Below are 56,166 nucleotides of genomic sequence, written 5' to 3' on the forward strand. Positions count from 1 at the left end.
CGCCGGGACGGTGACCGCGGTGGCCTTGGCGCCCAGCGCGCCGACCGACATCCCGGTCTTGGTGTTGCTGTACTTCTCGGTGCCGTCGAGGTTGTACAGCTTCGTGGTCGCCGTCAGCCCGCTCACCGCGTTCGACGTCTGGTTGATCACCACGACCGACCGGTTGTCGTGCGAGTACTGGATGTGCAGCGGCTCGTTGGCCTTCTTCGCCCCGTAGTAGGCGCCGTTCTGGTCCATGTAGGCGTCGAACAGCTGCCAGTGCAGCGAGGTCCACGGGCTGTTGAGCATCCAGTAGATCAACCCGGTCGACGGGTTGGTCGAGTCGGTGTAGTTGCGCGAGTGCGACTCGAACTCCGCGCGGACGTTCTCGTACTGCGCGAGCTGTGCCTTCCGCACGAAGTCGGTCAGGTCGGCCGGCGCGCCGTAGCGCTTGGTGAGCGCGTTGGCGAACAGCTTCAGGTTCGCGAACGTCGTCGACGAAGAACGGTGGTACTGGGGTGCGGACGGGTCCTTCCACATCGTTTCCAGCTCACTGTCCGACATCATCCGCTTCAACGTGTCCATCGTCGGGATGTCGACGCCCGCGCTGGTCTCGGAGTTGAAGCTCCAGGCGCCACCGCGGTCCTTCTGCGACTTGTCGTACCAGTAGACGGGCGGGACGTAGTCGTACGGGCCGTTCATCTTCATGCCGGAGGCGCCCGTGATCGGGGACGGCCTCTTCGACGCCGACGGGATCACCGGAAGGGTGAAGTCGGCGGCCTTCATCGCGTCGAGGTAACCCTGCTCGATCCGCCGGTCAGGAGCGAAGTCGCTGCCGATGTGGAACGAGATGACGCTCGGGTGGTCACGCAGGCGCTCGGCCTCGGAGAACATCGACGCCTTGGCGATCGGATAGTCCGACTCGACCCACGGCTCGCCCTTCTCCTCGCCGTTGACGTGCCCTTCCCATTTGTCGCAGCATTCCCAGCCGGGCATGGTCAGCACGCCGAGGTCGTCGGCGAGGTCGAAGAACTCGTCCGGTTCGATATGGCCTTCCAGCCGGACCGTGTTGAGCCCGAGGTTCAGCACGTACTTGAGCTTGTCGGCCGCCGCGGTCTCGTTCCAGCGCAGGAACAGGTCCGGCGTGTAGCCGCCACCGCGGATCAGCAGCGGTTTGCCGTTGACGCTGTACTGCCGCCCGCCGCTGGAGTTCAGCGGCGCCTTGACGTCGCGGACGCCGAACTTCGACTTCGAGGAGTCCGACGGTGTGCCGCCGACACTCGCGGTGAGGTCGAGTTCGTACCGGTGCTGGCCGCCCATCCCGGCTGGCCACCAGAGGTTCGGCTTGTCGAGGCCGACGACGGGGAAGGTGACGGTCTTGCGCTCCTTGGCGGCCAGCGAGACGGTCTGGCTGACCGGCTTGCCCGCGACCGTTCCGGCGACGGTGGTCTGCACCGCGTCCGCCGAGTCGTTGCGGACGTCGGCCTTCACCGTGAGGTCGGCGTGGTCGAGCGCGGAGTTCAGCTTCTGGACGACGTGGGCGCTGCGCAGCGCGACCGGGCCGCCGCGCCGGACGAGGACGTCCCGCACGATGCCCATGTTCTGGTCCGGCGGGGTCTGCGCCCAGTCGATCCAGCCCATCGAGAGGTCGTTGTCGGGGTCGTTGGGGTAGACCTTGAACGCGACGCTGTTGGCGCCCTGGCGCACGTGCTCGGTGATGTCCAGGTCGTGACGGGTGTAGGCGCCGTTGACCTGGTCCTTCGTCGCGATCCGGGTGCCGTTGACCCAGACGTCGGCCTTGGAGAGCACGCCACTGAAGTCGAGGTACGTGCGCTTCGAGGTGTCGTCGACGTTCAGATCGGTGCGGTACCACCACGGCACCGAGAACTGCGCTGTCGGGACGTTCTTCATATTCGTCGAGTAGAACGGGTCGGCGTACTTCCCGTTCTGCAGCAAGCCGGCGTAGACCGTCGAACGCGACGACACCGGGTACCAGCCGGCGGTGGGGAAGCCCGGCTTCGACACCGCCGAATCGTCGCTGACCTGCGCCGAAGACTGGATCACGAAACCGGGGATCGGGGTGGCGTTGCCCGCGGCGGCGCCGACGGCCACCTCCGCGCCGGTGGCGGCGGAGGCGGTGGTCACCCCGCAGACCGCGGCGGCCAGCGCGGTGACGGTCAAGGCCAGTAACGGGATCCGGGTTCTCTTCTGCCGAAAACTCACGAGCGCGCCTCCTCGGGCACACGGCGGCGGACCTGGGCGGAAATCGTTAAGAAAGTTCCCTAACAATGTTGGGGGAGATAGTAGCCGCCTCGTGACGCGGAGAACAGACCCTTGCGCCGGACTCAGCCGACGGGCGCCACGTAGCTCCACTGCCCGTCGACGCGGACGAACCGGCTGTTCTCGTGCATGCTGTCCGCCCGGCGATCCTGGCGGTAGTGGGCCCGGAACTCCACGGTGCCCTCGTTCTCCAGCAGTCCGCCGCCGGTCTTGCCGAGGATCTCCAGGAACGTCCAGCGCTGCCCCGGGTCGAGGTCGAGATCGGCGGGCCGGGTCTTCGGATGCCAGGTCTTCGTGAGGTACGCGGTGTCGCCGACGGCGAACGCGCTGAACCGCGACCGCATCAGGAGTTCGGCGGTCGGCGCGGTCGCGGCGCCCCGGTGGAAGCGGCCGCAGCAGGCGCCGTAGGGCTCGCCAAGACCGCAGGGGCAACGGGAATCGTCGGTGATCACAGGCACGCCGCCGATTGTGTCATCGCGCCGTCGCGGCGGTTTCGAGGTCCAGGGCCTGCTTGAGCCACCCGGTGAACAGGCCGGCGTCGATGTCGTCGACCGAGCGCAGCTTGACGTGCGCCATCTCCCGCGCGCTCGGCTCGAGTCTGCCGGACTCGTCGTCGACGAGCTGCCCCTTCCAGAGCGCGAAGGTGACGTACGACGAGTACGCCTTCATCAGGCAGACGAGATTCTTCCCGACGGCTTCACCGGCGCTCCAGGTCGGGGAGGCGTGGTACATCGCCTCGATGGAGCCGGGCAGGGCGGCGTTGACGATCGGGCGCAGCGCGACGGCGACTTCACGGAGGTTCTCGGGCAGGGCGGCGATGTAGTCGTCGACGTTCGCGAACTTGGCCATGACTGGATCCCTTCGGTCGGTGTGCCGCTCAGTCAACCGGCCGAAGGTTCAAGTTGTCAAGACAAAAAAATTAGTCGGTGGGTCTGTGGGTCCGACCTCGCGTTTCCAGGGCTTCGCGGATGCTGCGGAGCGCTTTGGGGCCGACGCCGGATGGCAGGTCGGCCGTTCGTCCAGGGGTCCACTTCGATCAGTGGCCGTGCCGTCGCATCCATTGTGGACTGCAACAGAACTCGCACGGTTCGAGCTCACCAGGGGCGACGGAACCCCAGGCGAGACGCGTGACGTCGTGGACGTTCATGCCCTGCCGATGCGCGCGTCCCTGGCCCTTCCGCAGCCAAGTGCAGTCCGGGTCGTTGTGATACGCGTTTCCCCCGGAGGTCCGGTAGCCGTGGGAGAGGACGTTCGGCGGCGGCTTACGGCACAGCGAGCACCAGGAGACCGGCATGTCGTGGACGCAGTCCTCTTCGGCTTCCACTGGCTTCTGCTCGGGCGCGGTGTCGTCGAGCACGCCCCACCAGAGGAAGTCGCGAGCCCGCGTCGCCGCGACGAGATGCTGCCTGCCGCGCAACTCACGGCGCTCCTCTTCGGCCTGGCTGCCGGTCACGCTCTCGTGGGTGTTCTCCAGCACCAGCACGGCCTCGAAGTCCAACCCCTTCGCCCGGTGCACCGTGCCGACCTTGAGCTTGCCGTCGGCCGCGCCGGTGTAGTGCTCCAGCGCCAGCGTGGGGATCCCGGCCGCGCGCAGGATCTCGACGCAGCGGCCGAGATCCTTGTGGTGGAAGACGATCAGCGCCGAATGATCACGGCGCACCGGCAGCTTCCCGACCGCTTCGACCAGCGCGCCGGGCAGTTCTCCGGAGGTGCCGCGCCAGGTCTCGGTCGTGCCGCCCTCACTGGCGGATTCGGCCGCGCGAAGAGCGACCCCGTCGGCGCCGTCGAGATCGTCGACCCGGTTCGTCGCGTCGAAACGCCGCGCGAAACCCAGGACCTCGGCACGGTTGCGGTAGTTCACCTTCAGGATCTCGCCGCGGCCCTGGACGGGGATACCGGCATCGGACAGCCGCCAGCCGCCGGGGTACACCTGCTGCTGACCGTCCCCGACCAGCAGAAGCCGGTTCGGGCCGTCGCCTGCCAGGTCGCGCAGCAGTCGCAGCCCGCACAGCGGGATGTCCTGCACCTCGTCGACGACGACTCCCGCGTACGGCGTTTCGAGCGGCCGCTTCGCGAGTTCGGCGCGGCCGAGTTCGATCAGGTCGTTGTAGTCGTGCACCTCCCTTTCGGCCAGTCCTCGCTGGTAGTGCGTATAGAGGTCCCAGACGTGCGCTTTCTGGCTCGCGTCGAGCCGCAGGATCCGTCCGCGCCGCTGCACCGCGACATAGCCGGCCAGCGTCGTGATCCCCCTGCCCTTGATCACCCGGTCCAGTTCCGTGCGCCAGTAGTCGACACTGGGCTCGATGACCTGCAACTTCTCGCGGTGGGCCATCCACGCGAAACCGAAGGCGGTGTCGATCTTGCGCCGATCCACGTGCACGGGCACGTCACGCCCGGCGAGGAAATGGCGTACCCAGGCGTGCAGGTTCGTGAACTCGACGCGGCCGTCCAGTTCCGGGGCGAGCCGGTCGAAGGCCGTCTTGATCACCGAGGGCAGCGAGTGGACGTAGGTGGTGAACAGCAGCGGCCCGGTGCTGAGCCGCGCCAGATGCCTGAGCCGGTGGAGGGCGACGACCGTCTTGCCGGTCCCCGCCGGGCCGCTGATCCGCGCCGGCCCCGAGTAGTCCCGTTTGACGATCGCGTTCTGCTGTGGGTGCAGAAAGGTGAGCCATGAATCGAACGGTCGTCGCTGAGCCGCGCCGAGCTGGTCGTCGATCAGCTCGGTGACGTCCAGCAGCCCCGCCGTGCCGGGATCGCGGTCCGGCTGCGGGAGGGCCAGGGGCCGGTAGCCGCGCAGCCGTCGTTCCGCCTGTGCCGCGATGACGGCGACCAACCGTTTGTCGAGATGGAGCGCGTCCCGCCGGAAAATCCGGTCGAGACTCGACTCGGTGAGCGACCAATGGACGCCGTCCTGACGGGGATCGCCCGCGCCCTGGCCGATCACCGCGACATGGATGGCGCTCTCGGCAAGGGAACGGCCCTGTGGCCCGGGAATCCCGGCGAAGCGTTCTTTCGCGTGGCGCAGGATCTGGTTCGCGGTTTCGAAGTCGGGCGCCTTGTCCGAGACCAGGAGGGCGAAAACGCCGGTCTGCCCGATCAGGAAGGCGTCCGCGCTCCGGCTGTCGCCCGACGGCAGCGCCGCCTTGACCATGAGCCGCCAGCCCGTACCGGTCCGGCTGAGCAAAGCGGTGAGCACGTTGCGTTGTAACGAGTCCAGACCGGTGAAGGTTCTCTCGATCGTTTGCCGGGCCTGGTTTTCGAGTCGCCTTCTGGAATGGTCGCTCCTGCTCACATGCGTTCCGTTCGTCGGTGGCGGTTCAAGGTGCGGGAAACTCGACGGCGACTTCGACCGCGGTCCCCAGTGCCGGTTCGCCCGGCCGTCCGGCCGCGGGAGCGGCTTCGGCGATCACGACGAGCTTCTTGGCGAGTCGGGAGTCGTAGTTCTCGCCGGTGAAGCGACTACCGGGAGGGGCCTCGCCGAAGAGGATGACGTTGCCGGTGCCGTCTTTGTCGACGAGCCGTTTCAGGTCGCTCGCTTCATTTGCCTTGGGCATCTTCACCCATGCGACGGAGACGTCGATGGTGTTGCCGGCGCCGTCGTCGACGGTGACCAGCATGCGATCGAGATCGACGCAAGGATGGCGCAGGAAGAAGCGCCGGACTTCGCCGAAGGAATGCGGTCCGCAGTTGAGTTCCCGCTTGACGGTCTTCTTGACCTGGCGCCAGCCCAAGCGTTGCCAGGCTTCGGAATGGCGGCCCTTTTGCGCGGATTTCTTGCTGGAGCCTTTGCCTTTGAGGGCTTGGCTCGCGGCGGAATCCAGCGAGGCGGCGGCGCCTCCGCCTATGCCGTTGGTGGCGGCCACGACCACTCCCGTGGTCACCAGTGCGCCCGCACCGTATTTGTATTTGATCCAACGGCCGTCCGGGCCACGTGGTTGATTCACCACTCCGTCCCCTCCCAAGTCCGGAACGGACGATCTTGCTCCGAGGGATACGGAAGAACGAGAAGTTCCGGGTGAATACGCCCGAACGGCGCAGTCGATCTTCGGGAATCCGCCGGTACCGAACAGTTCCGGGTGTGACGAAGGGCCCGTCGCCTGGGGGGTCAGTGGTGGTGGATTGGACCGCGTAGCGGCAGTGGTGAATGCGGTTCGGTCGTCGATGACGCGCCGGGAGGATCTCGGGTGCAGTCGGGTTCAGGGTGGCGCGTATCGCGCTTCGGCAGAGCGAGTCTCCTCTGGATTTTCTTTCCGGTCGTGACTGGTACGTGGGTTGGAGTTGTGCTCAGGCGTCCGGGTGTTGGTCTTGATCACCTGGATCTTCCGTTGATCAAGGTTGTGGGCATGGTGAGGGGCCCGTCGCCTGGGTGGCTGGCGGGCTCCTCGGTGGTCAGATGTGGTGGAGGGTGTTGCGGCGGGATTGTCGAAGCGGATCCCGGTACTGCGGCGGAATGAACTCCGGTAGTCCGTCGGCGGCCATGTGTACTTCCCAGTCACCGTGGTGAATCAGGCGGTGGTGGAAACCGCAGAGCAGCACGAGATTCCGGAGATTCGTGGGTCCACCGTCTGCCCAGTGCTCAATATGATGGGCGTGGCAATTCTTGGGCTTCCGGTGGCAGCCGGGGAAGGCGCAGCCCCTGTCGCGGATGTTCAACGCGCGTCTCTGCCCGGGTGTGACGAACCGTCTCAGCCGTCCCATGTCCAGTGGCTCACCCGAGGTGCTCATCACGACCGGCAACATCAGGCAGTCGCAGGCGGCGAGCCTGGCTTCGCGGGCGGTTATGGTGCCGACGAAGTCGAGGCACGCGGTGCCGAGGCCGGATTTGAGTTCTTCGAGTCCGATGGTGACGTTCACCAAGGTCCGGTAGCCGCTGGTGCCCGGTTGATCGGGGCAGGCGATGGCCAGGTCGAGCAGGTCGGCCCAGGCGTCTCCCATGCGTTCGCATTTCATCCGCAGGTCCGCCTGCCCGAATTCGTCCACCGGGCGGGGCTGGGCGTGCGCCTCCAGCGCGGCCGCCGTCCGAGCCCCGGTCTCATCATCGAGCAGGCCGGTCAGCTTCCAGAACCCGTCCTTGCGACGCTCCAGGGTGATTTCCCGCCGCGGTTCCTTAGGCTCGGGATCCTTGGGTTCCTTGCCGTCGGGGTCAAGCCAGCCCAACAGGTTCGCCTCGGCCTTGGTGAGCTGTGCAGGACCGGCGTTCGGCGCGAGGTCGGCCAGGATCTTCTCCGCACTCGCCCGATCCTCAGCAGAAGTGTCCGCCGGGAGCCGTTTCAAGATCTCCAAAATCTGATCGATCCGCTCATCCCCGACCAACCCCTCCGCCGCCACCGCAGCAGTCGCGGGCGCAACAGGCGGAACCTCGGTGCCATCCAGAGCCCGGGTGGGGTTCAGCGCGATGGCCCGCTTCACCACCGCAGCCGCTTCGGCACGCGACAAGCCCGCCACATCCGCGAGCCAGCTGGCCGTACTGCCATGCCCAAACAAATCCTTGACGCCCCGAGACTCGATCTCCGCCAAGAACCGCCCCAACGCGGCGGTCGCCACCCGGATCACCTGCAACGACTGCTGCACACCATGGGCAAGCTCCAGCTTGCCGGCACGCCACAGCTCCTGCGGCAACTCGGGAAGGAAGGTCTCGGACACCACTCAATAATAGCACTGTTCTTCGAACATGTGTTCGTAATTTTAAGCGACCAGTAAAACGCGCCCACAACACTGAAGAGTGATGACGCCGCACATGGCGACCACACAAAGAGAACGCGCCGCAGTTAGCTGGCTAAACGCGATTCAGCTGCGAAGCGTCAGGCACCGGCCGGGACTCGGCTGCCAGCGCGACTGCGACCACGACACCCACCCACGCGAAGAAAGCACGCCGCAGTTAGTCGACTAAATGCGGCCCGCGAGCGAAGCAAGTTAGTCGACGAAGCGAACGAAAGCGAGTAGTCGGCTGAACGCGAACGGCAGTCGCCTAGCATCGGCACCATGACGACAGGCACGACCACAGGCACCACGACCACAGTGGAACTGACCCGCTTCAAGGTCCCGGCCGACCGCGCGGACGAGCTGCTCCAGGCCCGCCCCGCGATGATCGCCGACTTCCGGGCCGACCGCGAGGGGTTCCTCGACGCCCAGCTGATCCGGGTCGACGACGAGACCTGGCTCGACATCGTGTGGTGGCGCTCCTCCGAAGACTTCGCGGCGTCCCGGGAGAAGGGGGCGAACCTGCCCGGGATCAAGGCCTTCTTCGCGCCGATCGCCGAGCTGGTCTCGGCCGAGGAGGGTGTCACGGGCGACCACATACCGGGATAGGAAATATCGCCGCCGCCGGTCCGTTGACCAGGGGGAACGAGCAAGGTCACGGAAGGAATCGGCGATGAGCACAGACACGTTCACCCGGGACTGGCAGGACTGGAAGACCCAGCGCGAGCGCGATCTCGCCGATCCGCTCGGCTGGCTCGCCCTGGTCTCGCTCGATTGGCTGGAGGACAAGCCGCGCGCGTACGAGGGGCTGCCCGGGTTGTGGTGGCAGGACGCTGACGCCGCGTACCTCGACCCGCAGGGCGCGGACCTCTCGCACGACGGCGAACGGGTCACCGGAGTCCGCCGCTTCGAGCTGGTCAACAGCGGCGCGACCACCCGGGTCGTCGCCGGTGACATCGAGATCGAGGTGGCGCGCCGTGGCGGGTACCTGATCCGCACGCACGACCCGAAGGCTCCGGTGCTCAACGCTTTCCGCGGTGTCCCGGCGTACGAGCCCGACGCGGCCTGGGTGCTGTCCGGAACCTTCGAGCCCTTCGACGAACCGCGGCCGACGACGGTCGGAGCGGTCGTCGAAGGGCTCAGCCATGTCTATGTCTCCCCGGGCATCGTGCGTTTCGAGCACGACGGTGCGGAGCACACACTCACCGCGTTCAACGGCAAGAAGGACGGCCTGCTCATCTTGTTCACCGACGCCACGAGCGGCGTCACCACCTACGCGGCGAACCGGTCGCTCGCGGTACCCGAGCCCGCCGAGGACGGATCGGTCGTCCTCGATTTCACCCGTGCGACGAATCTCCCGTGCGCGTTCACCGATTTCGCCACTTGCCCGTTGCCGCCGGCCGGCAACGATCTGCCGTTCGCGGTGGAAGCGGGGGAGAAGCTGCCTTACGAACGCGCACACTGAACCGTCGCGAGCGCCGTCATCGCCTCCTGTTCGCGCTGAGCCAGCTCGGACAGGACGGCGGACGCGTCGGTCAGGTGCCGGACGTCACCGGTTTCCCCTGCCCGTGTGAACAAGCGCGCGACTTCGGTCCACAGTGGAGTGATCTCGCGGTATTTCTCATACGCGGTGCGGAGACCGGCGTCGTCGACGAGGGTCGCGCACTCTTCGAGGAAGTCGCGGTAGATCCGGCGGAAGAGCGCGCCGCCGGTGCCCGCCCGTTCCATCAGGATGGCGGCCTGCGGCAGGTCGCGGGCCGGATCGTCGCTGCGGTCCAGCCATTTCCGCACCTGGACGGCGGCCTTGCCGATCCCGCGAAACCCGAGGTTCGCGATGGGCGGGTTGAGGAAGTCAGCCGCGTTGGCCCGCACCGCGGTCCGGATGGCTTCCGAAATCGGCCTGAAAGGCGCATCCGCGGCGATGGTGAACGAACGGTTCTTCGCGGTCATCGGGCCCTTCTCCGCGCGGGCGCGTTCCAGGCTGTCCAGGGACGTCGATACCGAGCCACCCTGCTGTGCCGTGTCGACGACGAAGGCCCGTTCGTCGTCGTAGCCGTACAAGGCGACGAAGTGTCCTCCAAAGTGGACTTTCGACGTGAAGTACTCCAGGTGGTACGAGTCGAGTTGAAGGCCGACCGGCACCCCGGCGTCGATCTCCTCGGTCACGTTCCGCCACGCCCTGCGCGTCGACGTCGTTTCCTTGACCCGCAAGGTCAGTCCGAGCCGGTCGGTCAGCTTCCGTGTGATCTCGGCGGGTTTGGCGCGCCCGCCGAGGAAGGGGAACGGGAGGTTCTTCGCGTCCCAGTAGACGAAGCCGAGGCCTTCGCCGAGTCCGAACAGCATCGGCTCCGACAGTTCGACCCCGGCGTGCCGGAGGAGGACGTCGAGTGTGCTGGTCTCGCAGTGCTCTCCGCCCGTGGTCTTGATTCCGTCGAGGATCACGAGGCCACCGGCCAGGCGATCTCGGTGCGGTACGCCTCGGGAGCGACCGACGGTCCCGGAGCCACCAGGTACAACTCCTCGGCGGGGCCCGCGGGGACACGATCGCGTTCGGCGATCCAGCGGCCGAGTGATCGATACGCGGTTTCGATGTCTTCGTAGCCACCCTCGTGCATCGTCGCCACGAGCAGGCCACCGGGAAGCTCGGCGGCGCCGATGTCGCCGTCGTCCCGCACCGGACCGGCCACGGGCACGAACAGTTCGACCGTCAACTCGTCGGGATCGGCGGTGAGATAACGGGTTCCGGGCGGCCCGGACGGCCTGACCTCTTGAGCGTCGAGCGCCGCGAACAACCGCGCGTACCCGGGGCCGATCAACTCCGCGAGGCCGTTCAGGGGAGTCCGGATCGACAGGCAGGCGACGTGCTGTGGTGCGCGCACGCGTTCGTAGACGTGCAGCCACCGCGTCGGTTCGGCGAGGACGGAGTCGAGTTCGTCGCTGATCGCCGCGAGTTCCGCGGCCCGCGCCGCCACCCGGTCATGATGCCGTTTGATCGCCGCCCTCACCTCGTGCTGGTCGCCCGCGTCCAGGATCTCGGCGATCTCCGCCAGCGGCACTTCCAGCTCCCGGAGCCGCCGGATCAAACCCGCGCGGGCGAACTGGCCGAGCGAGTACCGGCGGTACCCGGTGGCGGGGTCGATGACGGCGGGCACCAGCAGCCCGATCCGGTCGTAGTTCCGCAGCGCGCGGACCGACAGCCTGGTGGCGTGCGCGAACACGCCGATCGGCATCAAGGTCGTCATGGGACCAGCCTGAACCCTCTCCCGGGGAGAGGGTCAAGCCGGTACCTCACCCCAGTGACAGCCGATCGAGATCCGGGGCGGAGGAGTGGTCGTTGCCCAGTTCGATCGTGTTCGCGCCCGCCTTCAGTTCGACCGGCAAAGACGTCGTGAGCTGGGTGTTGTTGCCGCTGCCGTCGACCTTCACCTCGATCGGCGCGCCGCCGTTGACCGTGACGAAGTACGAGCGCGGCCCGTTGACGGTGAAGTCGATGTAGAGGGTGTAGCGCCTGGTCTCGGGCACGGTGACGCCGTCGAAGCGGACAGACGAACCCGGGTCGCCGCCGATGTTGCGCACCTTCTGGCCACCCGAGCACACGCCGCAGTTCGTGACGCCCGCGTCGCCGACGTCGTTCGCCGAGTTTTCGGCCTCCCGCATGAAGACCCGGTCCGCCGGCCGTGGGCTCACCCGCACCGGTTCGCTCACCGATTTCGTCCGTCCGAGCAGGTCGAACGACGCGGTGACCGGGATGTCGGCCGCGGTGACGCCTGTGGGGGAGACGAGCGTCCAGGAGGCTTCCAGCTCGTCACCGACGCGCATGGACTCCGCCGTGGCCGCGGCGCCCCTCAGCGTCCAGCCCGCCGGGACGGCCGGTGCCAGCGAGACCTTCCCGATCGCGTCGTCGGCGTCGAGCCGCAGTTTCGCGGTCACCTGCAAGGACTGCTGTCCTGGCGAGAGCCATTGGATGCCACCGGGTTCGACGGTCAGGGTCGTCTTCGGGGTGTAGGACGACGGCGGCAGGGGAGCGATCGCGATCCGATCGAGGCCCGGCCCCGTGCGCGCGTTGCTGAACACCCTGACGGTGTTCGCGCCGGCGTTCAGCGCGACGGGGATCGCCGTCGACGCCACGACTCCCGGCGTCCCGGCGCCGATCGAGGTCTCGACGGGGGCACCGCCGTTGACGCTCACCGCCATCGACGTCGCGGGCCCGCCCATGGTGTCGAGCTGAAGCCGGTGGCTTCCGTCATCGGCGGCCATCACGTCCGGATAGGTGACCGAGTTGCGCGGGCCGCCGCCGAGGCCGGTGACCTGGAACGATCCGGAGCAGGACGAGCAGTGGCCAACGTGGGCGCGGCCGTCGTGATCGTTGCGGAAGGACTCGGCCTCCAGCGGTACCCGCGCACCGGGTACCGAACCCGGGTAGCCGTACGCCACCTTGATCTCGTCGATGGCCAACTGCCGGTAGAACGGTTTCGCCTGCGGCCCCGACCAGGTGTTCAGCACCTCGAGTTTGATGAACCGGGTCTGCCGCTCGCCGAAGTCGACGAACTGCACGCCGCGGGCGCTCGGCATCGAGCCGGTGCGGACCGGCTCGCCCCAGTTCCGCCCGTCGTCGCTGACGTAGAGGCGATAGTCCTTGATCCGGGCCGAGTCCTCCGGCCTGCCGAACGATTCGCGTGCGTGGGTCGGCGACATCTCGCGCTGATTCACCGCGAGATAGGCCGCGGTCCGTCGCCTGCCGAGGTCCAAGGTCACCGAGACCGGCTGCTTGCCGCCTGCGTCCCAATAGGTCTCGAAGTTCCCGTCGACGAGGTTCGACGCCGGATGCCCGTCGCGTGCGGACGAAGCGGTGGCCTTGATCGTGCGCGAGTCGTGGAAGTACCGCTGCCCGGCCGTCTCCACCTTGAACACCGTGTCGTAGGTGTCCCAATCCTTGATGTCCACAATGGTCAGATAGCCGCCGGATTGACTGAACCGCAGCTGCTTCCCCGTGCGCACGTCGGACACCCTGGTCACCTTGTAGCCGTTGTCGCGCAAGCGGAGCAGGTCGGTGCGCGGCCGGGTGACGACGTGGAGGTACTGCGTTCCGGCGCCGGGCTCCACGGTGACGACGCCGTGCGCGCCGTCGTTCCAGAACCCGGGTTGCATCCCGCCGTACATGTAGCCGCCGCCCTCCTTGCCCTGGAGGGAGGACTTGATCGGTGGCACCCAGCTCGCCATGAAGTTGTTGTACGCCTCCTGCTTCGGCGGGAACTTCCCGTTCACCATCGGGGTTTCGGCCATCAGCGACTTCATCGACGAACCCGCGTTGGTGATGTAGCGCCCGGTGGACAGCCGGAAGTCGACGGCCTGATCGGTGCCGTCGTACCACCAGACCCCGCTCGTCGGCAGTTTGTAGTCGGCTTCGGTGAGCCTCGGCATCGGGGTGAAGGCGGCCTGCGGATAGTCGTACGACGGGGTGATGCCCGTCTTCTGCTCGTTGCTGACCGTGTCCATGATCGGGGTGTCCTCGTTGTTGTTGCTCAGCAACCAGGACGGGCGCTTCTCGCGGATCTGTTCGTAGAGCTTGTTCCGTTCCCAGTATTCGTTGTCGTTGTCGATCCAGAACCCGGCGAGATCCGCGTAGCGGTCCATGACCTCGTGGAAGAGGTCGTAGCTGTACTCGCCGAAGCCGGGGCGGGTGGTGAGGTCGACCTTCTTGCCCTTGTAGGCGGAGTACGCGGCGGAATCCAGCGACTCGACACCGGTCTCCTTGTGCCACTGGGGATCGTCAGTCATGTAGAGGATCGTCCGGACGCCCTTCGCGTTGCCCGCCTTGACGAGCTCGCCGAGGAGGTCGCGACGTGTGGAGCAGCTGCCCGGGATCGCCGACGGCCATGGCCGCGCGTAACCCAGCCTGCTGTGGAAGGTGGCCAGCACGATGTAGGAGGCGCCGAGCTTGCGGGCCTCGTCCACCCAGTAGTCCGCGTTCCAGCCGCCGTCGGTGACGGCGCGTTCCCAAGCGGCACAGTCGGTGTGGCGTGGCGCGGTGAACATGCCCCAGTGGAGGAAGAGTCCCGAAGTGGCCTCGCGCAGCCACTTCTGGCGGGGATGATGCACTTCCGCGCTCGCCGCGGTCGTGGTGAGCAGGCTCGCCAAGAGGGCGAGGACCAGGGCGAGCCAGGCGGTGCGGTGAACTCTCATGACCATCCGCTCTCATCCAGGGCATGGTTACCGAGAGATCCGATGATTGCGCCAGAAAACGCGGTGGTCAAGCCCCGATGAGCGGGACACTGGTGAAGTCATCCGAGGTATTTCGCGAACAAGGCCCTCTCGTCCGCAGTACGAGAGGGCCTTGCCGGTCGTGATTCAGATGTTGAAGCCCGGATGGGTCGCGAAGGCGTTGTCGATCACGAGGTTCCCGCGCTGGCGGGCCCGTTCACGCAACGCCGACGTCGTGCGGGCGCCCTGGGCGTAGAACCACCACAGGTAGAGCGCGCCGTACATCCAGGCGCCCTCGTAACCCCAGGTGGAGTCGGCGCCGCTCTTGCCGGCGCCGAACACCGAACCCGCCGGGAAGTTCGCGTTGTGCGGCTTCCCGCCCTGATGGCGCGATTCGTGGATCAGCGTCTCGGCGCGGCCGGGAACGTCCTTGGAGTACCAGAAACCCAGGTACAACTCGATCCGGTCGTCGACGAACGCACCTTTGAACGAGCGCGCGATGGCGCTGCCGTCACCGCACAGCGAGCGGAGGTCGTCGCAGTTGTCGCGGACGTAGCGGCGCGCCCAGTTCAGCATCGCCCCGGAATAGGCGTCGTTCTGGTAGTCCTGGGCCGAATAGGTCAGGAGATAGCACGCGTTGAACGTCCGGGCCAGCGGCTTGTCGGTGTTGCACGCGTCTTCCCAGCCGAAGCCGTCGTCCCAGTAGTCCTTGTTGCCCGCGAAACCGTAGGTGTTCCAGAAATAGTCGATGTAGGTCTGATTGCAGATCGAGGCGCCGTAGAAATTGTCCCCGGTCACGTTCTTGTCCGGCACTGTGTAACTGCAAGTGGCCATCGGAGATCACCTGTCTGTAGTAAGGGATTCGTTCTGGTTCAGGAGCGCGGAGGCTCCGGCGGTGGCACGTCGTCGGTCCGCGAGTCCTTCACGTAGCGGCCGCCGACGGCCTGCGGGACACCGCGGACGTCGACCCGCCGGATGTTCAGCAGCCGCTCGTCCTCGGTGCCGCTGAGCTCCTCGCGCACCCGGGCGGTGAGCTCGGTGTCCCCGGTCTCGGCGATGGCCTGCACCGCCGCGCGCCGCACCGTGAACACCTCGTGCCGGACCTGCCGCAGCAGCAGCTCCTTCGCCGCGCTGTCCCCGGTGGATGCCAAGCGCGCCAACGCTTCCACGGCGGTGGTGCGGATGATCACCTCTTCGCCGACGGTGCTGATCCCGTGTGCGGGATCGTCGGAACGCTCCGGCGGGATCGGCTGCCGCAGCACGTTTTCGAGCGCCGGGACGGCGGCGGCGTGCCGGAGGTCGGTGAGCAGCTGGACCAGGCCCCAGCGTTCGAGGTACTGCTCCTCGGACAGGGCGTCGTACTGCGCGCCGAGTGCCGGGACGACGTCGTCCGCCCGCTCGCGAAGCCGGTCGAGGCTTCGCTGGTAATTGCGCTCGGCGTCCTCGCCGGACGCGGCCATGGTTTCGGCGGCCTGGGTGACCAGTTCGCCGATTTCGCTGTTCGAGAAGCTTCCCAGGCCCGAACTGCCAGGGCCTGCTTCGAGGTTGTCGCCACCCGGGCCCAAGGACGGGGTGTCGGGATTGCGTGGGGTCGGCATGAGGTTCTCCTTCGCAGCGGCGGTGATGCTGACGGAAGGAAGGAACGCGATCCACGGCGGCAGATACCTGATTTTCCGAAAAATCGCCCTTTGGGGCAGAGCGGGATTTTCACCGCGGGAATCCGAAAAGGATTTTGCTCACCAAGAATATGGCGGCTGGCGTAAAGACTTCACGGATTCCCGCCCGTGGTCAATGACGGACGTCGATGACGACCCGGTTCGGAGAGGTCAGCGTGAACACGGTGACCGCTGTCCTCGACCGGACGCCGAGACCGATGGACAACGTGCCTTCGTAGTCGCCGGTGACCGCGACCGCCATGACATTGCGCAGAGTCCGCGTCCGGAACTTCTGCGGACCGGGATAGGTCGGATTCCCGGCGTCGTCGTGCGCGGCGGCCGGGGTCGCGGTGACCGCGATGAAGAATTCCCCGGTCAGCCAGACGATCTCGCCCGAACCGTCGGCGATCAGCTCGTCGACGAGGTCGTACCGGACGGCGGGTGCCGGGCCGGCGGTCAGGTCGAGCACGACCCGGTCGAACCCGGTGTTCTGGCCGGTGCGGATCCCCGTCATCGTGGGGATCGCCGGTGCCGCGACGGAAACGGGCGCGGTCGCGGCGATGGCGCCGGTCAGCATGAGGGAGGTGGCGGCGAGCGCTCCGAGCGCGCGCCGGAGATTGATGGCCATGGCGATGACCTCCTGCCGGAGAGTTGGTTCCGGAAAGACGCCCGGATCGCCGATGTGGTTGGTATTCTTCGCCTTATCGTTACCGATCGCCGTATAGTCGTCGAGCGATCTCGAAGTCGGCGGGAAATTGGTTTTTCACTCGCTCCGCGAGCGAATGCAGGTAACGAAGATCGCTTTTCGCGGATGCGATGAGATGCGTGAATCCACGGTCATCCTGCCGATAGCCGTCCTCCTGGGAGCCGAAGACGCACTGCACGTCGACGGTTTCTCGGCCCCAGCACAGGGCGCCGAGAAGGTACTGCTCGACGACGAGGTTGTAGTCCTCGAGTGGCGCGAGCCGCCGCCAGGCCGTCCGATTCTCGGCCGACTCCACCATGCGGACGGCGAGATCGGCGTAGTGGCGAAGAAGAGGAACCGCCGTACCGCCGACGATTCCGGTGCACAGGGCGGCTTCCCCGGTGTAACCGCGGAATTCCTCCGGCAGGAAGCCGCCGGTGCTCCGGACCGCCGCGGCGACGGCCGACGGCCGGTAGTAGCCGGCATCGGAAACCGGCGCGTGCTCGGGATTCTGCGCGACGATCTCCCCGTCCAGCCCATCCGCCGGGAAGCCCGGCCAGAGGAAGACGTCGTTGTCGATGTGCAGGAACGGTTCGCGCTGCTCCCGGTACGCGTGCAGCTTCCCGAGCGCCCACCAGGACGGGTTCTGGCCGTCGAGTCTGTTGAGTGTCAAGGAAATGTCGTCGAAGGGCAGCCGTAGCCGTTCGACGAGCAATCCGTATCCCCAGTCGTCGGTCACCAACGCGGTCGTGGGGAAGAGGCGGGACGCGAGGCGGAACGACAGGATCCAGGACAGCGCGTGGAAGAAGTCGCTGGGCCAATGTCTCCCGTGCCGGCGCCGGTACGGAGTACTCCAGAACGACCAGACCGCCCGGCGGATCGGGCGCGCGGCCCGGTCACCCGGACGGACCACGCGGACCCGCGGGGGACGCCAGCCGGGCTCGATGATCTCGCCGTATCCGCCGTGCCGGGGAATCCCGGGCGCGAGCAGATGGCCGCCGATGGCGACCGCTGTGCCGGGGTCGTATCCGTAGTACGGCATCGCGAAGTGGTTCGGGTCAGGGTGGTCGAACGTTACGCTCGTTTGTGGTGTACTAGTACACCTCGGGGCGCGACGACCGGCGGAAGCCTTCGCCGGTTCTGATCTTCACGGTCAGGAGGAGTTTCTTGTCGTCGATGGTGAGGGCGCAGCCCGTGTTCCTGGAACGTCTGCTGGTGGACGTGGAAATGCGGCGCGGAAGGGCATATCGGCGCCTGGCGGTGCGAACCGTCGTCGCCTGCGAGAACGGTGTCGGCGGTTACGTGACCGGCGATCCGCGGTCGATTCCCGTCAAAGCGATCTTCGGCTGCCGCGTGGAGACTTCGCCGGATGCCGTGGACCTGCGCTTCCCGAGACCGCTGCGCAAAGGAGAACGGCACGAGTTCGTGTCCCTCGTATGCCACGACGATCTCGGCGAGGAGACACGGTGGATCAACGTCGACGTAGACCATCAAGGGATCGCGCCGGGTGTCGTCGACGATGAGGGGAAGGTGACCGGAGGGCTGAACGTCAGCATCACGTTCGATGACCGCGTCCCCGAGGCCTGCTGGTGGTACGCCGGACAGTCCGAGCGCGAGCGCATGGTCCGGCCGCCGGCCGGCGACCGGCGTCTGCTCGAGATCCGGCGGGGCGTCGTCGAGCACACGTTTCGGGGGCCGTGCCGTCCGCGAGAGCCGTACGGCATCGCCTTCTGCTGATGGGGAGTGAACATGGCCGGTGACGTGGGCTTGGAGTCCCTGCTCGGCTACGCGCGTGAAGACCGGGTCGGGCTCTCGGTCGTACTCGCCGTGGCAGGAGCGAAGGTGGGCGAAGACGCGGCCTTCACGGAGAAGGCCGCTGCGCTGCTCTCAGTGGTCGGCGCTTTGATCGACCGCGGTGCGGTCCCCGGCGATCTGGTGGGCAAGGATCGCGACTTCGTGGCGTGGCCGGGGTCGAAGGACGAGGTGCTCTCGCGGTTGGCCTGTGAGGTCAAGGCGCTGGGGGAGGAGGCGGCGACGGGGGAGCTTTGCTGGATCCACGCTCCTGCTCCCGAAGCGTGCTTTTGACGTCGAGTCAGAGGTCGGCGGCGGATCTCCGTGCCACATGTTCGATGTGGTGAGAGGTGGCCATGGCGACCCAGCGCGACACCGAGCCGGCGGTTTTCCCGCCGGTGCGTCGGCATCGCGTGAGTTCATCGTCCCCCCATGAGTAGTCCGGCCCGGCGAAGTCGTTTCTTTCGACCAGCTCCTCGACCAGATCTGTGAATCGCTCGGCGGGGTCGTCGCCCTTTTCGACTTTGCGGCGCAGTAATACGGTCTTTCCCGGCACGGTGTAACAGAGGTACGGATTAGGGGTTCTCGGGTTGCCGTCGGACCTCGGCGGCCTTGGATGCGTCACGCCGTAGTCGCCGTAGTTGACCTCGTTCGTGCGGGCGTGGCGTACTTCGTTCCAGAGGGTGACTTCTGGGCGATCGCGTTCGGTTGTCACGTAGGTGGTTCGCTCGGCTGGGATGGATCCGGCCAGAAGTGTGGTCGACGCAGGGCCGAGCAGGTCTGACAATGCAGAGGCGGTTTCGGCTGCCGCGGTGGTTTGTTCTGGGCGGACGGCTTCGACGAAGCCGGCGTCGAGGATCGTGTGGACACGTCCCTGCCTCATGCCCGTGGACCTCATGATCGAGTCGATCCGTTCCAGGAGTTCGTGTAGCGGTCCGCTCGGCTGAGGGAGCCGGATGACAATGTCGCGATCTTGATGCTCGATCAGAAGACGCACTCTGCGTAACTCGTCCTCCGTGGCGCCGAGCCTGACGACTGGTATGAAATAGGCGACGTCAGGAGCGAAAAGCCCGTATTCGGCCTGTGCCGCCGATTCGATGGAGTGGTCGAGAAACTCGAGCGCCCCTCCCGGCTGTCGTGCGAGCGGACTGTCGGTTGCCAGCCAGGTGGTGTCGAGCCACAAGGGGCGGCCGTTGTACGCAGCCTGGACGGCGGCTCGGACGAGCGCGGGGAGGATCCTGCCAGTCGGTGTCACGGAATTGAGCAACTCGACCATCACACTTGCCGGTGCGTTTTGTGGTGATCGCAGACTGGTCAGGGCGGTCATCTCTCCGAGCTTGGCTTTGACCGCGACCAGTGGGCGAACGAGGTTCATCCGCCTTCCTCTCCGTGGACGGCGACATTGTCGAGCTTTCCAGTATCAACCAATGCATGTTCGAAGCCGTCCTCCGAGCAGGTGGCACAGGCTGCCCTCTGTGAGTGATCAGGTTCGTAACGTGCAGTAGTCCAGAGGTGTAGCTGAGGAGCCGCACATGGCGACGTTGGTGTCGTGAAGGTGATCACTCGGCGCGGGTTCCTGAACAATTCCGGTGCCGTAGTGCGAGCCGTCGAGGCCTGGTGAGACCTACCATGTCACGCGGCTCGGTGTTGGGATGGCTGAAGAGCGGCCAGTACCGCGCAGGCGGCGGCTGGTCCGACTTCGCCGCGGTTGGCCAGGGGCGAGGCGGCTCAGCTATGCCAGGAAGCCGATGAGTTCTTCGGTCCCGAGGAACGAGTGGGGCTATGGCGACGACTGGGAGCGGTCTCGTGACCGGGCTGCCCGCTACGGAACGCGGGCCGCGCTGGTTTTCGTCGCGAACCGGGTTCCGAAGCCGCGGCGACGGAGCTGACGATCGCCGTTTTCGCGTGGATTACAGGTCGGCATGGCTACCGGAGGCTCAGTGAAAAGACTGATCCATCGGTTGTGGCTGAATAGAGCTCTTGATCTTCATCCAGTGCGGTAACGCTCTCGGATCGTTCGAGCCGTTCGGCGAAGGCGCCCTGGGATTCCATGATGTCTTCTGCTCGCCCTTGGCCAAGGTGTCTGTCGACGACTTCGTCGATCATGCGCCGGATCGTCAGCTGCTGCCCTGCGAAACCAAAAGTTATGCTGATTCCACGAGCAACTCCGAACGGCGTGTCAAAGGCGATACGCTCCCGTGAGCTGCGGACGAGCCGGTTGCGCATGACATCAGGTGCCCAACGTTCGAGTCCGCCGAGATTGCCGCCGAAATCGGCAAGTGTTGCCCATGAGGCGCTCACGGCGGCGTTGACAAACTCGAGCGATGTCGGGACGCTCGTTCCTTCCGTCATGCGGAAGCGGCGAATTCGGCCGATGGTATCCGAGCTGACTTGGTACGACGGTTCGTCTGGTTCGGCGGGGTCGATGGCCAAATAACTGATTTCACTGTCGGCGCTGATCACGGACGTCGCCAAACCTTGGGGTATCGTGCCGCCGACGTCGATACCGTCGAGTTGCTGGACTGCTTTTGCGAGCTGCCTCACGGCGTTGCCGAGAGTCTTGGTCCCCTTGCATTCGAGTGTGCGGATCCGGTATTTGCCGTGATCTGACGCATCTTGGCCGATGAGGATGTAGTCGGGACGTTCCGCTCCCGCTTTCCGTACTGTATGCCGTACCCCGCCTGCGAAGATATAGCGGTCGTCTAGCGCGGCGTCGACGTCGACGATGGCTATCGGCTCGCGAGTGGGTCCGGATCGCCCAAACCAACGGCGAGCCAAGCAGGCGCCGAAGGCGATACCGATCTCCTCCGACGAAACCCGTCGTTGGTTTCCCGTAACTCGGCGGCCAGCATCGCTCAGTCTGAGACGCGGCCTCGGACGTCCAGTATTGAGGACGTCGAAGAAGCCCAGATATCGCATCAGCCCCCATTGAAGGTAAACGTCGAGTACGTCGTCCTGATAGCGCGGGGCTGTCACATAGGAAAGTTCGTGTAGTGCTTCGAATGGTCGAAGCACTACACCTCCATCCAGATTGGCGGCTGGTGACAGTGGTTTACGGGGTTTGGCAAAATTCGGAGCGGCCACGACGCGTTGGATGAGCGCGTGATTACTGTGTCCGCGGACGTGGACTTCCGAATTCATGACCTTGTGCGCATGAGCTAGATCCACGCCTCAGTGTCTCAGGTGCCGATGATCTCAGCCAGTTCACCAGCCGCGTTCGCGCCATTCCGCGAGCTTCGGACGCTCCGCGCCCAGCGTCGAGTCGTCCCCATGTCCCGGGTAGAACCAAGTCTCATCCGGCAGCTCGCCGAAGATCCGCGTCTCGACATCGTCGATCAACGAAGCGAAGTCCGAAGGCGAGCCGGTCTTCCCGACTCCGCCCGGGAACAGCGAGTCGCCGGTGAACAGATGCGGATGCCCGTTCGGGTCGCGGTACAGCAGGGCGATGGAGCCGGGGGTGTGGCCGCGCAGGTGGATCACCTCGAGGGTGATTTGCCCGACCTTGATCGTGTCGCCGTGTTCGACGAGGAAGTCCGGCGGGATCGGCAGCGGCTCGGCGTCCAGCGGGTGGGCGGCGGTGTTCGAGCCGTTCGCGCCGGCGACGGCGCCGAGGGCCTGCCAGTGGTCCTGGTGCTGGTGGGTGGTCACGACGGTCCTCAGCGCGGGCCTGTCGGGGCCGTGGCCGATGAGGTCGGAGATCCGTTCCGGGTCGTTCGCGGCGTCGATCAGCAGCGCCTCGTTCTCCGCGCGGCAGACGAGCAGATACGCGTTGTTGTCCATCGGGCCGACCGACAGCTTCGTGATGGTGAGCGCGTCCAGGGTGCGACGGGTGGCGTCGCCGCCTGGGTCGACATGCCCGGTGTAGGTCTCGACGATGTTCACACCGCACACGGTAGTCGTTCGCCTGCAATCGGTTCCACCCGCACAGGCGGCGCACAGGTGCACGACGTAGGCTCGCGTCGCCCCGCCAGCCGAACCACAGGACGCTCGTGCCCGACGCCTCGCCGCGCACCCCGCGCAAGATCAGCTGGGACGTCCTTCGCGTTGTCGCCGTCTTCGCGGTCATGCTCGGGCACGTCACCCATCAGGGGGCGCTTCTGCATCCGGAACTGGTGGGGTACCCCTTTCGGGTAACGGCTCAGTTCGGTGCGGCCATCCTTTTGGTGATCTCCGCCTTCTTCGTCTGCGCCAGCCTGCGGAAGGGGCGACCCGGGCGGTGGCTGTGGAGCCGCGCCGCGCGGCTGGTGCCCGCGTACCTGGTGGCGGTGATCGTCACCTACGTCGTCGCCCGGTACGCGACGATCCGGTTCAGCGGCCTGTCGTTCCCGCCCGGTCTGTCCGGGTTCCTGTTCGGAATTCCCCAAGGCCCGCCGACCGATCCGTCGCCCTGGTACATCCCCACCGGCGCCGATCTGCTCGGCAACCTGGGCATGGTCCAGGAATGGGGCTGGCGGTACGAACTCTTCTACTACCTCGACGGCGCCTACTGGACACTGCCGGTCCAGCTCATCGCCTTCACCGCCGCGGCCCTGCTGTGGCCGCGGCGGTGGCGTACCCACCGGCTCACGGTCGCGCTGCTCTGGGCGCTGATCCTGGTCCCGTTGTTCCTCCGGTTCGTCGTGTTCGACCCGGTTTCCACGCCGAAGCTCGCGGAGACCTTCTATTACGGCCTCGGCCTGCACCGCGTGCACGTCTTCGCCATCGGCATCGCGATCTGGCTGTGGTCGAAACGACGGCTGGCGCACTGGCATCTCGCGCTGTTCGTGTTCGCCGCGTGCGCCGCGCAGGACCTGCAGGTCTTCCCGTTCCACCACGCCCTGCCGAACGATCCGGAGCGCTGGCCGTCGGCCGCCGGGTTCGCGATCATGTTGCTGCTGGTGTGCCTGGCCGCGCGCGGGCCCGACTGGCGGTTCCCCGGACTCGCCAGGATCGCCCCGGCTGTCACCTGGCTCGCGGGCATCTCGTATGGTCTTTATCTGGTGCACCAGGAACTCGGTTACATCCTGGCCCGTGCCCTGCTGAACGTCGGCGTCCCCGGCTGGCTGCGGCTCCCCATCGTGCTGGCCGCCGCCGTCCTCGGGGGCTGGGCGATCACCGCTGGCGTGGAACGGCCGGTCCACCGGTGGCTCACCGCTCGCCGGGATCGACGCGATAAGCCTGGAAAACCGCAGGTCAAGGACTCGGAACCAGTTTCTGTCGGTGGTGCCTCGTAGCATGGAAGCGGCCGCCCGTGCAGCTCTCGACCGGGCCGGCGACCGCAGCTGAGAATGAAACCTGAAGGGACCCTGGCGTGGCTGATCGCCTCGTTGTTCGCGGCGCCCGCGAGCACAACCTCCGCGGTGTGGATCTCGACCTGCCCCGCGACAGCCTGATCGTGTTCACCGGTCTGTCCGGGTCCGGGAAGTCGAGCCTCGCCTTCGACACCATCTTCGCCGAAGGGCAGCGCCGCTACGTCGAGTCGCTGTCGGCGTACGCGCGCCAGTTCCTCGGCCAGATGGACAAGCCGGACGTCGACTTCATCGAGGGCCTCTCGCCCGCGGTGTCGATCGACCAGAAGTCCACGTCGCGCAACCCGCGTTCGACGGTCGGCACCATCACCGAGGTCTACGACTACCTGCGCCTGCTCTACGCCCGCGCCGGCAAGGCGCACTGCCCGCAGTGCGGCGAGGCGATCAGCAAGCAGACCCCGCAGCAGATCGTCGACCAGGTGCTCGCGATGGAGGAGGGCACCCGCTTCCAGGTGCTCGCGCCGGTGGTGCGCGGGCGCAAGGGCGAGTACCTCGACCTCTTCGAGAACCTGCAGCAGCAGGGCTACGCACGTGTCGTGGTCGACGGGACGATCCACCCGCTGACCGACCCGCCGAAGCTGAAGAAGCAGGAAAAGCACCAGATCGCCGTCATCATCGACAGGCTTTCGGTGAAGACGAGCTCGCGGCAGCGCCTCACCGACTCGGTCGAGACGGCGCTCCGGCTGGCCGACGGCCTGATCGAGCTGGAGTTCGTCGACCTGCCGGAGAACGATCCGCATCGCGTGCGCGGTTTCTCCGAGAACCTGGCTTGCCCCAACGGCCACCCGCTGGCGATCGAAGACCTCGAGCCGCGATCGTTCTCCTTCAACGCGCCCTACGGCGCCTGCCCCGACTGCACCGGTATCGGCGTCCGCAAGGAGGTCGACCCGGAACTCGTGGTCCCGGACGACGAGATGTCCCTCGGCGAGGGCGCCATCGCGCCCTGGGCCGGCGGCCAGAGCGCGGACTACTTCATCCGCCTGCTCGAATCACTGTCGGAGACCATCGGCTTCCGCATGGACACGCCGTGGCGCAAGCTGCCGGCGAAGGTGCAGAAGGCCGTCCTGCACGGCGTCGACGAGCAGGTCCACGTCCGCTACAAGAACCGCTACGGCCGTCAGCGTTCGTACTACGCGAGCTTCGAGGGTGTCATCCCGTTCCTCGAGCGGCGCCAGGAGCAGACGGAGTCCGAGTACATGCGCGAGCGGTACGAGGGCTACATGCGCGAGGTGCCGTGCCCGGCCTGTCAGGGCACGCGGCTCAAGCCGGAGATCCTCGCCGTCACCCTGGAGCACAAGACCCAGGGCGACCGGTCGATCGCCGAGGTCTGCGCCCTCTCGATCGCCGAGGCGTCGCAGTTCCTCGACGAGCTGGAGCTGGGCAAGCGCGAGCAGGTGATCGCCGGCGCGGTGCTCAAGGAGATCCAGGCGCGGCTGCGCTTCCTCCTCGACGTCGGCCTCAACTACCTCTCGCTCGACCGCGCCTCCGGGACGCTGTCCGGTGGCGAGGCGCAGCGCATCCGGCTCGCCACCCAGATCGGTTCCGGTCTGGTCGGCGTGCTGTACGTGCTGGACGAGCCGTCGATCGGGTTGCACCAGCGGGACAATCACCGCTTGATCGAGACGCTGGTCCGCCTGCGGGATCTGGGCAACACGCTGATCGTCGTCGAGCACGACGAGGACACCATCCGTTCCAGCGACTGGGTGGTCGACATCGGCCCCGGCGCCGGTGAGCACGGTGGCCACATCGTCCACAGTGGACCGTACAAGAAGATCCTGCGGAACAAGGACTCGATCACCGGCGCGTACCTGTCCGGCCGCACCAAGATCGAGGTCCCGGCGATCCGGCGCCCGATCGACAAGAAGCGTCAGCTGACCGTCGTCGGCGCGCGGGAGCACAACCTGCGCGGGCTCGACGTGTCGTTCCCGCTCGGCTGCCTCGTGTCGGTCACGGGTGTCTCGGGTTCCGGGAAGTCGACGCTGGTCAACGACATCCTCGCGACTGTGCTGGCGAACAAGCTCAACGGAGCGCGTCAGGTCCCGGGCCGTCACACCCGCGTGAACGGGCTGGCGAACGTGGACAAGCTGGTCCGCGTCGACCAGTCGCCGATCGGCCGCACCCCGCGGTCCAACCCGGCGACGTACACCGGCGTCTGGGACCACGTGCGCAAGCTGTTCGCCGCGACCACCGAGGCGAAGGTGCGCGGCTACCAGCAGGGCCGGTTCTCGTTCAACGTCAAGGGCGGCCGGTGCGAGGCCTGCGCCGGTGACGGCACGATCAAGATCGAGATGAACTTCCTGCCCGACGTGTACGTCCCGTGCGAGGTCTGCAAGGGCGACCGATACAACCGCGAGACCCTCGAGGTGCACTACAAGGGCAAGACCGTCTCCGACGTGCTGAACATGCCGATCGAAGAGGCGGCCGAGTTCTTCGAGCCGATCAAGGCGATCCACCGGCACCTGGCCACGCTCGTCGACGTCGGCCTCGGCTACGTGCGGCTCGGGCAGCCGGCGCCGACCCTGTCCGGCGGTGAGGCGCAGCGCGTCAAGCTCGCCAGCGAACTGCAGAAGCGGTCCACCGGCAAGACGGTCTACATCCTCGACGAGCCGACCACCGGTCTGCACTTCGAGGACATCAGCAAGCTGATCGGCGTGATCAACGGGCTGGTGGACAAGGGCAACACGGTGATCGTCATCGAGCACAACCTCGACGTCATCAAGACCTCGGACTGGATCATCGACATGGGCCCCGAGGGCGGTTCCGGTGGTGGCACCGTGATCGCGGAGGGCACGCCGGAGCACGTCGCTTCGGTGGAAGAGAGCTACACCGGTCAGTTCCTCAAGACCGTTCTCGCTTAGGGGCTCGTGAGTGGCAAGGACGGTTCTAACCGTCCTTGCCACTCACGAGGTCCAGAACGTGCGAAGCGGGCCCGTAGTAGAAGGCGCGCAGCCGATACGAGGCGCCCTCTTCGCCCGGCATGGTGGCGAGCCCGGCCGACGTCGTCCCCGGATCGGCGACCTCGATCGGCACGAACCCGTCCGTGCCGGGTTTCTTGATCTCCACCAGGAAGCCGTCCTCGTCGCTGGAGCGATCGGCCCAGCTGAACCGCACCATCTCCTCCGGCGCGGGCTCGGCCCGGAACGACGCCGGGGCGGCCGATCGATCGCCCGACCGCAGCGGCACGGCGGGTCCGGAAGCGGCGGGAGTCGCGGGGCCGGACACCGTCACGGCGTCCGAAGCGGCACCGTAGAACGGCCGGATCCGGTAGTAGAACCGCGTTTCCGGGATCAGGTCCGGATGCCGGAAGGTCGTCTGCCGAGGCGGCACGAACTGCAGGATCGTGTACTCGCCGTGCGGATCGGTGGTGTACTCGACGATCCTGCCCGCGGCGGCCGGATCGTCGTCGGGCCAGCTCAGGTCGACGTTCACCGGATCCGTCAGCGTCGCGGTGAAGCCGGGCTCCTCGCCGCAGCCCGACACGAAAGCGACCGCCAGCAGCACGGCCGCGAGTTTCCTTGGCACGCCGAGACCCTCCCGGGAATCAGGCGGCGGCGGAATCCGGAGGCGCCAGCATACGAGCGCGTCCGGTGATCGACAAGCCCCCGGTTGAACCGCGTCCCCCCGCCGTCCGTGTGGGAGGCAAGAGGAGGCGGCCATGGAGAACCGAGGAGAGGCCGGTGCCGATGCACAGTTCGATCGCGGCGGGCGCCGAACGATCCACTCTGCCCCTGCGGGTTGCAGTACTGTCCTCGCCGACCCAGAAGACCGTCGGGAGGACGCGAGTGGCGATCGGAGGCTGGCGGCCGAAAAAGGCCAAAGGCGAGGACTTGGTCCGGCACTTGTACGCCGAACACGGGCGAAGCCTGCTGGCGTACGCGACAAGGCTGACCGGGGACCGCGCGGCCGCGGAGGACGTCGTGCAGGAGACCTTGGTCCGGGCCTGGAAACACGCCGAAGACCTGGAGAACGACGCGAAGGGATCGGTGCGGGGCTGGCTGCTCACGGTCGCTCGGAACATCATCACCGACCGCGCGCGGGCCAGGGCGGCGCGGCCACCGGAAGTGGCGGAGCCTGCCGAAGGCGTGCCCACCCCGGCGGTGGAGCGGGACCACGCGCAGGGCGTCGTGGACTCGATGGCCGTGCTCGGGGCGATGGACGGCCTGTCCACGGAACATCGTGAGGTACTGGTGGAGATCTACTACCGGGGCCGGACGGTGGCCGAAGCGGCGAGGTCGCTGGGCGTGGCCCCGGGTACCGTTAAGTCGAGATCCTATTACGCGTTACGGGCGCTCAGAGCCGTGATGTCCGGACCCGGGAAGGAGGTAGCGCGATGAGTGCGGTGGGACACGACCAGGGCCAGCTCGCCGCCTACGTCCTCGGCGGGCTGACGCCGGCGGAAGCGGCCACGTTCGAGACGCATCTGGCGAATTGCCCGACGTGCCGTCGTGAGGTGCGTGAGCTGTCGGAGCTGCGCCACCACCTCGACGAGGTGCCCCCGGAGGCGTTCCTCGAAGGACCGCCCGACGGGGGAGATCTGCTCCTGCAGCGCACGTTGCGTCAGGTCCGCGAAGAAGAGGGGAACCAGGAGCGCAAACCGCGGCGGATCCTCGCCGTCGCCGGTGCCGCCGTACTGGTCGTGGTGGCGCTCGGCGCGGGTGTCCTGGTCGGACGGCAGACGTCGCCCGAACCGTCGACGGTGGCCTTGCCGGTGCCGACGGCGACCGCCCCGGTGCCCGGCACCCGCGACCTCGCGGCGACCAACCGGGACACGGGTGTGCAGCTGGCGGTCCGGGTGACCCCGGCCGCGGGCTGGGTGCGCCTGCACGCGAAGGCGACAGGCGTCCGCGAAGGCGAGAAGTGCGCGCTCATCGTGGTGACCAAGAGCGGAGAGCGGGTCAACGCCGGCAGCTGGCTCGTTTCGGAGAAGGGGCAGCGTGAGGGCACCGGCGTCGACGGTTCCGCGTTGGTCGCTCCGAACGACGTGGCCTCGGTCGACGTCGTGACGATGGACGGCCGGAACCTGGTGTCGGCGCAGGTATGACGGGTTCGCTCACGGGTCGCGGAGGCGGTTGGTACCGCTTCCGCGACACGTGGGTGCTGCCCGCCTCGCCCAAGGCGGTTTTCGACGCGGTCGTCGACTTGGCCGCGTATCCGTTGTGGTGGCGGGACGTCCGTTCGGTCAGCCGGGTCGACGAGGACACCGCCGAACTCGTCTGCCGCTCCAGGCTGCCGTACGCGCTGACCGTCCGGATGCACCGTGACCGTCAGGACGAGCGTGAGGGCAGGCTGCGAGTGCTGCTCAGCGGTGACCTCGAAGGGACGCTGGCCGGTGCGCTGGTCGCGGTGGGGAACGGCACGAGACTGGAGATCACGCAGGAGGTCGAGGCACGGAAACCGTTGCTGCGCAAGCTCGATCGTGTCGCGCGGCCGGTCTTCCGGATCAACCACGCGCTCATGATGCGACGCGGGCAACACGGATTACGGGGGTATTTGGGGGCCACGGCGGGTTAGGCTCCCGCCATGCGTGTCGCCACCGTGCAGCCGTTCACCGTCCCCGCCGGCCTCGCCGCGAACATCACCGAACACGCCAGGCTCCTCCGCATCGCGGACGCCGATCTCTGCGTCTTCCCCGAACTCTCCCTGACCGGTTTGGAATTCGAGGCGCTCGCCGCCGATCCGGGGCTCTGGCTGACGTCGGACGATCGGCGCCTCGAACCGCTTCGGGAGGCTTGCCGGGCTAGCGCGGTCCACGCCGTCGTCGGACTGCCGCTGGTGGAGGACGGCCACCGGTACATCGGTTCCCTCGTCCTCGGTCCCGACGGGGAAACCGTTGCCACCTATGCGAAAAGGAACCTCCACGACAGCGAGGAAGAGCTCTTCGAACCGGGTGCGCGGCAGGTGATCGTCGAGGTCGGCGGCAGGCGCCTCGGTCTGGCGATCTGTCTCGACGCCGCGAACCCGGACCACGCGCGGGAACTCGCCGAGGCGGGCGCCGAGGTGTACGTCCTCAGCGCGCTCTTCAGTGAGGGCCAGGAACAGCGGCTGCTCGACCAGGTCGGCGTCGCGGCCGGACACGGGATGTGGGTGGTGCTTTCCCAGTACTCCGGCAAGACCGGCGGCATGGCCGCGTTCGGCGGCAGCGGGGTCTGGAAACCCGGAGGCGCCGCCGAGGTGCGTCTCGGCGGCGAAGTCTCCGAGTGGGCTTACGCGACGATCGCCTCTTGAACCTTCCGCGCGCGAAGGAGCACTGTCGCGGCGAAGACGGCGAGAGCGAGCAGCCCGGCGCTCAACGCGTACGCGGCCCGATAGCCGCTGGCGAGCGCTTCGGGCATCGCGGCTCCTTCGGCCAGCAGTGATCCGGTGCGCGAAGCGGCGGTGGTCGCGAGGACGGCGGTCCCGATCGCCGCGCCGATCTGCTGCGTGGTGTTGATCAGCCCGGAGGCGACCCCGGCGTCGGCGGGCGCGACGTCGGACATCGCCTGTCCCATGAGCGCCGGCATCGCCGCGCCGAACCCGACGCCCATCAGCACGAGCGCGGGCAGGACGTCCGTCGCGTAGTCGCCGTCGGCCTGGACGGTGGCGAGGAACCCGAGCGCCAGCGCGACCAGCGAGAGCCCGCCGACGAGGACCGTTCGCGCTCCGAAGCGGTGGTTCAACCGCTCGGCGAAGACCAGCGACATCACCGCGATCGAGAGCGGGGCGGGCAGGAAGGCGAACCCGGTGCTCAGCGCGTCGAGCCGGAGCACGCGCTGCAGGTAGAGCGCGGTGATGAACTGGAAACCGAACAGCCCGGCGACCATCAGGACCATCACCGTGTTCGCCCCGGACACCGCGCGGAGGCGGAAGATCCGCAGCGGCAGCAACGGTCGGCGTGCCTTCGCCTGCCGGAGCACGAATCCGGCGAGCAGGAGCAGCGACACCGCGAGCAGGCCGAGCGTGCGGGCGTCGGCCCAGGTGTACTCCTCGGCCTTGACGATGGTGTAGATCAGCAGCATCAGGCCACCGGTGACCAGCCCGGCGCCGGTCACGTCGGTGCCGCCGCGCAAGCCGGGGCCTCGATCGTCCGCGAGCAGCCGGACGGCCAGCGCCAGCGCGATCGCGCCGATCGGCAGGTTGACGAAGAACGTCCAGTGCCAGTCGAGCAGCTGGGTGAGCGTTCCGCCCGCGATGAGCCCGATCGACGATCCGGCGGCCTGGGTGAAGCTGTAGACACCGATGGCCTTCGCCCGCGCCCGCGGTTCCGGGTAGAGCGTGGTGATCATGCCGAGCACGACGGCCGACGCCAGCGCGCCACCGGCGCCCTGCAGGAAACGGAACCCGATGAGCTGCGCCTGGTCCTGCGCGATTCCGCAGAGCAGCGAGGCGAGCGTGAACAGGCCGAGCCCGGCGAGGAAGACTCGTTTCCGGCCGATCAGGTCGCCCAGCCTGCCGGACAACAGGAGCAGCCCGGCGAACGCGATCAGGTAGGCGTTGACCACCCAGGCCAGTGTCGAGGGGGTGAAGCCGAGGTCGTTCTGGATCGCGGGCAGCGCGACGGCGACGATCGAGCCGTCGAGGACGACCATCAGGGAAACGGCGCAAAGGACGGCGAGGGCGAAAGCGCGCATGGTGTTCCTTCGAGATATCCCCAGGTGATGCCTTGGTGCATCACTTGTAACAGCGCCCATCTTGTGTGACTCTGTTCCTCGCCGGAAGGAGGCACTTTCATGTCCCAGGGGAACACCGATGTGACCGCGCAGGCCAGGGTCGTCGATCCCGAAAAACTCGAGGTGTGCACCGTGCTCGAGGTGATCAACCGGATCAGCGGCAAGTGGGCTATCGGCATCCTGCTGGAGGCCACGCGCGGCCCCGTGCGGTTCACCGAGCTGGAGCGCTCGGTGGAGGGGATCAGCAGGCGGATGCTCACCCTGACGTTGCGGAATCTCGAACGCGACGGCCTGCTCGTGCGCACCGTGTACCCGACGGTGCCGCCGAAGGTGGAGTACGAGGCCACGCCGATGGCGAAGGAACTCTATGCGTCGCTGAGCGGCCTGCTGAGCTGGGCCGAGCGCCACCGTGACTCGATCGCCGCGTCCCGTGTCGTCTACGACGAGAAGGTCAGCGCCTGACGTCCGCCGCGTGCACGGCGCGCTGGACGTGCGAGCACAGCATGGCGAAGTACATCTTGTGGAATGGCAGGTCCGTGCTGTTCTTCGCGGACCAGCTTTCCCAGAGACCGCCCGGTCGCAGATAGCGTGACGTGTACGCGGTCGTGAGATCGGCGTCGATGTGGTGCAGGGCCGCGAGCGCCCATTCCTGGTCGTAGCGCAGGTCCGGCCGCGCGAGGTACTGGTCCAAATAGGACACGAGGATTTCGGCGTCGGCGATCGTGCCGAACCGGGCGAGCGCGAAACAGTAGCCCTGCCCGGCGAAGACCAGGCCGCTTTCCAGGAGCAGTTCCCGGATGCGGCCTCGCCACGCGGTGCGGCGGTCGACGCCGATCAGCCAGGCCGCGGTGATCCGTGGCCGCCAGTCCGCCGCGAGCAGTTCGCCCAGTTCGTCGTCGGTGATCGTCCGCGCGTCCTCGACGAGGTCTCGCAGGAAGGCCTCGCGTTCGGGGTCGCTCATCATCCCGGCGAAGTTGCCGTGCAGCAGCTTCGAGTACCGCGAGACCACGTAACGGTCGATGGCGTCCGGCATGCCGCTCAGCTTCCCAGAAAAGAAGGAACCGCGGTGCGAGGACGGGGGACCCTCGCACCGCGGTTCCGGTTCGCCGCCGGGCGCTACGCGTGCGCCACGGTCTTCTCCCTGTCGCCGTCGGGATCCCGCGAAGTGTCGGGATGGTCGTCGATCAGGGTGGCTTCGTCGAACGGGGCCTGGCCGCTGAAGACCCGGTTGGCCTGGTCCCGGTCGAACTCCTTGGTCCAGGTCCCGACCAGGACGGTCGCGACGGCGTTGCCCGCGAAGTTGGTCAGGGCGCGGGCCTCGGACATGAACCGGTCGATGCCGAGGATGAACCCGACGCCGTCGACCAGTTCCGGCCGGTGCGACTGGAGACCGCCCGCGAGGGTGGCGATCCCGGCGCCGCTCACGCCCGCCGCGCCCTTCGACGCGATGATCATGAACAGCAGCAAGGAGATCTGCTCGCCCACGCCCAGCGGCTGGTCCTGCGCGCTGGCGATGAACAGCGTCGCCATCGTCAGGTAGATGGCCGTGCCGTCGAGGTTGAACGAGTACCCGGTGGGCACGGTGATGCCGACGACCGGTTTGGACACCCCGAGGTGCTCCATCTTCGCGATCAGCCGCGGCAGGGCCGACTCGGACGACGACGTCGACAGGATGAGCAGGAATTCGCGGCCGAGGTAGCGCAGCAACGTGAAGATGTTGATCCGCGCGCCGATCCACAGGACCGAGCCGAGCACGCCGAACACGAACACCAGGCAGGTCAGGTAGAAGCCGATCATGATGACGGCGAGACTGCGCAGCGCGCCCCAGCCGGTTTCGCCGACCACCGCGGCGATCGCGCCGAACGCGCCGACCGGGGCGGCCCACATGATCATGGCGAGGATGCGGAAGACGAGCCGCTGGATGTGCTCGATGCCGCGCCGGATCGGCTCGCCCTTGGTGCCCAGCTTCTGCACGGCGAAGCCGGCGAGGAGCGCGACCAGGAGTGTCTGCAGCACCTGGCCTTCGGTGAAGGCGGAACCGAAGCTGGTCGGGATGATGCCCATCAGGAAGTCGACGGTGCCTTCGCCGCCTTCGGCCTGCGAGTGCGCCTTCGCGGCGGCGGCGGGGTCGAGGTGCAGACCCTCACCCGGGTGCAGGAGGTTGCCCACGACGAGGCCGATCGCGAGCGCGAACGTCGACATCATCAGGAAGTAGCCGAGTGACAGCAACCCGACCTTGCCGACCTTCGCGGCCTTCGCCACCGATCCGATGCCGAGCACGATGGTGCAGAAGATGATGGGGGAGATCATCATCTTGATCAGGTTGACGAAGCCCGTGCCGAGCGGCTTGAGCTCCTTGGCCAGACCCGGTGCGGCGAACCCGACGATGACGCCGAGGACCACCGCCGCGATCACGGCCAGGTACAGGTAGTGCATCTTGTCGCGGCGTCGTGGCGCCGCTTCCGGCGTTGTAGGCACCTTTGCCTCCAGCTCAGGGGGTGTCCGTGGGATTGCCGGTCACTATCACCCGGGCTGGTGAGCTGGGTCACGGTTGTGTTCATTGAGTTCGCACGAGTGGTTTCCGGGGAATTCCGGCCGGGCGGGCCGCGGGCCCCGGTGCCGGTGTGCTGGTATGGGCGGGTGCCCTCGACGACGCGGATCCGGACCAGACGCGGCAGTCTCGCCCGTCAGCTGCTGATTCTGCAGCTCGTGGTGCTTTTCGTGCTCGTCGCGGCCGGGGTGACGTTCGCGTACCTCGATTCGGTCAGGGCCACCGAGGACCGGGCGCGGGACAAGGTGACCGCGGTTGCCGAAGCGGTGGCGGACGCCCCCGGGGTGCTGGCCGCACTGTCCACATCGGAGCCGACCCGGACACTGCAGCCGTTCGCGCAGAGTGTCCGCGCGGACACGGACGTGGATTTCGTGACCATCATGGACAAGAACGGCATCCGCTACACACATCCGAATCCGGCGCTGATCGGGCAGCCGTTCATCGGCAATATCGGTGAGGCACAGCGCGGCGGCAAGGTCGTGGAGACCTATGCCGGTTCGCTCGGCCCGTCCGAACGTGTCGTGGTCCCGGTACGCGGCGCCGCCGGGCAGGTCGTCGCGCTGGTTTCGGTCGGTATCACGGTCGAAGCGATCGACGCGGAACTGCGGGAACGCCTGTGGCCGCTGATCGGGGTCGCGACGGCGGTGCTGGTGGTCGGCGGGATCGGCAGCTATCTGGTCAGCGCCCGGCTCCGGCGGCAGACCAGGGGGATCGCGCCGGAGGAACTGAGCAACCTGTTCGAGTACCACGAAGCCGTCCTGCATTCCGTGCGCGAGGGGCTGCTGCTCGTCGGCGGGGACGGGCGAGTGGTGCTGTGCAACGACGGAGCACGGGCGCTGCTGGGCGTCACCGAGGACGCCGTCGGCCGCGAACTGTCCGCATTGGACATTCCCGAAGATCTCGTCGAAGCGTTCACCTCGGGCGAGGAGCGCACCGACGAGCTGCATCTCACCGAGGCCAGGGTGCTCGTCGTCAGCACGTCGCCGGTGCGCTCGCGCGGGAAGGCGATGGGCACCGTGGTGATCCTGCGTGACCACACGGAACTCCAGGCGCTGACCGGCGAGCTGACCACGGTGCGCGGACTGGCCGAGGCGTTGCGGTCGCAGGCGCACGAAGCGGCGAACCGGCTCCACACCGTCGTTTCACTGGTCGAGATCGGCCGCCCCGAACAAGCCGTCGAGTTCGCGACCGAAGAACTCGCGCTGGCGCAGGAACTCACCGACCGCGTGGTCGGCGCGGTCGCCGAACCGGTGCTCGCGGCGCTCCTGTTGGGCAAGGCGGCGGAGGCGAGCGAGCGCGGCGTCGAGTTCACGATCACGCCCGACACCGTCATGGAGGACGCGGACACCGGCGTCCCGCCGCGAGATCTGGTGACCATCCTCGGCAACCTGATCGACAACGGCATCGACGCGGCCGCGGGCAACGCCGGCCACGGCGGGCGGCCAGGGGTCGAGGTCACGGTCCGGGCGGACGCCGACGGGTTGCTCCTGCGGGTCGCCGACACCGGGCCGGGCGTCGAGGACGTCGAAGAGGTCTTCCGGCGAGGGTGGTCCACCAAACCGGAGGACGGGCACGGGCTCGGGCTGGCGCTGGTGGGTCAGGCGGTGCGGCGGCACAGTGGGACGATCGACGTCGGCCGCGACGAGGGCGCGGTGTTCACCGTTCGTCTGCCGCCGAAGGAGTCCGCGCGATGATCAAGGTGCTGGTCGTCGAGGACGAGCCGGTGGCCGCCGACGCGCATCGGGTGTACGTCGAGCGGATGCCCGGCTTCACCGTGGCCGGGGTCGTGCACTCCGGCGGCGACGCCCTGCGGTTCTGTGAACGCGAACCGGTCGACCTGGTACTGCTGGACTTCTATCTCCCGGACACACACGGCCTGGCCGTCTGCCGGTCGCTGCGCGCGGCCGGACTCCCGATCGACGTCATCGCCGTGACCTCGGCGCGGGATCTGGCGCTGGTGAAGGCCGCCGTGTCGGTCGGCGTGGTGCAGTACCTGCTGAAACCGTTCACCTTCGCCTCGCTTCGGGAGAAGTTGGAGCGCTACGCCGAATTCCACGGCGCTTCGGGTGAGGTCACCGGACAGGCCGAGATCGACCGCGCGCTCGGCACCCTGCGCACCACCGAGCGGCAGGCACTGCCGAAGGGGATGAGCGGGCAGACGCTGGAGGCGATCACCGAAGTCCTCGCCTCGGCCGCCGACGGCCTCTCCGCCGGGGCGGCCGCCACCGCGATCGGCGCTTCCCGCGTCACCGCGCGCCGCTACCTCGAATACCTCGCCGACAACGGCCTCGCCCAGCGCGAACCCCGCTACGGCCAGGTCGGCCGTCCCGAAGTCTGGTACAAGCCGAAAACCGTATAACGACCTATACGGTCGGTCGGTGTCGACCATCGTCGTATGCGGACATGCGCATGTCAATAGGTCGAAAGTGTTGGTAAATCACCAGCCGTCTGACGCTACGAAAGTCGGTGCCGGGGCGCGGCCGGGGCTCCTAAATTCACGGACCATTCCGTTGTCCTCACAAGGAGTGGGTCCATGGCAAGGAAGTTCTTCGTCTCGGCGTCCGTGAGCTTGGCGCTGCTGGCCGTCCCGGTCACCGCGGGCCAGGCCACGGCGGCGGTCCAGCCTGCTCAGAAGGCCGCGGCGGCGACCACGGTCTACTACGACGCCTCGGGAGCGCCCAGCTTCCGGGCCGCCATCCAGGCCGGCGTGGCGAACTGGAACAACTCGGTGTCGAACGTGAAGCTGCAGGAGAGCTCGTCGGGCGCCACCCTGCGCTACACCGAGGGCAACGACCCCTCGGGTTCGTACGCCGAGACCGACGGCCACGGCCGCGGCACCATCTTCATCGACTACACGCAGGCGAAGCAGTACGACCAGACGCGGATCGCCGCGCACGAGACCGGCCACGCGCTCGGGCTGCCGGACAACTACCAGGGCCCGTGCTCCGAGCTGATGTCCGGCGGCGGCCCCGGCCCGTCCTGCACCAACGCGACGCCGAACGCCCAGGAGATCTCGCGGGTGAACTCGCTGTGGGCCAACGGCCTGCTGTCGAACGGCACCATCCAGCGCATCTACAACTGACGCTTCGGGTCGCCTCGTGAGTGGTAAGGGCGGTTAGAACCGTCCTTACCACTCACGAGAATTCGTAGGCGCCGGCATCGACCGCCGCGCCGGAGTACACGGGATTGCCGTCGACGTCGCGGTCGTCGTACTTCGTGGTGCCGAGGTCGATCGCCGGGCTGCCCGCCCGCAGGATCAGGTTCGTGGCCGAGGTGAACCTCGGATCCGCGACCTTGTCCGTCGCGCCCGCGGTGAACTGCCGGAGCCCGCCGAAGTACACGTTGTGGTCGGTCGCGGTGAAGGTCGCGTCCGCGTAGCCGACCTTGTACGCGGCCTGGACGATGTTTTGCGTCATCGTCAGCATCCGGTTCGTGCAGCCGCCGTAGCAGACGAAACCCTCCGCCTCGGCGTTCGGGAGCGCCAGCGAGTTGTTGCGGAACACCGTGCCGAGCACCGGCCCGTTGCCGTCCTCGGCGCCGCGCGTGATGATCCCGCCGCGTGTCTTGGCGCCGAAGACCGCGTTGTACTCGAAGACGTTGCCGGTCGAGACGCCGTCGGGGTCCTTCGCGTCCGTGCCGAGCTCGGTGAAGGTCTCGTTGTCCTCGGAGATGTTGTGGTGGATGACGTTCCGGGAGCCGTAGAAGATCTCGACCGCGGCGCCGTCGAGTCCGCCGAAGTCGTCGGCCTTCGCGATCGAACCGCTGATCCGGTTCCAGCCGATGTCGGAGTCGTTGCCCTGGACCAGCACGGCGAACGCGCCGGAGTCGTCGTTGCCGCCCGGCGTCACCACGGTCATGTGGTTGTTGTCGACGAGGTCGTTCTGCGTGACCTCGGTGCCGTCGGCCGACGGCGCGATGTACACGCCGGCGCCGGCACCGGTGATCAGGTTCGACAGCACCTTGTTGCGATCGCCGGACACCTTCACGCCGGCCCACGAACAGCGTCCCGCGTCGGCGGCGACGCCGATCTGCAGGTCCTTCACCACGTTGTCGTCGCCTGGAAGGTCGACACATGCTTCGGCATTGCCCTTGACGATCGGCCGCGCGCCGGTGCCGTACGCGCCGATCGTGACGCCCGACCCCTTGACCGTGAGGCCGCCGGACCAGTTCCCGCCGCGACGCAGCAGGACGGTGTCGCCCGCCGCGAACGTCGTCGCGGAGACCTTCGCCAGTGACTTCCACGGAGCCTGCTGAGAAGTGCCGCTCGCGGTGTCGCTGCCGGAGACCTGATCGACGTAGTACGTCTTCGAAGCGGCTTCGGCCGTCGTGAACCCGGTGCACGCGACAGCGGTGAGCACGGCCACGGAAAGCAGTTTCCAGGACATGCCGCGGACCGTAACCACCTGCCGCACAAGGGTCGTACAAAGACCCCGGCGGCTTTAGCATGATCGGATGCGTCGGGCGTCGCGGATTCTCGTACCGGCCGCGCTGCTGTTCAGCGCCATGGTGGCGAGCAGCGGGGTCGCGTCCGCACCGCCACCGCCGGTGATTCCCGCCGCCGGGCTGAACGAGCTTTGGAACGACTACGGCGATCAGGGCGGGCACTGGACCGGCGGGGATCGCACGGTGTCGGTCCCGCTGCCGGACGGCCGCACGGCGTGGCTGTTCTCGGACACGTTCCTCGGCACGGTGAACCCCGACCACAGCCGCCCTCGGGACAGTCCCATCGCGCGCAACACCCTGGTCGTCCAGCGGCCCGACGGCACGCTGGGGGAGACGCTGCACGGCGGTACGGCCGACGACCCGAAGGCGCTGATCGGTCTCGCGGGTTCGGGCGAGCACTACTGGGTCGGCGACGGCGTCGTCGAGGGTGACGTCCTGCGGGTGCTCTACAACCGATACCGCACGACGGGCCCGGGCGGCCTCGACTTCCGGATCACCGGGACGTCGCTGGCCACGTTCCGTCTGCCCGACCTGACGCCGTCCGAGCTGCTGGTGATTCCGGTGAGCGCGAAGGTCGCGTGGGGATCGGAGCTGCTCGAAGACGGCGGTCACACCTATGTCTACGGTGCCGAACAAGGCCATCTGAGGCTCGCCAGGGTGCCAGCCGGGGGCCTTCGCGGACCTTGGCAGTTCTGGACCGGCGCCGGTTGGTCGTTCCGCGAGGAGGACTCGGTCCGGATGCTGTCCGGTGTCGGAACGGCGTTTTCGGTGAACCGTGTCGGCGGCGAGTACGTGCTGATCACCATGGACACCAGCCCCGGCTTCAGCCCGGTGATGCTCGCCTACACCGCGAGTACGCCGACCGGCCCGTTCCGGGATCCTGTCGTGCTCCACCGGGCACCCGAAGCCAGTGACCGGCGCATCGTCTACGACGCGACGGCGCATCCGCACCTGAGCCGTCCCGGGAAGCTCACGGTGTCGTACAACGTGAACAGCCTGGATCACGCCGACAACATCGCGGACGCGCGGATCTACCGGCCGCGGTTCGTCGAGGTCGACTGGCCCCCTCAGCCGATCTGGCCTCGTGAGTGGCAAGGACGGTTCTAACCGTCATCGCCACTCACGAGGTTTGGCAGCACCGCACTCGCGTGCTGGAAGGCGTAACTCGCGTGATCAACGGCGGAACACCGAGTCCCGCCTCCAATCACGCGAGTTACGCCCTCCATCACGCCGCGCTTGTGTTCCCAGTCCGTGAAGGCCTCCTTGAGGGACCCAGAGTCCCTCAAGGAGGCCTTCACGGACTTCACAGTCACGCGTTCACCGCTGCCGAGGCCGCCCGGGGACACCCGGCCGCGTCTGCCAGGGATGCGGCCCGTCGAGCGGCCGGTATTCGACGCCCAGCGCGTCCAGCCGGGGCAGGTGGTGGTCCCGCAACCGCGGCAGGAACTCCGCGTAATCCCGTCCGTCCGGGTCGCTCCACGCCACCTCGGCGAAAGCGCACAGGCGCGGGAAAGCGACGTAGTCCACCCGCCGCACGGTGTCGAGATGCTCCGACCACACCTGCGCCTGCGCGCCGAGGATCGCCTTCCCCTCGGGGTAGTCGGCGGGCACCGGCTCGTAGCCGTAGAAGCTCTCCAACGTGCTCAGGTACCCGACCGGGATCGGTTCGTCGGGATGGTCGGACTGCCGGTGGTCCAGGTACACGTGGTCCTCCGGGCACATGACGACGTCGTGCCCGGCGGCCGCCGCGCGGGCACCGGCCGCCTCGCTCTGCCACGAGCCGATGACCATCGGCGGCAGATCGCCCGCTTCGAGCACCTCGTCCCAGCCGAGCGGACGACGTCCCCGGGCGACGAGGTGCTGCGCGATCTCGCGGACGAACCGGCCGTGCTCCTCGGTCGCGCCAGGCACCTCGTCGCCGCCGAGCGCGATGACCTCGGACGGGAAGATGTCCAGCACGTGGTCGAAGACGCGTTTGAAGAAGTCCACAGTGGACTTCTCGGTGTTCAACAGCGACGTGCTGATACCCCAGCTCGTCCAGACCTCCCACGGCTCGGCGGTCTCCGGCCCGAGTTCGGGATAGGCGGCGATCGCGGCCCTGGCGTGGCCGGGGATGTCGACCTCCGGGACGACCGTCACCGAACGCGCGGCGGCGTACGCGACGATCTCACGGAGGTCGTCGGCCGAGTAGAACCCGCCGTGCGGCCGTCCGTCGCGTTCCGGTCCGTCGTGCCGTCCGACCATCGACGACTTCCGCCAGCCGCCGACCTCGGTCAGCCTGGGGAACTCGGGGATCTCGATCCGCCAGCCCTGGTCGTCGGTCAGATGCAGGTTGAGCACGTTGAGCTTGTGCGCGGCGATCAGGTCGACGAACCGCAGCACCTCGGCCTTGGTGCGGAAATGCCTCGCCACGTCGAGCAAACAACCGCGCCAGCCGAACCGCGGGTGGTCGGTCACGACACCGCACGGGATCGTCGCCTGTCCACTGTGGATCGGCGCGGCCCGGAAGGCGTCCGGCCCGATGAGCTGCCGGAGCGTCTGGCGGCCGTAGAACTCTCCTGCCTGGTCGGCCGCGTGCAGGGTCACGCCGGACGGGTCGATCTCCAGCCGGTAGCCCTCGGCGGGCAACGCGGTGTCCCGTCGAACGTCCACTTCGGACGGTGCGGGACAGGTTCCCGGCAAGGGTTCCACCGAGACGGGCCGGGGGAGCAGAGTTTCGAAGCCAGGCATGTCAACCCTTCACCGCGCCGCCCATGACGGACACGAGTCGTCGTTGCACGAGGATGAAGAACACCAGCACCGGGATGGTCATCAGGGTCGAGCCCGCCATCACCGCGCCCCAGTCGGTGTCCTCCGGTTTGAAGAACACGAGGATCGCCAGCGGGAGCGTCTGGTTCTCGGTGTTGGAGATGATGAACGTCTTCGCGAACAGGAAGTCGTTCCACGCGTGGATGAACGCCAGCACGCTGATCGCCACCAGCCCGGGCGCCACGAGCGGGAAGAGGATCTGCCAGGTGAACCGCATGCGGCTCGCCCCGTCGATCTTTGACGCCTCTTCCAGTTCCTGCGGTACCGCGGCGACGAAACCGCGAAGCATCCAGATCGCGAACGGCAGGCTGAACGCCAGGTGCACCAGGATCAGCGAGCCGAGATGGTTGGTGCCGAACGCCGGCGCGACGTCGCCGACCGACCGCATCAGGAAGAACAGCGGGATGGTCAGCGCCTCGACCGGCACCATCTGCGCCACCAGCACCATCACCAGCAGCACGGTCCGGCCCTTGAAGTTGAACCGCGTCAGCGCGACCGCCGAAAGGAACGAGAGCAGCAGCGACAACGCCACCACCACGACGGCCACGATCACGCTGTTCAGGAAGAACATCGCGAAGCCTTCGCCGCTGAGCACCCGTTCGAAGTGTTCGAGTGTCGGCGTGAGCGTCCAGGGCCGGGGGTTCTCCGCCTGGATCTGCCCGGTCGGTTTGAACGCCGAAAGCACCATCCAGTACACGGGGAACGCGACCATCCCCGCGATCACCACGCAGACGATCTCGGCGATCAGCCTGCCGGGCTTGTGAACCCGGCGTCCTGTCGTCACACCCATCCGGCGCTCCGGCGTTGGGACCGGACGTACAACCCGGTGATGGACAGCAGCAGCAAGGTCATCACGACTCCGAGCGCCGCGCCGAGACCGTATTCCTGTCCGGCGAAGGCCTGTTGATAGGCGAAGACGTTGAGCACGAGGTTGCGCCCGGCCACGCCGCCGCCGTTGGTCATCACGTAGATCTGGGTGAAGATCTTGAAGTCCCAGATGATCGACTGGATGGTGGCGATGGTCAGCAGTGGCCGCACCATCGGCAGCGTGATCGACCAGGTGGTGCGCCAGGTCGACGCGCCGTCGAGGTACGCGGCCTCGATGACCTCTTCCGGCACGCCCTTGAGCCCCGCGTACATCGTCACCATGACGAACGGGAACGAGCACCAGATGACCTCGGCGGCCACCAGCCCGAACGTGCTGTACGTGTCGAAGGTCCAGGAGTGGTTCGCCATCCCGGTGAACCCGAGGCCCGAAAGCACCTCGTTGACCAGGCCGAAGTCCGCGTCGAACAGGAACAGCCAGACGTACGAGCCCGCCATCGCGGGCGTCGCCCATGCCGCCAGCGCCGCGAGGAACAGCGGAACGCGCGCCCAGGCGCGGACCCGGGTCGCCAGCACGGCGAGCCCGGTTCCGAGCGCCAGGCTGCCGACGACACAGACCGCGGTGAACCCGAGCGTCTTGGCCAGCACCTCCCAGAACTGGAGGTTCTCCAGCAGTTCGACGTAGTTCCCGAAGCCGAGGAACACCAGCGGCGCGTTGCCGACCGCCTGCGGCTGGCCGTAGTCGTAGAACGAGATCAGGACGAGCTGGTAGATCGGGTACACCAGCATCGCGAGCAGCAGGATGCCACCGGGAGCCAGGTAGAGCAGGGCGGCCCGCCCGTCCCGGCGACGGCGGGGCGACCGCCGGGCCGGGACGGCCGGAGCCGTGGTGCGGGCGATTTCCTTGGTGACCACTTAGCCGAACGCCTTGTTCATCTCGGCGGCCGCGGCGGTCAGCGCGGCGGCGGGATCCTTGCCACCGGTCGCGATCTGCTGGATCGCGGTGGGCAGCACGTTCTGCGCGTCGATCTTCGACCACGCCGCGGTGGCGGGGACGAACTTCGTGCCCGCGGTGAGCGTGTCGACGAACGGCTTGACCGACGGGTCGCTCGCGGCGAGCTTCTGCTGGACGCTGCCGAGCGTGGGCAGGTTGCCCATGGCGACGTACATCTTCTCCTGGTACTTGGCGCCACCGAGGAGCTGGGTGAACTCGACCGCGAGGCTCTTGCGCTTGGTCGCGTTGAACACGCCGAGCAGGTTGCCGCCCGCGAACGCCGGGGCGATCTTGCCCGCCTCGGTGCCGGGGAGCGGGATGATCGCGTACTTGCCCTTCACCTGGCCCGCCTCGACGGCCTTGCGGTTGAAGTCACCACCGATCGACATCCCCGCCTTGCCACCGGCGAACGCCGTGATGCTCTGCGTCCCGGTGAGGTTGGCGCACTGTTCGGGCGGGCAGATGTCCGCCTTGAGCAGGTTCGCGTACGCGGTCACGCCTGCCTTGGCCTGCTCCGAGTCCATAGTGGACTTCCACTTGCCGCCGTCCTGCTTGGCGATCTCGCCGCCGTGGGCCCACAGGTAGGGCAGCATCGCGTAGGTGTACTTGCCGCCGACGGAGATGCCGTACAGCTCCGGCTTCTTGGCGCGGATCGTCCTCGCGGTTTCGGTCAGCTCCGCCAGCGTGGACGGCGGCTTGAGACCGAGTTCGGCGAAGATGTCCGTCCGGTAGTACAAGGCGCGGATGCCGGTGAACCACGGAAGCCCGTAGGTCTTGCCGCCGGATTTCGCGGTCTCCAGTACGGCGGGCAGGATGTCGGCGCCTTCCTTCCACGCCGACAGGTCGCCGGTCAGGTCGGCCAGCGCGCCCGTGGCGGCGTAGCTGGAGACGTCGGTGTTCCCGAACTCGGCGACGTCCGGCGCGCTGGCCGGATCGTTGAAGGCGCCGGAGAACTTGTCCGCGCGGCCCTCCACCGGGATCCACTGGACGTCGACCTCGACGCCGGAGTGTGCCGCCTTGAACTCGGCGATCGCCTCCTTGACCGCGGCCTCCTTCGGCGCGCGGTTGGCCTCGTCGAACAGCCAGACCCGGACCGTGCCGGTCTTCTCGTCACCGCCGCCCGCGGCCGGGGTGTTCTGGGCGGGCGCGCAGGCCGTGACGAGGCCGACCGCCGCGAGGCCCGCGATGAGGACGCGAGTTCTCATGGGTTTCTCCTTAGGCGAAAAAGACGGAATTGACTTGGGGGAGCGCCAGTTTCCCGGCGACGGCCCCGGGAAGGCCGGTGCCGGGATCGCGCGGCAGCCAGCTGAGCGTGCCGGACTTGTCGCTCGAGACGTAGAACCAGCGCTCGGTCGGGTCGAGGGTGAAGTGCCGCGGGTACACCCCGCCGACGGGCGCGTTGTCCAGCAGCTTCAAGGACTTCCCGTCCTCGCTGACGCCGAACGACGCGATCGTGTCGGAGCCGCGCACGGAGGCGTAGACGAACTTCCCGTCCTTGGACGTGGTGATCTCGCCCGGGTACTGCTCGCCGGGGGTGCCCGCGGGAACGGCCGGGACGACCTGCCCGGCGGTGAGTTTCCCGGTCGCCGGGTTCCACGCCGCGACGGTCACCTCGGCACGCAGCTCACCGAGGATGTAGGCGTATTTGCCGTTCGGGTGGAACGCCAGGTGCCGCGGCCCGGCGCCCGACGGGAGTTTCAGCTGCTGGTTGAGCTTCAGTTTCCCGGTGGCGACGTCGAGTTTGTAGACGTAGACCGAATCCGCGCCGAGGTCGACCGCGAGCACCCACTTGCCGGTGGGGTCGTTGACGACCTGGTGCGCGTGCGCCTGACGCTCGGCGCCCTTGTGCTGCGCCAGATCGACGACGTCGCCGAGTTTCCCGCCCGCGAGGATCGGGAGGACGACGACGCTGCCGCTGCTGTAGTTCGCGGCCAGCACGTACTTCTGGCTCGAATGGACGCTCAGATGGGTCGGGTGCTGTCCCTTGGCCGATTTCTTGTTGAGCAGCTTGGGTTTGGCCGGATCGGCCAGGCTGAACGCGGAGATCTGGCCGTTCTCGTCCTCATTGGTCACGTAGAGCGTCTTGCGGTCGGCGCTGAGGTCGAACCAGGAAGCGTTGCTCACTCCCGGAATCGTCCGGTCGACGACCACGGCGTTCGTGGCCGCGTCCCGGTGACCGACATCGAGCCCGCGCCCGGAACTGGTGTAGCTGCTGATGTAGATGGCCCCGGTTCCCTTCGGTCCGCAGGTTTGTTCGGAAGCGTTCGCGAGGTGGGAACCGAGAACGGTGGTGAGTCCAGCCGCTCCGACGGCGCCGAGGAAGGTGCGTCGATCCAGTCCGGTCATCGTGATCTCTCCCAGTCGTCAGGTGGTTTAAACCACTGCCATGAGCAATGCTGCCACGCCGAAACCGGAAACGGAAAGGACGGTTTCCAATACGGTCCAGGTTTTCAGGGTCTCCGGCACGGTCATGTTGAAGTACCGCGAGATGATCCAGAAACCGCCGTCGTTCACGTGGGAGGCGATGATCGAGCCCGCCGAAATCGCGACGACCAGCAGCGCGAGCTGCATCTGCGAGTAGCCCAGCGTCGCCACCGTCGGTGCGACGATGCCGCTCGTGGTCACGATCGCGACCGTCGCCGAACCCTGTGCGATGCGCATACCGCAACTGATGACGTACGCCGCCAGGATGACCGGGAGGCCGGCGTTGTCGAGCGAACCCGCGACGGCCTTGCCGATCCCGGTGGCGGACAGCACGGCGCCGAAGAACGCGCCCGCGCCGACCACCAGCAGGATCATCGCGACCGGGCGCAGCGACTTCGCCGAAAGCTCGCTCAAATCCTTGCCCGTCAAGCCGCGGCGCAGCCCCAGCAACCAGGACGCGAGCAGCACCGAGACGGTCAGCGCGACCGCCGGGGTACCGATGAACGCGGCGACACCGGCGGCCGCGGAGGCCTTGGGAAGCCAGATGCTGCCGAAGGTCCCGGCGAGGATCAGCACCAGCGGGACCGCGATGATCCCCAGCACCAGCCCGAGCGACGGCGGGTTCGTCTCCTTTTCGCCTTCTTCCTCGGCGACCAGGAATTCCGCGGGAACGGCCACGTCGACCCGCTTGCCGATCCACGTCGAATACAGCACACCGCCGACGAGGAACGCGGGAATACCGCAGACCAGGCCCATCAGGATGATCCAGCCGAGTTCGACGTGCAGCAGACCGGCCGCGGCCACCGGGCCGGGGTGCGGCGGGAGGAACGCGTGGGTGATGGAAAGCCCGGCGAGCAACGGCAACGCGTACAGCACGAGCGAACGGCCGCCCTGTTTGGCGGCAACGTAGACCAGCGGCGCCAGCACGAAGATGCCGATGTCGAAGAACACCGGGATGCCGAAGACGAAGCCCGCGAGCCCCATCGCCAGCGGGGCCCGCTTCTCACCGATGGCGCGCAGCAGCGCGCTGGTGAGCACCTTCGCCCCGCCCGAACGCTCCAAAATGGACCCGAGGATCGTGCCGAGCCCGATGATCGCGGCGATATGGCCGAGGATCCCGCCGAATCCCTTCTCCAGCAGGGAATCCGAGGCCTTCTGCGCGGAGCCGACGATCTGGACGACCGGCAGGCCCGCGGCCAGCGCGGTCAGCAGGCCGACCACGATCAGCGCGATGAAGGGCTCGAGCTTGACCTTGATGATGAGGAACAGCAACACCGCGATCGAGACGGCGGCGAGGGTCAGGAGACCTCCCGTCGAATGTTGGAGCCAGTCGATCATCGGGCACTCCCGGGGTTCCGCAGTGAATGACCGGCGAGGGCGCCGGTCGGTTGACCATCGTCGATGGCGGCGACACCGTTGACGAAGACATAGGGGATACCGGCGGCCTGCTGCCGCGGCTCGTCGAACGTGGCGGTGTCGGCGACGGTTTCCGGGTCGAACAGCACGAGATCCGCCGCGTATCCGGCGCGGACGAGACCCCGGTCGGTCAGCCGCAGGCGCTGTGCCGCGCGGCCGGTGAGGTGGGCGACGCATTCGGCGAGTTCGAGGACGCCGAGTTCGCGGACGTAGCGCGCGAGGTAACGCGGGAACGTGCCCCAGGCGCGGGGATGCGGCCGCGCGCCGACGAGCAGCCCGTCGCTGCCGCCGGTGTGGGTGCGGTGGCGCATGATCGCCTGGACGTTCTCCTCGTGCCCGACGTGCATCAGGCAGGACGTCCCGAGCTTCTCCGAGAGCAGGACGTCGAAGTACAGCTCCGCGGCCGGCTTCCCGGCCCGTTGTGCCGAAGCGGCGACGGAATGCCCGACGAGGTGGGAGTTCTCGTCGCGGCGGACGCCGTTGATCTCGATGGCCTCCCAGTCGATCGGCACCCCGTGGGCGCCGTCGGAACCGGTTTCCTCGATCTCGGCGCGGATCCGCTCACGGGTGTCCACATCGGACAACCGGGCCAGCGTGGCGTCGAGCCCGCCCTCGGTGGCCCAGCTCGGCAGCAGCGCGGAAAGGTAGGTGGCGCCGGGAAGGTAGGGATAGGTGTCCAGCGTGATGTCGCAGCCGTCGTCGAGCGCCCGGTCGAGCAGCTCCAGCAGGTTCGACGCCTTGCCCTTGTTCACCGAGAAGTTCATCGTGGCGTGCGCGAGGTGCAGCGGACAGCCCGAACGGCGGGAGACGTCGACCATCTCGCCGAACGCCTCCAGCGCGCCCTTGCCGTAGCTGCGATGGTGCGGGCTGTAGAAGCCACCGCGCTCGCCGACGACCTGGCACAGCTCGACCAGTTCTTCGGTGGTCGCGTACATGCCCGGTGTGTAGGTGAGCCCGGACGACATGCCCATCGCACCCTCGGCCAGCCCGGTCGCGATGAGTTCCTTCATCGCGTTCATCTCGGCTTCGGTGGCGGGCCGGTCTTCCCAGCCGACGGTGAGCATGCGGACGGTGCCCTGCGGCACCAGGTAGGCCGCGTTGACCGCGACCCCCGCGTCGAGCCGGTCGAGGTACTCGCCGACGGAACGCCAGTTCCAGTCGAAACCGGCCGGATCGTCGTTCCAGCCTGCCAGCTGCTGGCGTAGTGCGGCGAGGACCTCGTCGTTCACGGGCGCGTAGGAGAGCCCGTCCTGCCCGAGCACCTCGGTCGTGACGCCCTGGGAGAGCTTCGCGAGGTGATCCGGATTGGCGAGCAACTGGAGGTCGGAATGCGAATGCATGTCGATGAACCCGGGCGCGAGCACGAGTCCTTCGGCGTCGATGGTGCGGCGGCCCGAGAGCGAGCCGGGTTCGGCGACACTGGCGATACGGCCGTCGGAGATGCCCACGTCATGCCTGGTGAGCGGATCCCCGGTGCCGTCGGCGACCAGTGCGGAGCGGACGACGATGTCCATGGTGATTCTTCCTCTGCGGCGGTGGAGGACGGATCAGAAATGGGTGCGGACGAAATCGAGCACGGTCTCGCCGTCGGGGCCGACGACCGGGATCAGGGGCCATTTGTCGAAGACGGTGCAGGGATGGGACAGCCCGAGGGCGATCCAGTCCCCGACCTCGACCGGTGACGACGCGGGCAGGGTGAGGAAGGCGTGCTGGTCGTTCATCTTCTGGATGGAATGACCTTCGAGCGCGGACGTCTGCCCGTCGCCCTTGCGGATGAGGCGCGGCTCGGGCATGCCCTCGTCGAACGAGGCGTCCCGTTTGCCGATGGTGAGCAGCGCGAGTTCGTCCGTCGGCTTCGACGTCACCTGTGCCCAGGCACGCAACGCGGACCGGAAGGAGGCGACGCCGCCGATGCGCGGGTGCTCGCCCAAGGGCGAGATCACGCGGTAGAAGCCGTCGTCGTGGGTCACGTAGGCGCCGCTGCGGAGGATTGGCAGGACCTCCAGGCCACCCCAGTCCTTGGTGAGCTCGTCGGCGACGCGGTCGAAGTACGCGCTGCCGCCGCCGGTCACGATGATCTGCCCGGCGTCGTCGAGCAGGCCCTTGGCGTGGAAGGCGAAGACGAGTTCGCGCAGACCATCCACATAGGAGCTGATCAGCCGGAGCGACTTTTCGTCCGTGTGATGGGAAAGCGCGCCCTCGTAGCCGCCGGAACCGCGTAGCCGCAAGACCGGGCTCGCGTGCGCGGCCTCGGCCACGGCGAGCGCGGTCTCGGTGTCGCGGACACCGGTGCGGCCGCCCTCGGCGCCAAGCTCGACGAGCACGTCCACCTTCCTGCGGGCCCCGCGCAGGGCTTCGGTCATCAGTTCGACACCGCGGACCGAGTCGACCCAGCAGACGAACTCGAAGTCGTCGTCGGCGTCCAGCTCGGCGGCCAGCCACTTCAGACCGGACGGATCGAGCAGCTGGTTCGCCAGCAGGATGCGGGAAACGCCGAACGCGCGGTAGATCCGGAGGTGGCCGGCGTTCGCGCAGGTGATACCCCACGAGCCGTGCTTCAGCTGCCGCTCGAACAGCTGCGGCGCCATCGTCGTCTTGCCGTGCGGGGCCAGCGCGACCCCGCGTTCGGCGCACCAGTCCGCCATCGTGCGGAGGTTGTGCTCGACGGCCTCTTCGTCGAGGACGACGAACGGTCCGAGGAAGCCGTCTTCGAACAGCTTCGCGCCGCGGGCGGCGGCTTCGCCGATCGTGAGACCGGACAGCGAGGGCGCGACGGAGCGGAAGCGCCAGTCGACGCGCTCCTCCCGGACGGCCGCGACCGCGGCGGAATCGATGGTGCCGGCTTGGAACATGAGGGTCACCTCGGTTGCGTATGTTGCAACGGACGTTGCGCATATTGCGTGGGATAGGTGTAGCATCCGGTCCGCTGGAGGTCAACGGCGTGACGATGAGGAGACGCGGAAGTGACAGGTGAGCTTCGGCCGCCCGGGAATCTTTTGATCTTTTGGGGTCGCGCCCTTTCGGCCGGAGGCCCCGTCATCGCGATGGCAGGGCGCTTGCCGAACGCGAGGCGATGCGATTCCGTGACGTGCGCCCCGGCAGCGGGATGGCGGTCGGCGCGATGAAGAGCACTGACGTTTTGTGCATCGGGGAGTCGATGGCCTTGTTCGTGCCGGCCGAACCCGGGCCGCCCGACGAGGTACGTAAGTGGGTGCGAAGCATCGGAGGGGCCGAATCGAACGTCGCCTGCCATCTCCCCGCGCTGGGTTTCACCAGTGCGTGGGTGAGCGCCGTCGGCGACGATCCGTTCGGCCGCGCGTTGGTGCGCGAAATCGGCGCGGCGGGGGTGGACGTCAGCGCGGTCGTGGTCGATCCGACGCGCCCGACCGGGCTCTACATCAAGGAGAGCGGCGCGGACGGCAGTCCCGTCCGCTACTACCGCAAGGGCTCCGCCGCGTCCGGAATGGACGCCGGGCTCCTGGGGAAACTCGATCTCGACGGTGTCCGCGTGATCCATCTGTCCGGGATCACGCCCGCGCTGTCGGACGGCTGCCTCGACCTGGTGCGGGCGCTGATGGAACGACCCCGTGGCCGCACGCTGATGTCGTTCGATGTGAACTTCCGGCCCGCGCTGTGGACCGACCGTGACCCGTCGGTGCTGGCAGGCCTGGCCGCCCGCGCCGACATCGTGCTGGCCGGCGAGGACGAGGCCGAGCGGGTGTGGGGGACCGGCGATCCGGCGCGGCTGCGCGCCGCGGTGCCCGGACCGAAGACGCTGGTCGTCAAGCACGGGGCACGCGGGGTCACGTTGATCGAAGGCGACGAAACACCGCTGTTCTCGCCCGCGCTCCAGGTCGACGTCGTGGAACCAGTCGGCGCCGGTGACGCCTTCGCGGCCGGATTCCTCGCCGCCACCCTGCGCGGCGACGACCCCGCGACCCGGCTGCGACGCGGCCATCTGCAGGCCGCGGCCACCCTGCTGACCCACGACGACGTGGGCACGCCGCTGCCCGGATCCGTCGTCGGAGCACTCCTCGGAGCGGATGAGGCAGCATGGGCGTCGGCCAAACTGACGGACAAGGGAGTGGTGGGCGGATGAGCCAGAGCCTGGACAGGGCGCTCACGCTGCTGGGCGGGCTCGCCCGCGAGCCGAAGACGCTCGACCAGCTCGCCGAGGAGATCGGCGTGCACAAGTCGACCGTGCTGCGCCTGCTGCGCACCCTGGAGGCACACCACTTCGTGCGCAGGGAGGGGCAGCGGTACTACCGGCTGGGCAGCGCGCTCTTCGACCTCGCCCAGCAGGCGCTGGAGGACCGCGACGTCCGCCGCACCGCCCAATCCGCGCTCGCCGGGCTCAACGCGCGCACCGGGCACACCGTGCACCTCGCGTCCTATGAGGACGGGGAGGTCGTCTACATCGACAAGTTCGAGGGCAGGCATTCGGTGCGGATGTATTCCCGCATCGGGAAACGCGCGCCGCTGCACTGCACCGCCGTCGGCAAGGTGCTCGTCGCGGCGATGACACCGGAGAAGCAGGCGGACGTGGTGTCGAGGATCGACTTCTTCGTCCGCACGCCGAACACGATCACCACGCCCGAGGCCTACGAGAAGGAGCTCGCGCTCGTCGCCGACCGCGGCTACGCGGTGGACAACGCCGAACACGAGGACTTCATCCACTGCGTCGCCGCGCCCGTCCGCGGCCCGGGCGGCGTGGTGCTCGCCGCCGCGTCGGTGTCGGTGCCGAAGGTGCTGCTCGACTACGACGGCCTGATGGCGCTCGTGCCGGAGCTGATCGCCGCCACCGAAGAAGCTTCCGTCCACAGTGGATGGACGGGGAACCGAAAGGGGAAGTTGGAATGAGCAAGACCGCGATCAGCACGGAGAACGCGCCGAAGCCGGTGGCCGCGTTCTCGCAGGCGGTCCGCAAGGGCAACATCCTGCAGGTGGCCGGCCAGGTCGCCTTCGACCCGGCCACCGGCGCCATCGTCGGCGAGACCGTCGGTGAGCAGACCGAGCAGACCTTCAAGAACATCGAGGCGGTGCTCGAGGCCGCCGGTTCGAGCCTGGCCGACGCGATGATGGTGCGCGTGTACCTGACCGACGTCGACCACTTCGGCGCGTTCAACGAGGTCTACAACAAGCTGATCGGCGAGGCGTCGCACCCGGCCCGCACCACCGTCTACGTCGGCCTGCCCGCCGGCCTGCTGGTGGAGATCGACGTCCTGGCCGTCACGGACTGACCCCGCGCCTCGTGAGTGGCAAGGACGGTTAGAACCGTCCTTGCCACTCACGAGGTCACAGGACGCTCGTGTACCCGTTCAGCGCGGGCTGCCCGCCCAGGTGCGCGAAGAGCACGTTCGAGTCTCGCGAGATCTCGCCGCGGGAAACGAGGTCGAGCAGTCCCGCCATGGACTTGCCCTCGTACACCGGATCGGTGAGCACTCCCTCCAGCCGCGCCAGCGTGCGGATCGCGTCCAGAGTGGACTCGTCCGGGATACCGTAGATCCCGGCGTGATAGCGCTCGTCCAGTTCGACCTCGCCGATCCCGCCCGCGCCGATCAGCTCGGCGGTCGCGCGGGCGATGCGGGTGATCTGGTCACGCGTCTCCGCCGGTTTCGCCGAGCCGTCGATGCCGAGGATCCGTCGCGGCTTCCCGGAAAGCGCGGCCCCGGCGATCATTCCCGCCTGCGTGCTGCCGGTGACCGAGCAGACGACCACCGTGTCGAAGAAGACGCCGAGTTCCGCCTCCTGTGCTTCGAGCTCGACGATCCAGTTCGCGAAGCCCAGCCCGCCGAGGCGGTGGTCCGAACCGCCCGCCGGGATCGCGTACGGCTTCCCGCCGCCGGCTTCGATCTCCTTGACCGCGTTCTCCCAGCTCTCCTTGAAGCCGACGCCGAACCCGGCTTCGACCATCCGGATGTCCGCGCCGAGGATGCGCGAGAGCTGGATGTTGCCGACCTTGTCGTACATCGGGTCGTTCCAGTCGACCCAGCTCTCCTGCACCAGCACGGCGTTGAGCCCGGCCCGCGCGGCGGCCGCGGCGACCTGGCGGGTGTGGTTCGACTGCACGCCGCCGATCGAGATCAGCGTGTCCGCGCCCTGGGCCAGCGCGTCGGCGACCAGATATTCGAGCTTCCGGGTCTTGTTGCCGCCGAACGCGATCCCGGAGTTGACGTCCTCGCGTTTCGCCCAGACCTTCGCGCCGCCGAGATGGGCGGTGAGCCGTTCGAGCGGGTGAACGGGGGAGGGGCCGAACAGCAGCGGGTAGCGGGGGAAGTCGGCGAGGGTCATGGCGTCTCCAGGAGGTCTTCGAGTTCGGTCCAGATGGTGGCGGTGATCGCGCAGGCCGCGTCGACGTCGCCCGCCTCGATGGCGTCGGCCAGCTCCGAGTGACGTTGGACCGACCGGTGGGCGGGCAGGGAGCCGAAGCGGGCGTATTCGAGACGGCGCAACAGCGGGGTGTAGCGGGCCAGCGTCGCGGCGATAGCCCGGTTGCGCGCGGCGGCCACGGGGACGTCGTGCAGTTCGTCGTCGGCGGCGATCGCGGCCGCGATGTCCCCGGCTGCGATCGCGTCGGCGAACCGGGTGTTGGCCGCGCGCATCGCGGCGACCTCCGCCGGTCCCATCCGCGGGGCACCCGCCCGGACCGCGAACTCGTGCAGCGTGCGCACGAGCTGCAGAGCGTCCCGGACGTCGTCGGGCACGAATCCCGCCACACGCGTGTAGCTCTGCGGCTTCGACTCGACGAGGCCGTCCTCGATCAGCCGCAGCAACGCCTGGCGCACCGGCGCCCGGGAAAGCCCCAGCTGCTCGGCGAGGTCGCCGTCGCGCAGGTTCGTGCCCGGCGGCAGCGTCCCGTCGATGATCGCCCGCCGGATGTTCTCGTACGCCTCGTCCCTGAGGAGGGACCTCGGTACCTTCGCTAACCCACTCACATCTGAAATGTTAGTCGACGACGAGGCGGAAGTACATGAAGGCCCCTTCTCTGCACCTAGGCGCAAGGAAGGGGGCCTTCATGTACTCGAGGGGCTAGTAGACCGGTCCCGTGTACTTTTCGCCCGGGCCCTGGCCCGGCGCGTCCGGCACGGCCGAAGCCTCGCGGAACGCCTTCTGCAGCGACTGCAGGCCGTCGCGCAACGGGCCGGCGTGCAGGCCGAGGTACTCTGCCGAAGCGGTGACCAGCCCGGCGAGGGCGGTGATCAGGCGACGGGCCTCGTCGAGGTCGCGGTGCGGTGAGTTGGCCGGGTCCTCGTCCGCGAGGCCGAGACGTTCGGCGCCGGCGGAGAGCAGCATGACGGCCGCCCTGCTGATCACCTCGACGCTCGGGATGTCCTCCAGGTCGCGGACGTCCGGGGAATACGGGGGTTGCTGAACGGGTTCATCTGACACGTCTGGTACCCTTCCACGAGCGACCAGCCTCCGAGCGATCGGGGGCGGCAAGTGGAGCCCCGCTCCCACCCGTGTCACCGCCGCAACACCAGGTGTCCGGGTCCGGTCTCGCCAAGACGATTTCGGGCGTCGAGGCGGTGTGTTCGGTTCTGGAGATCGAACACGATCGGAAAGAGTGGGCCCCGCGTACCGCACGGTACCGGGGCCTTAGGTATGTGGGCACCAGGTCGAAACGGTAGAAGAATTTACCTCGAACCAGGGAGGCCCCATCAGCTCCGAGACACGCATCAACGACCGAATCCGGGTACCGGAGGTCCGCCTCGTCGGGCCGGCCGGTGAACAGGTCGGCATCGTCCGGATCGAAGATGCGCTGCGGCTGGCACAGGAGAACGATCTCGATCTCGTCGAGGTCGCCCCGCAGGCACGCCCGCCCGTATGCAAGCTCATGGACTTCGGCAAGTTCAAGTACGAGAGCGCGCAGAAGGCCCGCGAGTCCCGCCGCAACCAGCAGCTCACCGTCATCAAAGAGCAGAAGCTGCGGCCGAAGATCGACCAGCACGACTACGAGACCAAGAAGGGTCACGTGTCGCGCTTCCTTGCGGCAGGCAACAAGGTCAAGGTCACGATCATGTTCCGCGGTCGCGAGCAGTCCCGGCCGGAACTCGGGTTCCGTCTGCTGCAGAAGCTCGCCGACGAGGTGACCGAGCTCGGCTTCGTCGAGTCGTCGCCGAAGCAGGACGGTCGCAACATGATCATGGTGTTGGCCCCGCACAAGAACGTGAAGCCGCAGAAGGCCGCGAAGGCAGCCAAGGACGAGTCGTCCGAGCCGCCCGCCGACGCGTAGCGCCGACCAGCACATGTCAGCGGCACACCGGGAACAACCGGTGTGCCGCCGCACGGAAGAGGACAACGTAATGCCGAAGATGAAGACGCACAGCGGGACGTCCAAGCGTGTCCGCGTCACGGGTTCGGGCAAGCTGCGCCGCCAGAAGGCCGGCCGCCGCCACCTGATGGAGAAGAAGTCCAACAGGCTCACCCGTCGCCTCGAAGGCACGACCGAGATCGCCAAGAACGACGTCGGCCGCGTCAAGCGCCTTCTCGGCCGCTGACACCCCGCACTTTGTAAACGCCGGGCGCGCCAGCGCGCCCCCAGATCGACAGGATGGACCCCAGTGGCACGCGTCAAGAGGGCTGTCAACGCCCAGAAGAAGCGTCGCGCGACTCTCGAGCTCGCCAGCGGCTACCGCGGCCAGCGTTCGCGGCTGTACCGCAAGGCGAAGGAGCAGACGCTTCACTCGCTGAACTACGCCTACCGGGACCGTCGTGCCCGCAAGGGTGACTTCCGCCAGCTGTGGATCACCCGCATCAACGCGGCGGCCCGCGCCAACGGCGTGACCTACAACCGGTTCATCCAGGGCCTCAAGGCCGCGGGTGTCGAGGTCGACCGCAAGATCCTCGCGGACCTCGCCGTCAACGACGCCGCCGCGTTCACCGCGCTGGCCGAGCTGGCCAAGGCGAACGTGAACACCGAAGAGAAGAAGTCGGCCTGACCGGCGACAGCGCTCTTCCGCAACCCGGGGCGGCTCCGTTCACCGAACGGACGCCCCGGGTTGTTGCTGCGCGCAAGCTCACCCGCCGGGCCGAGCGCGAGAAGACCGGCCGGTTCCTCGCCGAGGGCGCGAACGCGGTCGAGGCGGCTCTCCAAAACGGCGGCAAGGTGTACGAGCTGTTCGTGACCGAGCGCGCCGCCGCGCAGCACGAGCGGCTGCTCACCGTCGCACGCGAGGCGGGCGTGCCCGTCTCGCCGATCACCGATCGCGCCGCCGACGGATTGTCCGAGACCGTGACGCCGCAAGGCATCGTCGCGGTCTGCGCGCTCGTCGACCGTCCACAAGAGACCGTCCTGAAGCCGGGTGCGAAACTCGTCGTCGTCCTCGTCGACGTCGCCGACCCCGGCAACGCGGGGACCGTGATCCGGGTCGCGGACGCCGCCGGCGCCGACGCGGTCGTCCTCGCCGGGGACACCGTCGATCCGCACAACGGCAAATGCGTCCGCGCGGCCGCGGGTAGCCTGTTCCACCCCGCCATCAC

Annotated in this window: 54 protein-coding genes (2 of these 54 only partly in view); 22 read left to right on the forward strand and 32 right to left on the reverse strand. The window is 67.7% G+C overall.

The annotated features are described in order from the left end of the window. The 6 genes from ACFWIW_RS06320 to ACFWIW_RS06345 all read right to left on the reverse strand — a co-directional run. A protein-coding gene (locus ACFWIW_RS06320) for a CBM35 domain-containing protein (RefSeq protein WP_378367442.1) crosses the window boundary here: on the reverse strand, positions 1-2,202 show its 5' portion. The gene continues 879 nt to the left of window position 1, outside the view; only the first 2,202 of its 3,081 coding nucleotides appear in the window; its start codon is at positions 2,200-2,202; its stop codon lies beyond the left edge, outside the window. 122 nt (positions 2,203-2,324) lie between these two features. After that, positions 2,325-2,711 (reverse strand): YchJ family protein, encoded by a 387-nt coding sequence (locus ACFWIW_RS06325; protein WP_378367504.1) that lies wholly within the window; start codon positions 2,709-2,711, stop codon positions 2,325-2,327. Between the two features lie 19 nt (positions 2,712-2,730). Continuing rightward, positions 2,731-3,108: a DUF1801 domain-containing protein gene (locus ACFWIW_RS06330; protein WP_378367443.1), complete on the reverse strand. Its 378-nt coding sequence runs from the start codon at positions 3,106-3,108 to the stop codon at positions 2,731-2,733. Positions 3,109-3,295: 187 nt separating this feature from the next. Then, positions 3,296-5,455: a UvrD-helicase domain-containing protein gene (locus tag ACFWIW_RS06335; RefSeq protein WP_378367444.1), complete on the reverse strand. Its 2,160-nt coding sequence runs from the start codon at positions 5,453-5,455 to the stop codon at positions 3,296-3,298. 121 nt (positions 5,456-5,576) lie between these two features. Then, the gene (locus ACFWIW_RS06340) at positions 5,577-6,122 is read right to left on the reverse strand and encodes a hypothetical protein (protein ID WP_378367445.1); all 546 of its coding nucleotides are present in this window, start codon (positions 6,120-6,122) and stop codon (positions 5,577-5,579) included. Between the two features lie 526 nt (positions 6,123-6,648). Further along, complete coding sequence (locus ACFWIW_RS06345) at positions 6,649-7,902, reverse strand: DUF222 domain-containing protein (RefSeq protein ID WP_378367446.1); 1,254 nt, start codon at positions 7,900-7,902, stop codon at positions 6,649-6,651. 339 nt (positions 7,903-8,241) lie between these two features. On the opposite strand from ACFWIW_RS06345, the gene ACFWIW_RS06350 reads away from it, so the two are divergent. Next, positions 8,242-8,568, forward strand: a complete 327-nt coding sequence (locus ACFWIW_RS06350) for an antibiotic biosynthesis monooxygenase family protein (protein WP_378367447.1) — start codon at positions 8,242-8,244, stop codon at positions 8,566-8,568. 64 nt (positions 8,569-8,632) lie between these two features. Beyond that, a complete protein-coding gene (locus ACFWIW_RS06355) occupies positions 8,633-9,424 on the forward strand; it encodes a DUF1684 domain-containing protein (RefSeq protein ID WP_378367448.1) in 792 nt (263 codons plus the stop codon). On the opposite strand, the gene ACFWIW_RS06360 is transcribed toward ACFWIW_RS06355, so the two are convergent. The 7 genes from ACFWIW_RS06360 to ACFWIW_RS06390 all read right to left on the reverse strand — a co-directional run bounded on the left by ACFWIW_RS06360 (position 9,406) and on the right by ACFWIW_RS06390 (position 17,542). Then, a complete protein-coding gene (locus ACFWIW_RS06360; protein ID WP_378367449.1) occupies positions 9,406-10,401 on the reverse strand; it encodes a BtrH N-terminal domain-containing protein in 996 nt (331 codons plus the stop codon). The two genes, ACFWIW_RS06355 and ACFWIW_RS06360, sit on opposite strands and share 19 nt — an antisense overlap. After that, positions 10,398-11,201, reverse strand: a complete 804-nt coding sequence (locus ACFWIW_RS06365) for a MerR family transcriptional regulator (RefSeq protein WP_378367450.1) — start codon at positions 11,199-11,201, stop codon at positions 10,398-10,400. The genes ACFWIW_RS06360 and ACFWIW_RS06365 overlap by 4 nt, the downstream gene beginning before the upstream one ends. A 46-nt stretch (positions 11,202-11,247) precedes the next feature. After that, entirely contained in the window at positions 11,248-14,148 is a 2,901-nt protein-coding gene (locus ACFWIW_RS06370; protein WP_378367451.1) for an alpha-L-fucosidase, read from the reverse strand. 159 nt (positions 14,149-14,307) lie between these two features. Further along, complete coding sequence (locus ACFWIW_RS06375; protein ID WP_007028085.1) at positions 14,308-14,994, reverse strand: hypothetical protein; 687 nt, start codon at positions 14,992-14,994, stop codon at positions 14,308-14,310. A 38-nt stretch (positions 14,995-15,032) separates the two neighbouring features. Further along, entirely contained in the window at positions 15,033-15,758 is a 726-nt protein-coding gene (locus ACFWIW_RS06380; protein WP_378367452.1) for a HEAT repeat domain-containing protein, read from the reverse strand. 190 nt (positions 15,759-15,948) lie between these two features. Further along, positions 15,949-16,443 carry a hypothetical protein gene (locus ACFWIW_RS06385; RefSeq protein WP_378367453.1) on the reverse strand — a complete coding sequence of 165 codons (495 nt, stop codon included), beginning with the start codon at positions 16,441-16,443 and terminating at the stop codon, positions 15,949-15,951. A 79-nt stretch (positions 16,444-16,522) separates the two neighbouring features. Next, positions 16,523-17,542, reverse strand: coding sequence for a DUF6734 family protein (locus ACFWIW_RS06390; protein ID WP_378367454.1), 1,020 nt, complete (start codon positions 17,540-17,542; stop codon positions 16,523-16,525). 134 nt (positions 17,543-17,676) lie between these two features. Here ACFWIW_RS06390 and ACFWIW_RS06395 point away from each other — a divergent pair, with 134 nt between their 5' ends. Next, a complete protein-coding gene (locus ACFWIW_RS06395) occupies positions 17,677-18,237 on the forward strand; it encodes a hypothetical protein (RefSeq protein WP_378367455.1) in 561 nt (186 codons plus the stop codon). A 12-nt stretch (positions 18,238-18,249) separates the two neighbouring features. After that, on the forward strand, positions 18,250-18,585 hold the full coding sequence (locus ACFWIW_RS06400) for a hypothetical protein (RefSeq protein WP_378367456.1): 336 nt from the start codon (positions 18,250-18,252) through the stop codon (positions 18,583-18,585). 7 nt (positions 18,586-18,592) lie between these two features. Here the strand turns inward: ACFWIW_RS06400 and ACFWIW_RS06405 are convergent, their stop codons facing one another. The 3 genes from ACFWIW_RS06405 to ACFWIW_RS06415 form a co-directional block, all read right to left on the reverse strand. Further along, positions 18,593-19,666, reverse strand: a complete 1,074-nt coding sequence (locus ACFWIW_RS06405; RefSeq protein WP_378367457.1) for a hypothetical protein — start codon at positions 19,664-19,666, stop codon at positions 18,593-18,595. A gap of 551 nt (positions 19,667-20,217) precedes the next feature. Beyond that, on the reverse strand, positions 20,218-21,375 hold the full coding sequence (locus tag ACFWIW_RS06410) for a hypothetical protein (protein ID WP_378367458.1): 1,158 nt from the start codon (positions 21,373-21,375) through the stop codon (positions 20,218-20,220). Positions 21,376-21,495: 120 nt separating this feature from the next. Then, the gene (locus ACFWIW_RS06415) at positions 21,496-22,173 is read right to left on the reverse strand and encodes an MBL fold metallo-hydrolase (protein WP_378367459.1); all 678 of its coding nucleotides are present in this window, start codon (positions 22,171-22,173) and stop codon (positions 21,496-21,498) included. Positions 22,174-22,280: 107 nt separating this feature from the next. On the opposite strand from ACFWIW_RS06415, the gene ACFWIW_RS06420 reads away from it, so the two are divergent. Beyond that, positions 22,281-23,504, forward strand: coding sequence for an acyltransferase family protein (locus ACFWIW_RS06420; RefSeq protein ID WP_378367460.1), 1,224 nt, complete (start codon positions 22,281-22,283; stop codon positions 23,502-23,504). Between the two features lie 77 nt (positions 23,505-23,581). After that, entirely contained in the window at positions 23,582-26,437 is a 2,856-nt protein-coding gene (uvrA, locus tag ACFWIW_RS06425; RefSeq protein ID WP_240593178.1) for an excinuclease ABC subunit UvrA, read from the forward strand. A 25-nt stretch (positions 26,438-26,462) separates the two neighbouring features. Here uvrA and ACFWIW_RS06430 read toward each other — a convergent pair whose 3' ends face one another. Further along, complete coding sequence (locus ACFWIW_RS06430; protein ID WP_378367461.1) at positions 26,463-27,101, reverse strand: fibronectin type III domain-containing protein; 639 nt, start codon at positions 27,099-27,101, stop codon at positions 26,463-26,465. Positions 27,102-27,361: 260 nt separating this feature from the next. Here ACFWIW_RS06430 and ACFWIW_RS06435 point away from each other — a divergent pair, with 260 nt between their 5' ends. Genes ACFWIW_RS06435 through ACFWIW_RS06450 form a run of 4 tightly spaced genes read left to right on the forward strand, consistent with a single transcriptional unit; the run spans position 27,362 to position 29,804 of the window. Next, positions 27,362-27,913, forward strand: coding sequence for a sigma-70 family RNA polymerase sigma factor (locus tag ACFWIW_RS06435; protein ID WP_378367505.1), 552 nt, complete (start codon positions 27,362-27,364; stop codon positions 27,911-27,913). After that, entirely contained in the window at positions 27,910-28,620 is a 711-nt protein-coding gene (locus ACFWIW_RS06440; protein WP_378367462.1) for an anti-sigma factor family protein, read from the forward strand. Before ACFWIW_RS06435 ends, ACFWIW_RS06440 begins: the two co-directional genes overlap by 4 nt. After that, positions 28,617-29,090: an SRPBCC family protein gene (locus ACFWIW_RS06445; protein WP_378367463.1), complete on the forward strand. Its 474-nt coding sequence runs from the start codon at positions 28,617-28,619 to the stop codon at positions 29,088-29,090. The genes ACFWIW_RS06440 and ACFWIW_RS06445 overlap by 4 nt, the downstream gene beginning before the upstream one ends. 9 nt (positions 29,091-29,099) lie before the next feature. Next, a complete protein-coding gene (locus ACFWIW_RS06450) occupies positions 29,100-29,804 on the forward strand; it encodes a carbon-nitrogen hydrolase family protein (protein WP_378367464.1) in 705 nt (234 codons plus the stop codon). Here the strand turns inward: ACFWIW_RS06450 and ACFWIW_RS06455 are convergent. Beyond that, on the reverse strand, positions 29,783-31,186 hold the full coding sequence (locus ACFWIW_RS06455; RefSeq protein WP_378367465.1) for an MFS transporter: 1,404 nt from the start codon (positions 31,184-31,186) through the stop codon (positions 29,783-29,785). The genes ACFWIW_RS06450 and ACFWIW_RS06455 overlap by 22 nt on opposite strands. Before the next feature lie 99 nt (positions 31,187-31,285). Between ACFWIW_RS06455 and ACFWIW_RS06460 the strand changes: the two genes are divergently transcribed. Continuing rightward, the gene (locus ACFWIW_RS06460; protein WP_240593172.1) at positions 31,286-31,687 is read left to right on the forward strand and encodes a helix-turn-helix domain-containing protein; all 402 of its coding nucleotides are present in this window, start codon (positions 31,286-31,288) and stop codon (positions 31,685-31,687) included. On the opposite strand, the gene ACFWIW_RS06465 is transcribed toward ACFWIW_RS06460, so the two are convergent. Together ACFWIW_RS06465 and ACFWIW_RS06470 are read right to left on the reverse strand one after the other, a co-directional pair. Then, positions 31,677-32,258, reverse strand: coding sequence for a DUF6000 family protein (locus ACFWIW_RS06465; protein WP_378367466.1), 582 nt, complete (start codon positions 32,256-32,258; stop codon positions 31,677-31,679). The two genes, ACFWIW_RS06460 and ACFWIW_RS06465, sit on opposite strands and share 11 nt — an antisense overlap. A gap of 83 nt (positions 32,259-32,341) precedes the next feature. Continuing rightward, entirely contained in the window at positions 32,342-33,661 is a 1,320-nt protein-coding gene (locus ACFWIW_RS06470; protein WP_378367506.1) for a cation:dicarboxylate symporter family transporter, read from the reverse strand. 204 nt (positions 33,662-33,865) lie between these two features. Here ACFWIW_RS06470 and ACFWIW_RS06475 point away from each other — a divergent pair, with 204 nt between their 5' ends. From ACFWIW_RS06475 to ACFWIW_RS06485, 3 genes are all read left to right on the forward strand, one after another. Then, positions 33,866-35,470 carry an ATP-binding protein gene (locus ACFWIW_RS06475; protein WP_378367467.1) on the forward strand — a complete coding sequence of 535 codons (1,605 nt, stop codon included), beginning with the start codon at positions 33,866-33,868 and terminating at the stop codon, positions 35,468-35,470. Then, positions 35,467-36,135 (forward strand): response regulator, encoded by a 669-nt coding sequence (locus ACFWIW_RS06480; RefSeq protein ID WP_037345590.1) that lies wholly within the window; start codon positions 35,467-35,469, stop codon positions 36,133-36,135. Before ACFWIW_RS06475 ends, ACFWIW_RS06480 begins: the two co-directional genes overlap by 4 nt. Positions 36,136-36,309: 174 nt before the next feature. Next, entirely contained in the window at positions 36,310-36,858 is a 549-nt protein-coding gene (locus ACFWIW_RS06485) for a snapalysin family zinc-dependent metalloprotease (protein WP_378367468.1), read from the forward strand. Positions 36,859-36,910: 52 nt separating this feature from the next. On the opposite strand, the gene ACFWIW_RS06490 is transcribed toward ACFWIW_RS06485, so the two are convergent. Further along, on the reverse strand, positions 36,911-38,161 hold the full coding sequence (locus ACFWIW_RS06490) for a choice-of-anchor Q domain-containing protein (RefSeq protein ID WP_378367469.1): 1,251 nt from the start codon (positions 38,159-38,161) through the stop codon (positions 36,911-36,913). Between the two features lie 67 nt (positions 38,162-38,228). Here ACFWIW_RS06490 and ACFWIW_RS06495 point away from each other — a divergent pair, with 67 nt between their 5' ends. After that, on the forward strand, positions 38,229-39,326 hold the full coding sequence (locus ACFWIW_RS06495; RefSeq protein ID WP_378367470.1) for a DUF5005 domain-containing protein: 1,098 nt from the start codon (positions 38,229-38,231) through the stop codon (positions 39,324-39,326). Between the two features lie 210 nt (positions 39,327-39,536). Here ACFWIW_RS06495 and ACFWIW_RS06500 read toward each other — a convergent pair whose 3' ends face one another. Genes ACFWIW_RS06500 through ACFWIW_RS06535 form a run of 8 tightly spaced genes read right to left on the reverse strand, consistent with a single transcriptional unit; the run spans position 39,537 to position 49,538 of the window. Next, positions 39,537-40,949 (reverse strand): beta-N-acetylhexosaminidase, encoded by a 1,413-nt coding sequence (locus ACFWIW_RS06500; protein WP_378367471.1) that lies wholly within the window; start codon positions 40,947-40,949, stop codon positions 39,537-39,539. Between the two features lies 1 nt (position 40,950). Next, positions 40,951-41,817: a carbohydrate ABC transporter permease gene (locus tag ACFWIW_RS06505; protein ID WP_240593161.1), complete on the reverse strand. Its 867-nt coding sequence runs from the start codon at positions 41,815-41,817 to the stop codon at positions 40,951-40,953. After that, the gene (locus ACFWIW_RS06510) at positions 41,808-42,767 is read right to left on the reverse strand and encodes a carbohydrate ABC transporter permease (RefSeq protein WP_378367472.1); all 960 of its coding nucleotides are present in this window, start codon (positions 42,765-42,767) and stop codon (positions 41,808-41,810) included. Before ACFWIW_RS06510 ends, ACFWIW_RS06505 begins: the two co-directional genes overlap by 10 nt. Further along, positions 42,768-44,051: an extracellular solute-binding protein gene (locus ACFWIW_RS06515; protein ID WP_378367473.1), complete on the reverse strand. Its 1,284-nt coding sequence runs from the start codon at positions 44,049-44,051 to the stop codon at positions 42,768-42,770. Between the two features lie 10 nt (positions 44,052-44,061). Further along, complete coding sequence (locus tag ACFWIW_RS06520) at positions 44,062-45,192, reverse strand: lactonase family protein (RefSeq protein ID WP_378367474.1); 1,131 nt, start codon at positions 45,190-45,192, stop codon at positions 44,062-44,064. Positions 45,193-45,219: 27 nt separating this feature from the next. Further along, positions 45,220-46,608 (reverse strand): GntP family permease, encoded by a 1,389-nt coding sequence (locus ACFWIW_RS06525; protein ID WP_378367475.1) that lies wholly within the window; start codon positions 46,606-46,608, stop codon positions 45,220-45,222. Beyond that, positions 46,605-48,200: an amidohydrolase family protein gene (locus ACFWIW_RS06530; protein ID WP_240593157.1), complete on the reverse strand. Its 1,596-nt coding sequence runs from the start codon at positions 48,198-48,200 to the stop codon at positions 46,605-46,607. The genes ACFWIW_RS06525 and ACFWIW_RS06530 overlap by 4 nt, the downstream gene beginning before the upstream one ends. A 33-nt stretch (positions 48,201-48,233) precedes the next feature. Then, on the reverse strand, positions 48,234-49,538 hold the full coding sequence (locus ACFWIW_RS06535; protein WP_378367476.1) for an amino acid deaminase: 1,305 nt from the start codon (positions 49,536-49,538) through the stop codon (positions 48,234-48,236). Between the two features lie 269 nt (positions 49,539-49,807). Between ACFWIW_RS06535 and ACFWIW_RS06540 the strand changes: the two genes are divergently transcribed. From ACFWIW_RS06540 to ACFWIW_RS06550, 3 genes are read left to right on the forward strand one after another with little or no spacing between them, the layout of a single operon-like run. Continuing rightward, the gene (locus tag ACFWIW_RS06540; protein WP_378367507.1) at positions 49,808-50,785 is read left to right on the forward strand and encodes a sugar kinase; all 978 of its coding nucleotides are present in this window, start codon (positions 49,808-49,810) and stop codon (positions 50,783-50,785) included. After that, positions 50,782-51,546 carry an IclR family transcriptional regulator gene (locus ACFWIW_RS06545; RefSeq protein ID WP_072026456.1) on the forward strand — a complete coding sequence of 255 codons (765 nt, stop codon included), beginning with the start codon at positions 50,782-50,784 and terminating at the stop codon, positions 51,544-51,546. The genes ACFWIW_RS06540 and ACFWIW_RS06545 overlap by 4 nt, the downstream gene beginning before the upstream one ends. Beyond that, entirely contained in the window at positions 51,543-51,926 is a 384-nt protein-coding gene (locus tag ACFWIW_RS06550) for a RidA family protein (RefSeq protein ID WP_378367477.1), read from the forward strand. The genes ACFWIW_RS06545 and ACFWIW_RS06550 overlap by 4 nt, the downstream gene beginning before the upstream one ends. Positions 51,927-51,981: 55 nt before the next feature. Here the strand turns inward: ACFWIW_RS06550 and ACFWIW_RS06555 are convergent, their stop codons facing one another. The 3 genes from ACFWIW_RS06555 to ACFWIW_RS06565 all read right to left on the reverse strand — a co-directional run bounded on the left by ACFWIW_RS06555 (position 51,982) and on the right by ACFWIW_RS06565 (position 54,075). Then, positions 51,982-52,977: a 1-aminocyclopropane-1-carboxylate deaminase gene (locus ACFWIW_RS06555; RefSeq protein WP_378367478.1), complete on the reverse strand. Its 996-nt coding sequence runs from the start codon at positions 52,975-52,977 to the stop codon at positions 51,982-51,984. Next, positions 52,974-53,621 carry a GntR family transcriptional regulator gene (locus ACFWIW_RS06560; protein ID WP_378367479.1) on the reverse strand — a complete coding sequence of 216 codons (648 nt, stop codon included), beginning with the start codon at positions 53,619-53,621 and terminating at the stop codon, positions 52,974-52,976. Before ACFWIW_RS06560 ends, ACFWIW_RS06555 begins: the two co-directional genes overlap by 4 nt. A gap of 94 nt (positions 53,622-53,715) precedes the next feature. Further along, positions 53,716-54,075 (reverse strand): DUF1844 domain-containing protein, encoded by a 360-nt coding sequence (locus ACFWIW_RS06565; protein ID WP_037313143.1) that lies wholly within the window; start codon positions 54,073-54,075, stop codon positions 53,716-53,718. A 268-nt stretch (positions 54,076-54,343) separates the two neighbouring features. On the opposite strand from ACFWIW_RS06565, the gene infC reads away from it, so the two are divergent. The 4 genes from infC to ACFWIW_RS06585 all read left to right on the forward strand — a co-directional run. After that, complete coding sequence (infC, locus tag ACFWIW_RS06570; protein WP_051071860.1) at positions 54,344-54,919, forward strand: translation initiation factor IF-3; 576 nt, start codon at positions 54,344-54,346, stop codon at positions 54,917-54,919. Between the two features lie 70 nt (positions 54,920-54,989). Next, positions 54,990-55,184 (forward strand): 50S ribosomal protein L35, encoded by a 195-nt coding sequence (gene rpmI, locus ACFWIW_RS06575; protein ID WP_007028043.1) that lies wholly within the window; start codon positions 54,990-54,992, stop codon positions 55,182-55,184. 63 nt (positions 55,185-55,247) lie between these two features. Beyond that, positions 55,248-55,625 carry a 50S ribosomal protein L20 gene (gene rplT / locus ACFWIW_RS06580; protein WP_005163284.1) on the forward strand — a complete coding sequence of 126 codons (378 nt, stop codon included), beginning with the start codon at positions 55,248-55,250 and terminating at the stop codon, positions 55,623-55,625. After that, on the forward strand, positions 55,622-56,166 hold the 5' portion of the coding sequence (locus tag ACFWIW_RS06585) for a TrmH family RNA methyltransferase (RefSeq protein WP_378367508.1). Its footprint extends 289 nt past the window's final position; the window shows 545 of its 834 coding nt (coding positions 1-545); the start codon lies at positions 55,622-55,624; the stop codon falls past the right edge of the window. Before rplT ends, ACFWIW_RS06585 begins: the two co-directional genes overlap by 4 nt.

It is taken from the genome of Amycolatopsis sp. NPDC058340, from assembly GCF_042723975.1.
In the GTDB taxonomy this organism is placed as follows: Bacteria; Actinomycetota; Actinomycetes; order Mycobacteriales; family Pseudonocardiaceae; genus Amycolatopsis.

Bases quoted from the DNA above. Each gene is read 5' to 3' on its own strand.
- ACFWIW_RS06330 (WP_378367443.1), bottom strand. From the start codon at position 3,108: ATGGCCAAGTTCGCGAACGTCGACGACTACATCGCCGCCCTGCCCGAG.
- ACFWIW_RS06350 (WP_378367447.1), top strand. From the start codon at position 8,242: ATGACGACAGGCACGACCACAGGCACCACGACCACAGTGGAACTGACC.
- ACFWIW_RS06355 (WP_378367448.1), top strand. From the start codon at position 8,633: ATGAGCACAGACACGTTCACCCGGGACTGGCAGGACTGGAAGACCCAG.
- ACFWIW_RS06365 (WP_378367450.1), bottom strand. From the start codon at position 11,201: ATGACGACCTTGATGCCGATCGGCGTGTTCGCGCACGCCACCAGGCTG.
- ACFWIW_RS06370 (WP_378367451.1), bottom strand. From the start codon at position 14,148: ATGGTCATGAGAGTTCACCGCACCGCCTGGCTCGCCCTGGTCCTCGCC.
- ACFWIW_RS06375 (WP_007028085.1), bottom strand. From the start codon at position 14,994: ATGGCCACTTGCAGTTACACAGTGCCGGACAAGAACGTGACCGGGGAC.
- ACFWIW_RS06380 (WP_378367452.1), bottom strand. From the start codon at position 15,758: ATGCCGACCCCACGCAATCCCGACACCCCGTCCTTGGGCCCGGGTGGC.
- ACFWIW_RS06385 (WP_378367453.1), bottom strand. From the start codon at position 16,443: ATGGCCATCAATCTCCGGCGCGCGCTCGGAGCGCTCGCCGCCACCTCC.
- ACFWIW_RS06390 (WP_378367454.1), bottom strand. From the start codon at position 17,542: ATGCCGTACTACGGATACGACCCCGGCACAGCGGTCGCCATCGGCGGC.
- ACFWIW_RS06395 (WP_378367455.1), top strand. From the start codon at position 17,677: ATGGTGAGGGCGCAGCCCGTGTTCCTGGAACGTCTGCTGGTGGACGTG.
- ACFWIW_RS06400 (WP_378367456.1), top strand. From the start codon at position 18,250: ATGGCCGGTGACGTGGGCTTGGAGTCCCTGCTCGGCTACGCGCGTGAA.
- ACFWIW_RS06405 (WP_378367457.1), bottom strand. From the start codon at position 19,666: ATGAACCTCGTTCGCCCACTGGTCGCGGTCAAAGCCAAGCTCGGAGAG.
- ACFWIW_RS06440 (WP_378367462.1), top strand. From the start codon at position 27,910: ATGAGTGCGGTGGGACACGACCAGGGCCAGCTCGCCGCCTACGTCCTC.
- ACFWIW_RS06445 (WP_378367463.1), top strand. From the start codon at position 28,617: ATGACGGGTTCGCTCACGGGTCGCGGAGGCGGTTGGTACCGCTTCCGC.
- ACFWIW_RS06450 (WP_378367464.1), top strand. From the start codon at position 29,100: ATGCGTGTCGCCACCGTGCAGCCGTTCACCGTCCCCGCCGGCCTCGCC.
- ACFWIW_RS06455 (WP_378367465.1), bottom strand. From the start codon at position 31,186: ATGCGCGCTTTCGCCCTCGCCGTCCTTTGCGCCGTTTCCCTGATGGTC.
- ACFWIW_RS06460 (WP_240593172.1), top strand. From the start codon at position 31,286: ATGTCCCAGGGGAACACCGATGTGACCGCGCAGGCCAGGGTCGTCGAT.
- ACFWIW_RS06465 (WP_378367466.1), bottom strand. From the start codon at position 32,258: ATGCCGGACGCCATCGACCGTTACGTGGTCTCGCGGTACTCGAAGCTG.
- ACFWIW_RS06470 (WP_378367506.1), bottom strand. From the start codon at position 33,661: ATGCACTACCTGTACCTGGCCGTGATCGCGGCGGTGGTCCTCGGCGTC.
- ACFWIW_RS06480 (WP_037345590.1), top strand. From the start codon at position 35,467: ATGATCAAGGTGCTGGTCGTCGAGGACGAGCCGGTGGCCGCCGACGCG.
- ACFWIW_RS06485 (WP_378367468.1), top strand. From the start codon at position 36,310: ATGGCAAGGAAGTTCTTCGTCTCGGCGTCCGTGAGCTTGGCGCTGCTG.
- ACFWIW_RS06490 (WP_378367469.1), bottom strand. From the start codon at position 38,161: ATGTCCTGGAAACTGCTTTCCGTGGCCGTGCTCACCGCTGTCGCGTGC.
- ACFWIW_RS06495 (WP_378367470.1), top strand. From the start codon at position 38,229: ATGCGTCGGGCGTCGCGGATTCTCGTACCGGCCGCGCTGCTGTTCAGC.
- ACFWIW_RS06500 (WP_378367471.1), bottom strand. From the start codon at position 40,949: ATGCCTGGCTTCGAAACTCTGCTCCCCCGGCCCGTCTCGGTGGAACCC.
- ACFWIW_RS06505 (WP_240593161.1), bottom strand. From the start codon at position 41,817: ATGGGTGTGACGACAGGACGCCGGGTTCACAAGCCCGGCAGGCTGATC.
- ACFWIW_RS06515 (WP_378367473.1), bottom strand. From the start codon at position 44,051: ATGAGAACTCGCGTCCTCATCGCGGGCCTCGCGGCGGTCGGCCTCGTC.
- ACFWIW_RS06520 (WP_378367474.1), bottom strand. From the start codon at position 45,192: ATGACCGGACTGGATCGACGCACCTTCCTCGGCGCCGTCGGAGCGGCT.
- ACFWIW_RS06525 (WP_378367475.1), bottom strand. From the start codon at position 46,608: ATGATCGACTGGCTCCAACATTCGACGGGAGGTCTCCTGACCCTCGCC.
- ACFWIW_RS06530 (WP_240593157.1), bottom strand. From the start codon at position 48,200: ATGGACATCGTCGTCCGCTCCGCACTGGTCGCCGACGGCACCGGGGAT.
- ACFWIW_RS06535 (WP_378367476.1), bottom strand. From the start codon at position 49,538: ATGTTCCAAGCCGGCACCATCGATTCCGCCGCGGTCGCGGCCGTCCGG.
- ACFWIW_RS06540 (WP_378367507.1), top strand. From the start codon at position 49,808: ATGAAGAGCACTGACGTTTTGTGCATCGGGGAGTCGATGGCCTTGTTC.
- ACFWIW_RS06545 (WP_072026456.1), top strand. From the start codon at position 50,782: ATGAGCCAGAGCCTGGACAGGGCGCTCACGCTGCTGGGCGGGCTCGCC.
- ACFWIW_RS06550 (WP_378367477.1), top strand. From the start codon at position 51,543: ATGAGCAAGACCGCGATCAGCACGGAGAACGCGCCGAAGCCGGTGGCC.
- ACFWIW_RS06555 (WP_378367478.1), bottom strand. From the start codon at position 52,977: ATGACCCTCGCCGACTTCCCCCGCTACCCGCTGCTGTTCGGCCCCTCC.
- rpmI (WP_007028043.1), top strand. From the start codon at position 54,990: ATGCCGAAGATGAAGACGCACAGCGGGACGTCCAAGCGTGTCCGCGTC.